The sequence below is a fragment of the Aerococcus urinaeequi genome (genome assembly GCF_001543205.1).
GTDB classification, from domain to species: Bacteria; Bacillota; Bacilli; order Lactobacillales; family Aerococcaceae; genus Aerococcus; species Aerococcus urinaeequi.
Map to the genome: position 1 here is coordinate 1557124 of NZ_CP014162.1, position 57671 is coordinate 1614794.

Sequence of the window (57671 nt, forward strand, 5' to 3'; positions counted from 1 at the left end):
TTAAACGTGGTTTGGCAGCAGAATACAAACCATTAGACCAAGCGTAAAAATATACACGAAAAAACCCTGTATCGTTAGACCGAAATCTGACTTTACAGGGTTTTGTTATTATACAAATTTTACTTGAGTGCCCGCAATCAAGTCCTCAATATGGCGGCCGATTGGACGGAAGATTCGCATAGCCATAATCAAGAAAATCGGGTCAAGAAATAGGGACGTTAGTATTTGGTTGGATAGCGATTCGTAATTAGAAAATATCTCTGAAACAGGCGCCATATGGCCTAGTTGCCAAGGGGTGAACTTCACGATATTTCGAGGCAGTGCATTTGGCGACTGTTTTTTGCTGAAACACTAACTTGATATAGGCTTTCTTTTTGCCGAAACTACCACCTGTATAATCCATATAAGTGAAAATCAACACAACTGGTAAGACACTAGTAAAGAAGGATAACAAGTTGGATTGAAGGAGGCTAACTTCAGCGATGCCACTCATCACAGCGTAGATAATGATACAAATGACTGCCACGATCACCAGTAGAATGATAATGATCAGGTAATCAATCAAATATTCTTTAAGACTTTTCTGGATTCTCATCGACAAGGGGACCAGTTCGTTTATTTGCATACAACCACCATCCCTTCGATGAAACAACTGAGGGAGAGTGCGCATTTTCATTTGAAAAAAGGCCCGACTAATTTGACTTAAATTTACTGTATACAATTGTAGGTATCAAATGTTAGCAAGTTAACGGGGCGCATTTCGGCAAAATGGATTAACCTTTAAATTGACACACAGAAAAAGCTGCGCCTGTTTATTAACAAAGGGGTGCAGCTTTTTGCTGGGTTATTTTAGTCTAGTAGTCATTCGTTGACGTGACCGATACTTTTTTCCATATCGACATGCATGATGCCTGCGTCCATATATTTCGGTGTATCCATGTTTTCATAGCCAAGCGCTTCGTAGAAACCTGTTACATGCTCTTGGGCACCTAAAATGATTTGTGAGAAATGTTCCTCTGAGGCCTTCGCTTCAACAACGGCCATCAACTCACGGCCTAATCCTTGGCCACGATATTTTTGAGCAATTGCTACACGTTGTAATTTGGCTGCATTCGGTGTTAAGGCGAGTAACCGCGCTGTATAAACGGGTTCATTATCGCTATTGTAGCCAACCATATGTAAGCAATCTGCTTCGTATTTATCGATTTCTTCGTCAATATCGATACCTTGTTCGTCTACGAAGACTTCTTTTCTAACTTTTAAAGCGTCCCTATAGGGCTCTGAATTGATATCATTGGTCCAAACGGTCTTCATGCCATTTCTCCTTCAATAAAAAATGAATTTAGTGCTAAAAATGATAGACTCATTATAACATAAGCGGGAATAATTATTATGTGATTTGCAATTTTAAATTACTTGATGTCTGTGGTATTATAGAAAGGCATATTTCAGGAGGTGTGTTTAGCTTAGCACGCTATATAAATCATACGCCCAACAAATTATAAAGACATAATCAATAATAAAAATGAAAAAGGATGAAGAGGATGAACTTAACGCAAGAAGTAGCAAAACGCCGTACCTTTGCCATCATTTCCCACCCGGATGCTGGTAAAACGACGATTACAGAACAATTATTATTATACTCAGGTGCTATCCGTCAAGCGGGTACTGTTAAAGGGAAAAAATCAGGTAAATTCGCCAAGTCTGACTGGATGAAAATTGAGCAACAACGTGGGATTTCCGTTACATCTTCAGTGATGCAGGTAGACTACGATGGTTACCAAATCAACCTAGTGGATACCCCAGGACATGAGGACTTCTCTGAGGATACTTACCGTACATTGATGGCTGTAGATGCGGCCGTGATGGTAATTGACTCAGGTAAAGGGATCGAGCCTCAAACTAAGAAATTATTCCAAGTTTGTCGTATGCGTGGAATTCCAATTTTCACCTTTATGAACAAATTAGACCGTGATGGCCGTGAACCGATGGACTTAGTTGCTGAACTTGAAGAAGTGTTAGACATCGATGCCTATGCAATGAACTGGCCAATGGGTATGGGGAAACAATTCCTTGGTTTATATGATTTCTACAACAACCGTGTTGAATTAACCCATCCAGAAGAAAATGGTGGTAACGATTTCCTACCATTGAACGAAGACGGTGAAGTTGAAGGCGACTTTAAATTTAAAGAATCATCTATTTATACCGAAGCCTTGGAAAACGCAGAATTAATGCGTGAAGCTGGTAATGACTTTGACGCAGAAGCAATTGCTGCTGGTGAATTAACGCCAGTATTCTTCGGATCGGCTTTAACTGGTTTTGGTGTGCAAACTTTCCTAGATGCTTTTGTTGATTTTGCGCCAGCACCTTCAGCAGTGGATACTGTTGATGAAGGTGAAGAAGTTGAGCCAACAGATACTGAATTAACTGGCTTTATCTTTAAAATCCAAGCTAACATGGATCCGCGTCACCGTGACCGTATCGCCTTTGTACGTATTGTATCAGGTACGTTTGAAGAAGGTATGGATGTTAAAGTAACCCGTACAGACAAGAAAATTAAATTAAATAATACTACGCGATTTATGGCTGATTCTAGAGAAAACGTTGAAAAGGCTGTAGCCGGAGATATTATCGGTTTATATGATACTGGTAACTTCCAAATTGGTGATACTATTTATACAGGTAAAAAGGCCGTATCATTCCCACCACTACCACAATTTACACCAGAATTATTCATGAAAGTTTCACCTAAAAATGTGATGAAACAAAAATCATTCCACAAAGGTATGCAACAATTAGTACAAGAGGGTGCAATTCAACTTTATAGAACATGGCATTCTGAAGAATACATTATTGGTGCTGTTGGTCAATTACAATTTGAAGTTTTCCAATACCGTTTATTAAATGAATATAACTCTGAAGTAGATATGTCACCAATGGGTAATAAAATTGCGCGTTGGATTTCTGAGGAAGAATTAGATCCTAAGATGTCATCAAGTCGTAACTTACTATGTAAAGACATCCATGGAAACCCAGTATTCCTATTCGAGAATAATTTTGCCGTAAATTGGTTCCAAGGAAAGTATCCGGATGTACATTTGGAAACTTTACTGTAGGCGATAGTTTCCTATAACAATAAATGAGCCATATAAAACCACTAAACGATTACAATTTATGTTGTGATCATTTAGTGGTTTTTTGTGTAGTTTAGCTAATGACCTATCCTTATGAATAGGGCTATTATTGTTGTAGATATGCAAGACTAAGCACTATCTTAGACGCATAATTGTTTCAAACCAAGATTCGATTTGCTGTTTGTCAGGTGCATCCTTTAAGTAAACGAAATTAAAGGGATGTTGAATATTAAAGTTTACTAATGGAATTTCAACAAGATAACCAGTTGCTAATTCTTCTTTCACAGCTTCACGGTACATAAAGGTGATACCCATATTTTGATGGCATAAAGCTTTAATGACATTCATATTTGTGATTTGAGTTCTACCAATAAAGTCGTCAATATGAAGATTCTGGTTATATAAAGCTTGTTCTAAAATATCACGTGTACCACTCCCTGGCTCCCGTAAAATAAGTTGCTGATCAAGCAAATCTTCTAAAAGAATGGCTTTTTTTGCTAGGATATTTTCAGGCGAACAGATAGCGATAAACTCTTCATTTGAAATCAACTTATGTTCAAATTCCTGCTGGTTGAAATGGCCCTCTAATAGAGCGAAGTCAATCTTACCGTCCCAAAGCATCTCTTGTAGAATATGGGTGTTTTCAACAAACATTGAAATATTTGTAGCAGGTTTTTCTTCAAATATCTGATGTAGAATGGGCGGCATAGTATATTCACCAATGGTTAGGGTTGCACCAAAGTGTAGAGGATAAACCTTATCTTTTACACGGTGGAGCAGTGGCAATATACGTTCAGCATTTGCTTTTAATAACTTGATATATTGTTGAAGAGCTTTACCTTCTTCAGTAAGCGAGAAGTTTTTGCCTTTTTCAGCTATTAAAATGATTTGATAGTAGTGTTCTAAATATTGTATATGCTGAGAAACAGCAGGTTGAGTCATGTTTAAGATTTCAGCCGTTTTAGTAAAACTCCCTTGCTCACAAAGGGTTAAAAAAGTTTGTAAACGATTATCTAGCATATCCACCATCCTTATAATAATTATTGATGTAAATATAAAATATGATAATTATATTTTATGGAAACCTTATGCTATATTCAAGATATGAATAATGATTTGGAGGAGAATTATGATAGAAAAAGGAAAAAATCTAATACCAGGCTTATCACTTAGTGCCTTAGTTGCAGTGATAGCCATAGCGCTGAGTAGCTTATTACCAGGTGATATCATTGGTGCGACTGTGATGGCTCTGCTAGTTGGGATGGCATTAAATCCTTTCTTCATGAAACATCAACAGCTATATTCAGGGGTTACTTTTTCATCAAAGAAAATCTTACGATTAGGAATTATTTTGATGGGCGTGAATCTGAACTTTGCTGAAGTGTGGGATGTTGGAAAATATGCACTGTTTTTAATGACATTTACAATGTTGACAGCCTTTGGTGTTGGTAACTTGATTGGTAAGTTTTTTGGGGTAAATTGGAAGCTAACAAATTTATTAGCAGTGAGTACTGCGATTTGTGGAGGATCAGCTGTGGCAGCGGTTGGACCCGTTATAAAAGCGAAACATGAAGATATTACTTATGCAATTTCTGCGACCTTTATCTTTGATATTATTACTGTAATTATTTTTCCATGGATAGGGATTGCGCTGGGGATGTCTGATACAGGATATGGTCATTGGATTGGTACTGCGGTGAATGACACGTCTTCGGTGGTAGCTGCTGGTTATGCTTTCTCACAACTTGGTGGGAACGTAGCGGTTATTGTAAAACTCACACGTACGTTATTCATCATCCCATATGTGCTTGTTTTCTCTGTTATTAATGAACGACTAGAAAATAAGGCGCAGGGAACAAACCACCACACACCTGTTGATTTACGAAAAATATTTCCCTATTTCATCATTTTATTTTTAGTCGTTGTGGCTTTGAGAAGTACTGGTATTATACCAGATGCTATTGCACCATCTATTTCAAGTGCTTCAAAATTTAGCATGATCATGGCCTTATCTGCAATTGGATTAACGACCAGCTTTAAAGATATTCAAAAAATTGGTCCTAAACCAATGATTCTAGGCTTTATAGTCGATTCACTTGTAGTCGTTGTTGCCATTGTTGTTCTATTCCTAACAAACCATTTCTAACGATAAAAGAATAAATATTATTTATAAAAAAGGAATTGTAGCAATGAAGCCACAATTCCTTTTCTTTGTGTTTATTTAGTTGTACTTTCATCTGATTCTAAGTTTGATGAATTTTCATTTTCACTTACACTTACTACAATTTCGTCGTCAGTATTTGTTGTGAAATTAATTTCGTGAATATCACTGTTTTTTAGGTAGGTATCTGCGACTTGGTCTTCGATTTGACTTTGGATGACACGTCTTAATGGGCGGGCACCAAGTTTTGGATCATAGCCAAGTTCAACTAACCGTTCTTTGACCTTGTCATCAACATTTACATGGATATCTTGGTTGGCTAATAAGTTGTTCATGTTGTCTAATAGTAGGTCAACAATCACAATCAATTCTGTTTTAGTTAGCGGTTGGAATTCGATGATGGCATCGAAACGGTTCAAGAATTCAGGTTTAAAGTAGTCACCAATCTTGTTCATGACACTTTGTTGTTTACCTTGTTTGCTTGCCCCGAAACCAACACTAGCTTCAACGCCATCTGAACCGGCATTTGATGTCATGATGATTAGGGTATCTTTAAAGGATACAGTCCGTCCTTGGGCGTCTGTTAAACGACCGTCTTCCATGATTTGTAGGAAGATATTTAAGACATCTGGATGGGCTTTTTCAATTTCATCTAATAAGATGATTGAATATGGCTGACGACGTACTTGTTCAGTTAATTGGCCAGCTTCGTCATAACCTACATATCCTGGAGGTGAACCGATCAATTTAGATACAGCATGTTTTTCCATATATTCAGACATATCAAAACGAACTAAAGCTTCGTGTCTACCAAATAATTGAATAGCTAGTTGACGAGCTAATTCAGTCTTACCAACACCGGTTGGCCCGACGAACATGAAAGATCCGATCGGACGGTCTTGACGGCTCAAACCAACGCGATTACGGCGGATGGCTTTAGCAATGTGTTCTACAGCATCGTCTTGACCAATGACGTGTTGTTTCAAGTTTTCGTCTAGGTTGATTAATTGGTTTTGCTCAGATTCTTGCAAGTCTGAAACAGGAATACCGGTTTTGGTTTCGATAATCGCTTGGATGTCGCTAGCAGTAACCGTTGGGGTCTTTTCAGTCACATTTTGGTTGCTATCATACATGCCTTGGTATTTATTTAATTGGTCACGGTAGTAGGCTGCTTTCTCGTAATCTTCTGCCTCTGTGGCCATTTCTTTTAGTTTGGTTAATTCATCAATTTGATTTTTCAAGGATTCACGGTCTAAGAATGGAATAGTTAAGTTCATTTTAGAACCAGATTCATCTAATAAATCGATGGCTTTATCTGGTAATTGGCGGTCAGTTATATACCGGTCAGATAAACGGACAGTTGCTTCAATCGCTTCATCACTATATTTCACGTTATGGAAAGCTTCGTATTTTTCTTGAATACCTTTAATAATTTCAAGGGTTTCCTCTACAGAAGGTTCAGCTACCATGACTTGTTGTAGACGACGGGCTAGGGCGCCATCTTTTTCGATTTTTCTAAATTCATTTAAAGTAGTAGCACCCACTAATTGGAGTTCTCCACGGGCTAGGGCTGGTTTTAGAATATTACCAGCATCTAGTGAGCCGCCTTCGGTTGAACCAGCGCCGACAATTTCATGAATTTCATCTATAAATAGAATGATATTTTTATTTTCACGGACTTCATTCATTAATTGTTGCATTTTTTCTTCGAATTGACCGCGGATACCAGTCCCTTGAACAAGCGAAGCAACATCTAATTGGATGACTTCTTTGTTGCGCAATTTTTCCGGTACAGCGTGCTCAACAATTTTTTGAGCGAGTCCTTCGACAACCGCTGTTTTACCAACACCTGGTTCACCAATTAGAACAGGATTGTTTTTTGTCCGACGGTTCAGGATTTCAATCACTCGGATAATTTCATCGTCACGACCGATAATTGGGTCGATTAAACCAGCTTTAGCTTGGTCAGTCAAGTTGGTCCCGTAATTGCCTAAGATAGAATCGTCATTGTTGCCACCTTGGCCAGCTTGAGCTTTATTTTGCGAATTAGTAGAAAAGCCTTGTTGTTGCATTTGACGTAATAAGTCATCAAAGCTATAGCCACCAAAGGGGTTGTTACCGTTACTGTTGTTGTTATTTAAATTGTTGGTTTGTTTACCTTGAGATAGCTGTGAGTAGCATGTTTGGCAGAGGTTCACTGCTTCACGTCGGCCATTCACATTTGCGTATACATGAATGACGGCGTCGCGTTCGCCACAGTTTTGACATAACATATAAACACTTCCTTTATTTAATGCTAAGGGGGTTGCTTGCAATTTTTAATTCGCAGCATTTCAATATAACTGCTAATAGCTCTATTATACTCTGACCAATTTTGACTTTCAACTAAAAGGTCTCAATCAAAATAATTCATGTGCTATCCAAGTGAAAAACCTTGTGGAAACGCTATTTTTTTGGTAAATTATAAGTGAAAGAGTTTTCTAATTATGGTATAGTCTAGTTTGTGACGTTTTACTTTGCAAATAGATAAGCTATAATAACTCTTGCCTATTTATAAAGGTATAAATAAAACATTTTAAAGGAGATTTTTGATTATGAAAAAACAAGAATTTAACATTACAGCTGAAACTGGTATCCACGCACGTCCTGCAACTTTATTGGTGCAATCTGCAAGCAAGTTTAACTCAGATATTAACTTAGAATACAAAGGTAAATCTGTAAACTTGAAATCTATCATGGGCGTAATGTCTTTAGGTGTAGGTCAAGGTTCTGACGTTGTAATCACTGCTGAAGGTGATGACGAAGAAGAAGCAATCCAAACAATTGCTGACACTATGAAAAATGAAGGGTTATCAGAATAATATGACAAAATTAACAGGAATCGTGGCTAGCGATGGCATTGCCATCGCTAAAGCGTTCTTAGTTGAAGAACCTGATTTAAGTTTTGAAATTTCAAAATCTAATGATTCACAACAAGAAAAAGAACGCTTAGCAAAAGCTATAGCCGACTCAAAAGTAGAAATCGAAAAAATTAAAGCGGTTGCAGCTAAATCCTTGTCAGAAGAGGAAGCGCAAGTCTTTGACGCGCATTTAATGGTCCTTGAAGATCCGGAATTGCAGCAAGCTTACACCCAAAAAATTGATGATGAAACATTGAATGCAGAATCTGCTGTTCGTCAAACAGCTGACTTCTACATCGAAATCTTCAAAGGTATGGAAGACAACCCTTATATGCAAGAACGTGCAGCTGACATCAAAGATGTTACTGATCGTTTAGTAGCACATTTATTAGGTGTTAAAATCCCTGACCTTTCAACAATTGATGAAGAAGTGGTTGTTGTGGCTTATGACTTAACGCCAAGTGATACTGCACAATTGAACCGCCAATTTGTTAAAGGTTTTGCGACTGATATCGGTGGACGTACGTCACATTCAGCGATTATGTCTCGTTCATTGGAAATTGCAGCGGTTGTAGGGACTGGTAATGTTTCTAAAGAAATTAATGACGGTGACACTGTCATTGTTGATGGTTTAAACGGTGATGTTATTGTAAATCCTGACGACGCAACAATCGCAGAATACGAAAAAATTGCTGCTGACTTCTTAGCTCGAAAAGCTGAGTGGGAAAAACTTAAAGACGCTGAGACTTTAACTAAAGACGGCAAGAAATTCGAAATCGCTGCCAACATCGGTACGCCAAAAGATTTAGAAGGTGTACATTCAAACGGTGCTGAAGCAATTGGTTTATACCGTACTGAATTCTTATACATGGATTCAGACGAAATGCCAACTGAAGATGAGCAATTCGAATCTTACAAAGTTGTTTTAGAAGGTATGAATGGTCATCCAGTCGTTGTTCGTACAATGGACATCGGTGGGGACAAACACTTACCTTACTTACAATTACCAGAAGAAATGAACCCATTCTTAGGTTATCGTGCAATCCGTATCGGATTAAACCAACCTGAATTATTACGTGTACAATTACGTGCTTTATTACGTGCGTCTGTATACGGTTCATTACGCATCATGTTCCCGATGATTTCTAATTTACCTGAATTCCGCGCTGCGAAAGCAATTTACGAGGAAGAAAAAGCTAAATTAGAATCAGAAGGTGTTGAAGTTGCGGATGACATCCAAGTGGGTATCATGATCGAAATCCCAGCAGCCGCTGTGATTGCTGATCAATTCGCTAAAGAAGTTGACTTCTTCTCTATCGGTACTAACGACTTAATCCAATATACAATGGCGGCTGACCGTATGAACGAACACGTTTCATACCTGTACCAACCATTTAACCCATCTGTATTACGATTAATTAAAAACGTTATCGATGCTAGTCATAAAGAAGGTAAATGGACTGGTATGTGTGGTGAAGTGGCCGGTGAACCAATGGCTGCCCCATTATTAGTAGGTATGGGCTTAGATGAATTCTCTATGTCTGCATCTTCTGTACTGAAAATCAGATCATTAATTTCTAAATTAGATTCAAACGAAATGGCTGAATTAGCCAACAAAGTGGTTACGGAAGCAACTTCTTCAGACGAAGCAGAAGCTTTAATTAAAGCAGCAGTTCCTGAATTAGCTGACTTATAATCATTTCAAATAAACATACTGAAAACCTCACTGAGATCATGGATCTTGGTGGGGTTTTCTCATCGTCTTAGTAACAAACCAAAGCAAACAGATTCCTTATCGTATTCTTTACAATTAAGTTGCCTTCAGGTGATTTTTTAATTACAATTTTTCTGTTATGATAGGATATATGACAGGATTAAAACAAAAAGGGCATCTAAGGAGTGTTTAGATGAATATCGCGATCTTTACCGATACCTACTTTCCACAAGTAAGTGGGGTCGCTACATCAATTCAAACATTAAAAGAAACGTTTGAGGATAACGGACATCAAGTATATATCTTTACGACATCTGATCCAAAGGCAGAAATTGAAGACCATGTCTTTCGCTATGAATCAGTTCCTTTTCTATTCTTCAAGGATAGACGAGTGGCGATTCCTTCCTTTGCATCGATTTACCGTAAATGTAAAGAGTTAGAAATAGATATCGTCCATTCCCAAACGGAGTTTTCTATGGGGTTGATGGGGGTAAGCGTAGCGCGCTATATGAGGATTCCACTAGTGCACACTTACCACACTTGGTATGAGAAATACCTCCATTATATTTTGAACGGCAAATTAATTTCTCGAAAAACGGTCGTTCATTTGTCTAAACTTTTCTGTGATCAAGCTGATTTGGTCATTTCACCTAGTGGTCAGATGAAAGATGTTTTACGAGACTATCAAATTCAAAAACCCATTCATGTCTTGGCAACCGGGGTAAAGTTACCTAAGAAAATTGACCAAGATGTCTTAAAAAACTTTAGACAAAGCTGGGGTATTGCACAAGATGAGTATTTACTATTATCGATTAACCGTATTGCTGAAGAAAAAAACTTAATCGCGATTATCGAGCAGTTCCCTCAGGTGCTAGCGGATATTCCGAATGCAAAGTTATTACTTGCTGGAGACGGGCCACAATTAAAAGAGTTAAAAGAGTTAACAGCCGAACTGAACTTGACGGATAAAGTCGTTTTCCCAGGCTTTGTGGCTCATGACCAAGTCAACGTCTTGTACCAAGCGGCGGATGTTTATGTGAATTTATCAACTTCAGAAACGCAAGGCTTAACCTTTATTGAAGCCATCACCAACCATTTACCGGTGATTGCCATGAAGACGCCTTATCTAGCGGCCCTTGAAGATATTGCAACGTTCGGTCATTTATTAACCGAAGTGACAGACTTTCCGCAATCTGTGAAGGCTATTGCAGCTACGCAATCTACATTAACAGAAGGGCTAGCGCCATTGATTTACCATGTGTCGGCGGACGTTTTCTATGAAGACTTGTACCATATTTATCAGTACATGATTGAATTGCAGTCAGAGAAACCGAGAAATTTAATTGGCCGAAGTGTTTACCTATCTTCTTCTTTTGCAGAATTACATAAGCCCTTGAAGTGGACTAGCAAGTACTTTCCGTCTTTCTATATTCGCAGAAAGGATGAATAGTCAGCTTTAATACGGGCCGTCATTTTTCAATGAAAAGGCTTCGCTGAAATTAATTCATTTCTTATGCACTTAAAGGTTTTTTATTCACCCAAAGAGTGTTAAAATGACAAAGATAAGAAGGCGAAAGGAGATTATTATGCAATCATCTCGATTAGAAGCAATTATTACCCGATTAAAAGCGATGCTTTCTGATGACTCAGAAATCGAAGTACGTCGTTTTGAAAAAGAGGGCGTTGAGAAGTGTATTGTACGCTTTAACAAAGAGTCTGAAAGTTTTGAATTAGAGGACTTAACAATCAACGAAACTTTCCAATTTGATGACATTGATTTAGTCGCAATGGAAATCTACGAGTTAATTCAATAATTAACCAATGCAGTTGAAATTGTAGGGTGACCTACTAGAACTACCAATATGGCAGACATTCTGTGTCGTATAGAGGGTCGTGGCATCACGATCCTTTTTTTATTTATATGGAGTAGAGGGAGTTTAACATGTCAGATTCAATGAAATTATCGCGTGCTATAGCTTTTTTTAAGGACAGTGGCAGCGCAACAACCATTACACAAGAAAATACTGCAGACGAGGTCGTAATTGATCGCATCACCTTCGACTCGCGTGCGGTGACAGCCAACACCTTATTCGTTTGTAAGGGGCTAAACTTTAAGGCATCATACCTAAAAGATGCCGTTGACCGCGGGGCAGTGGCCTACCTATCAGAACAAGATTACGCAGCAGACATCCCAGGCATTATCGTTGAAGATATCCGCCTAGCGATGGCTCAGCTCGCCAACTTCTTCTACCAATCACCTTGGCAAGACGTGGCCATTTCAGGGATTACAGGTACCAAGGGTAAAACAACCACTGCAGGTTTTGTTAACCAAATTTTGACTCTAGACAGTCAGAAAAAAGGGCAAGCACTACCTGGTTTCGTATCATCTACCTTTAACTATGATGGCCTAGAAAAAACACCATCAACTCTTACTACGCCGGAAGCCATGGATTTATATGAAATGCTAGCAACAATGCGAGACAATGGGGTGAAACGGGCAACTATGGAAGTATCCAGTCAAGCCTTAAAATACCACCGCGTTGATGACGTGAAGATGCAAGTGGTGGCCTTTTTAAATATATCACCAGACCATATATCACCAGTTGAACATCCCACTTTTGCTGACTACTTCCAGTCAAAATTACGGATTTTTGACCACGGTAAAGTGGCCGTCATCAATGAAGATACGGACCATTATGAAGAAATTTTAAAAGCAGCACAAGATGCTGAAAATATTGAACGGATTGTGACTGTTTCACGCAAGAACCCGGCGGCTGATTATTTTGCCGATGAATTAGCTTTTAGTGAAACCAAACAGACTTTTGTGGTGAAAAACCAAGGTGAAACGATTCCGATGGCTTTAAATGTCTTAGGGCACTTCAATATCAACAATGCTTTAGTGGCTGCGGCGATTGCGCGCGAAAACGATGTAGAGTGGGCAACAATTCAAAAGGCTTTAGGCGATGCCAAAACTGATGGCCGGATGGAAATTTATCGTAGTGCGGACAATCAATTAACCTTTGTTGTTGATTTCGCGCACAACAAGATTTCTTTTGAAGAATTATTCTCATCTGTTAAAGAAATGGCCCCTGATAATGACATCCGCATCGTTTTTGGATCAGCCGGTGGTAAAGCTGAAAACAGACGTGCTGATATGGGCCATGTGGCTGGTTTAAATACCAATGAAATTTATTTAACCAGTGATGATCCAAACTTTGAAGACTCTTATAAAATCATGGCTGAAATTGAAGAAGCCATTAACGGGGTCAATCCAGATGCTAAAGTAAGAAGCAATTTAGATCGGACCGGATCAATCTATATGGCCTATAAGGATGCGATTGCGTCCGGGAAACCGACGACCATTGTGGTAGCTGGTAAGGGGTCTGAAGATACGATCAAAATTAATGGCCGTAACGAATTCTATGTTCCTGATTTTGAATATGTTCAACAATTGATTGCTTTTTATGAATTTAAGGGTAGAATTTAAGAGTAGAGAAAATTATGAGAATATCATGAAATATAAATGATAAAATATAATGAACTAAAGAGGTGGCAAATTTGAAACAAATTAATATTGGATTACTTGGTCTAGGTACAGTCGGTGGTGGCGTAGCCAAAATTATGCACGATCACGCACAAAAAATGTCAGATACGGAAGGTATTCAATACCAAGTAACGAAGATTTTTGTCCGCGATATTGAAAAATCAAAAGCGAAACATCCCGGATTACCAGAAAGCATTCAATTGACAACTGATTTCAATGATGTCATCAACGATCCTTCAATTGATATTGTCGTTGAAGCGATGGGTGGAACAACATTCGCAGCTGACTGTATTGAATCTGCTTTACGCGCTGGTAAACACATCGTAACTGCTAATAAGGACTTGGTGGCGATTAAACGCGGTTTAGATTTAATCCAATATGCCCAAGACCATCAATTAGACTTCTTATATGAAGCGGCAGTTGCTGGTGGTATTCCAATTTTAAACAGTTTACGTACGCCACTAGCGTCAGACAAGTTATTCTCTGTATCAGGTATTGTCAACGGGACAACGAATTACATTTTGACAAAAATGGTGGAACAAGGTCGTGGCTTCGATGAAGTCTTAGCGGAAGCCCAAGCTTTAGGTTTAGCAGAAGCAGACCCATCAGGCGATGTTGATGGTTTAGATGCAGCCCGTAAGATTGTAATCTTAACGAAAATGGCCTTTGGGGTGACTGTCGACTTGAACGAAATTCCAGTCAAAGGAATCCGTCATGTCACAGCTCGTGATATCCAAGTTGCTAGCTCATTAGGTTATGTGATCAAGCTAATTGGTCGTGCAAACTTTGTAGACGGTACTGTATACGCTGAAGTGGCGCCAACCTTAGTACCAAAAACCCATCCATTATCAACTGTTCGTAACGAAATGAATGCTGTCTTTACTGAGGGAGCAGCGACTGGCGAGATGATGTTCTACGGGCCAGGTGCCGGCGAATTACCTACAGGCGCTATGGTGGTTTCAGATATTATGGCCATTGGTCAACATATTCACACAGAAACGACTGGTCAACCATTTGCGAATTACAGTCAAGATGCCGCTTGGAAAAAGGCTGAAGATATCAAATCTGTCGGTTTCTTCCATTTTGAAACTGAAGACAAACAAGGGCAATTCATCAAGCTTGTCCAAATCTTTGACGATGCGAAAGTCAGCTTAGACAAGGTATTCCAAGAACCGTCATCTGACGATAAGACAGCGAAAATTGTGGTTGTCACTCATGAAATGTCACAAGCCCAATTACAACAAATCAATCAAGCCACACAAGATAGTCCTGAATTAAACCTGATTTCTTACTATTCTGTGTTGCCTGAAGCGAAGTAGGTGACCGATATGGTAGAAAAGGTACGTGTGAAAGTCCCGGCGACTTCAGCCAATATGGGACCCGGCTTTGATTCAATCGGTGTTGCCGTTAGCCTATATTTAACGGTGGATATTCTTAGCCCTAGTGAACAATGGCAAATTGACCATGACCTAGGCGAAGGGATTCCAACTGATGCATCCAACATGGTGATTGAAACAATTTTACGGTTCGCACCGGATGCCAAGCCCCACTATTTAAAAATGACTAGTGACATCCCGACAGCCCGTGGTTTAGGGTCATCATCTTCAGCCATTGTGGCGGGTATTGCCATTGCTGAAATTTTAGCTGGGGCTAATTGGTCAATGGATGAAAAGATTAACATGGCTAACGAAATCGAAGGGCACCCAGATAACATTGCGCCAGCTTTAGCGGGCGGGTTAGTAGTATCTGTAGCCATGGATTTAACCCATGTCTTGTGGACGAAGTCTTTATTAGAGGATGTGCATTTTATTGCGACCGTCCCTAACCGTGAGCTATTAACTAAACAAGCGAGAGCCGTTTTGCCGAAAGAATTGGTCTTTGCAGATGCAGTTCGAGCGAATGGTATTGGCAACGTCTTCGTCAGTAAGTTGTTAGAAGGGGACATTGAAGCAGTGGGTACCTTGATGGAAATGGACCAGCTGCATGAACCATTCCGGGCGCAATTAGTGCCAGAATTAGGTGAAATCCGCCAAGTTTTGTCAAGAGTTGACGGGGTTTACGGGACTTACCTATCAGGTGCCGGCCCAACTATTATGACCCTTGTCCAAGCTACTGCCTCAGATCAAATTGTTGAAGCAATCAGCCAATTAAATCTTGACGTACAGATAAAGACACTTGACTTTGCCTCAGATGGGGTTATAGTAGAGAATATGTGATTTTAGACGATTGATAATGTTACGAGCATGTCAGACTGATATGCTCGTAGCATTTTTTGTTGCTTTGCTTTTTGGAAAATGGCTACTATCCGCCAACTCGGCTTGCAGCATTTTGCCAAAAGTTTATACTTATGAAACATGCGGTGAACAGGCCTTTACATAAGTGAATCAAGGGGCCGCTTATGGTATACTATTCATGAAAATAAGGGAGGCCGGCATGAAAAAAGACTATTTTAAACCAACCTGGATGATAGAACGTATCTATCAATTGACACCTGATCAATTAGCCAAACATAATATCAAAGGCGTGATCACCGACCTAGATAACACCTTGATTGCATGGGATAACCCGGATGGGACACCGGAGCTGCGCGCTTGGTTACAAACCATGGAAGAAGCGGGGATACCTGTTGTCATCTTATCCAATAACCATCACGGCCGTGTGAAACGTGTTGCTGACCAGCTAGGGGTACTCTTTACCTCAGATGCTAAAAAACCTTCTCGTAGAGGATTTAGACGGGCCATTGACATGCTTGGTGTCAGCCAGGATGAAGTAGTCATTGTTGGTGACCAACTTTTAACCGATGTTTTTGGTGGTAACCGCCTAGGCATTCGCAGTATCTTGGTCATGCCATTAGTTGAAACAGACTTGGTATGGACCCTATTAAACCGTAAAATTGAAAAATTCTTATTCAAGAGAATTGAAAAGAAACATCCCGACTTGAAGTGGAGGAATAATATTGTCTAACGAAGAAACACTATATTGCGTTGGTTGTGGTGCTGAAATTCAGACTGACCAACCAGACAAACGCGGGTACACCCCGCAATCTGCCTACCAAAAAGGTATCGAATCAGGATTATTATACTGCCAACGTTGTTTTAAATTGCGTCATTATAATACCCTTGAGAAAGTATCGACATCTGCAGATGAATTTTTAGCCATCTTAAACACCCTTAGTGAAAAAGATGCCCTTATTGTTAACGTGATTGACATCTTTGACGTAGCAGGCTCTTTAATTAACGGCTTGAACCGTTTTGCAGGGTCTAACCCCATCCTAATGGTTGCCAACAAGATGGACGCCATTCCAAAGGCAGTGAAACACAACCGGATTGAAAATTGGTTGCGTAAATACTTGAAAGATAATGGGATTAAAATCGATGATTTAATCCTTACCTCAGCTAAAAAGCGGGCTAATATTGACGATTTATTAGCGAAAATCGATGAAATGCGTGATGGCCGTGATGTTTATGTGATTGGTATGGCTAATGTTGGTAAATCTTCATTGATTAACCGTATTCTTCAAGCCACGGGTGTTGAAGCGGACGTCATTACAACTAGTCAGTTCCCAGGAACGACTTTAGATTTAATCGATATTCCTTTTGACGATGCAAATGGTAATGAAGCTAGCTTAATTGATACACCTGGAATCATTAACCCAGGCCAGATGACCTCTATTTTAGAAGGAAAAGAATTGGTGGATGCTTTACCGAATAAAGAAATCAAACCTGTGACTTTCCAGCTGAATCCAGAACAAACATTGTTCTTTGGTGGCTTAGCCCGTCTTGATTTTATTGCTGGTGAACGGACGTCCTTCACGGTTTATATGTCTGGTCAGATAAAACCTCACCGTCGTAAATTAGAGGGTTCAGACGAATTTTACCAAGAACATCTTGGTGGGATTTTACAACCGCCTTACCCAGAAAATGAGGCCAATTTCCCAGGACTAGTCCGCAAAGAATTCTCAATCAAAACACCAACTGATATCGTATTTCCAGGTTTAGGCTGGGTTTCAGTAAGTGACCCAGTTCAAATTGCGGCTTACGTGCCAAAGGGTGTTGATATTATTACCAGAGAAAAATTAATCTAGATTTTAGTCGCTTTAAAAGTCGCATAGCATATCAGCTAGAGCAAAATCGGATTTGAGCCTGCAGAAATGGAAGGTAGGCTCTCGCACCTTGTTATGAAAGGAGACTATTCATTTTGAATAACAAACAAAAGAAATTTTTACGTAAAGAAGCCCATCATTTGAACCCCGTAGCCAACATTGGTAAAAACGGTTTATCAGAAGAATTTATGGTGCAAATTGATGAAGTCCTAGAAAAACGTGAGTTGATCAAGGTACATTTATTACAAAATACAGATGAAGAAACTAGTGAAGCGGCAACAGAAATCGCTGAGGCAGTAGATGCATTTGTTGTCCAAACAATTGGACGTGTGATTACTTTATACCGTCCTTCTTCTGAATCTAAGTATCAAGAAATCTCAGCGCAAGTAAAAGCTTTAGGCTAATTACAGGAGGCAAATTGTGGCAAAGGTATCATTTTTAGATCAAGAACATGTTCGTTTGATAAATGAACCAGAGACAGAATTAGCGTTTGAAGACAATCCCAATAAACGGATTGGTATTCTTGGGGGTACCTTTAACCCCATCCATAACGGTCATTTATTGATGGCTGAACAAGTCTATGACAAGCTGAAATTAGATGAAGTGTGGTTTATGCCAAACAAGAAGCCACCCCATTCGGAAACCAAAGAAACCTTAGACGACGCCTACCGGGTAGATATGATTGAATTGGCAATCCAAGACAATCCACATTTTAGTCTAGAAGCAATTGAACTCGACCGGGTAGGGAAATCTTATACGGTGGATACTATGGAGATTTTAACGGCCCTGTATCCAACTTATGAGTTCTATTTCATCATTGGGGCGGATATGATCGAAAACTTACCTAAATGGCATCGGATTGATGATTTGATTAAGATGGTGCATTTTGTAGGTGTTGGCCGTGAGGGTTATCAAAATGATACGGACTATCCATTGATTTTTGTAGACGCTGAAGGGATGACCGTGTCATCAACAGGGATCAGAAACTCGGTGGCAGAAAAAGCCTCTATCCGTTACCTGACACCAGGACCTGTTGTTGCCTACATTCAAGAAAAGGGGTTATATCAAGCACATGAAAGCTAGAGAATTAAATCCGGATCTGATTAATATTAAACGGGATGAACTTGAGAAATTACTGCAAGCTCGTTTAACCAACAAGCGGTATAAGCACGTCTTACGGGTGGAAGAAACAGCTATTGAACTAGCTGAACGATACCCTGAAGCGGACGTAGATAAGGCCAGTATAGCAGCCTTACTCCATGATTATGCTAAAGAGGATAGCGAAAACCACTTATCTGAGTTTAAAGACTATCCTGGATACGACCCAGAGTGGTTAAATTACGGATCTGCCATTTGGCACGGTCCATTAGCCGCTATGATCGCAAATACTCGATTTGGGGTCAATGATGAAGATATCTTACAGGCTGTTTGGTCCCATACTATAGGGAGCTATGACATGACTCTAGACCAAAACATCTTGTTTATCGCCGACTATATCGAACCAGGTCGTGACTTTAAGGGCGTTGAACAAGCACGAGATCTAGCCAAGACTGACTTAGATGCGGCAGTAGACTTTAAAATCAAACAATCTATTGTCCATTTGGTTGAATCAGGCCGTCAAGTATATCCAGAAACAATCGCCATCTACAATGATTGGGTTAAAAAATTTAGCAGCAAAAAAAGTAATAAAAACAAGTAATCAGAATAAAACTGCAATAATAAAGGAGTATTTATGACTAAAAAGAGTGAAATATTATTAGAAGCAATCGTTAGAGGTGCGGACGACCGCTTAGCGACAGATATCGTAGCCTTAGACGTTGCCAACACAACACCAATGGCTGACTATTTTGTCATCATGTCTGGTCGTAACGATCGTCAAGTTAAAGCCATTGTGGACGCTGTTGAAGACGCAATTGAAGAAGCAGGATTTTCAGTGAAGGGTATCGAAGGAAAAGACGGTAACCGTTGGATCTTAATCGATGCTTTCGATGTGATTGTACACGTATTTACAAGTGAAGAACGTGGTTTCTACAACTTAGAAAAAATGTGGGCTGAAGCACCATTAGTCAACGTTGAAGAATGGATTAGCTAAGGCGCAACCATGACAGAAAATCAACAACAATATGACGTATTCGCCGATGTCTACGAAATCTTGTTTGATGACAGTCTATACCTATCTTGGTTTACCTTCGCCACAGAAACCATGCAGGCCTTCGACAAATTCATAGAGGGCCAAGACTATTGGTTGGACCTTGGCGCAGGTGGCGGTCAATTCGCTATTTTGATGGCCCAAGCAGGTTATCCTATCAAGGGGCTAGACCTATCTGAAAAAATGGTCGCTGCAGCCAAAGCGAACGCTAAGGAAGCTAAGTTAGACCTTGAATTCTGGCAAGATGACATGACCACATTTGAATTAAGGGACCAAGCAGCAGTCATTTCCTGTTTCTGCGATACCTTTAATTATCTAGCGGACGCGAATGCGGTGAAAACTACTTTTACCCATATCTACCAGCAATTACAAGATGGTGGGATTTTCATGTTCGACGTTCATTCTATCCATCAAATAAATGACATCTATCCAGAAACATCCTTTGTCGTTGAATGGGATGACGCCGTATTTACCTGGACATCAGACCAGTTCCGTGGCGAAAATACCATCGACCATACCATTAACGTATTCGTTCAAAACACAGACGATAACAACTACCAACGGTTTGAAGAAATGCACTACGAACAGACCTTGCCTATTGAAGCTTACCAGGAAATTTTGACCCAAGTAGGCTTCAAGAACATCCGTGTCACAGCAGACTTTGGCCAAGACGCACCGGATGAGAGTTCTAAACGTATCTTCTTTTCAGCGCAGAAATAAGTAATGTAAACACTTTGAAAAAGGGGTGACCCTATGCAAGCTGTCGGAATTATTGCCGAATGGCATCCGTTCCATAACGGACACGCCCATCAGATCAAAAAAGCCAAATACCAGGCCGAGGCCGACCTTGTAATTGGCGTCATGTCTGGTAACTACGTTCAACGTGGGGAACCAAGCCTGGTATCCAAGTGGGCGCGGGCAGCCGTTGCTTTGGAGAACGGCTGTGATTTAGTGGTTGAGTTACCATTTTGGTTTGCTACCCAACCAGCTGACTACTTCGCTGAAGGCGGGGTAAAAGCTTTGGTGGCCCTTGGTGCATCAGCTATTTCTTTTGGGGTTGAAGACGACCACTTTTCTGATTATGAACAATTGGCCAAATGGATGATCGCCCACCCTGATCAAGTAGCGGCCGCTGACCAATATGTAGAGAATTTAGACAACCATTCTTTCGCTGAAAAACGGATTGCAGCTATTCAATATTTGCAGGCGACCCATCTAGAAATTACGGATTTAAAGGTCAACTTTAAAGAAAACGCCAATACCTTACTGGCTTTTGCTTATGCTAAGGTCAATGCTCAGCTACAGACGCCTTTAAAGATGGTGCCGGTCAAACGGATTGGGGACAACCATCGTTTAAATGCCTTAAATGAAGGCCAATTAGACCAAGACACTAGCCTTTATACGTCTGGGTCAGCCATACGTCACTACCTCTTTTCCAAAGATTTAAAGGGTCTTAAAGAGTCAAATGAATTGGAGAAGATGGTGCCTAGTGATATGGCTGAGGCTTTATGTAAGGCAGTTGAGGCGGACCTGCTGGTGTCGTGGACGGATTTATTTCCCTATCTGCGCTATCGTTTGTTGACGGCTTCTAACGGGGAGTTAGGGGGTATCTATCAGATGGTGGGTGGTATGGAAAATCGGATGGTTGAGGCGATCAAGCAAGTGGATAATTTTTATGATTTTGTGGACCGGGTGAAGAATCGGAATTGGTCGGCAAATCGGGTGCAAAGGACGGCTTTGATGGTGGCTTTGAATATTCAAAAAGATGAGATGCAGGCAGTGCTTTCACCTAGTCATCGACAGCCTTTGATGTTGCTTGGGGCGACTGAGAAGGGACGGGCTTATTTGAAGACGGTTAAGGCGGATTTGAGTGGGGCGGATAGTCTGTGGCAATTGGTGAGTCGTGTGGACCAGACGAGTGAAGAAAAATGGCCAATGTGGTTGAAGGTTGACCGGATGTATGAAATACTAAAACCACAAATTGATACACAAAATTTCAATCATCCGCCAATATTTACGAAATAAAAAAAGGAAAGGGAGCAGAGGAAAAATAGTTTACTTTTTGATGGAGACCTAGTAGTATGGGAAAGTACGTTTCATCCTGTAAATATGACAGTCAAAAAGTGATAATGAGTTTAATTTAATGACCTTGTCAAGGAAAAAACATTGACAAATAAGTTTAAACTTAGTATAATTTTTCTTGTTGCTTATTAGGTGGTCAATAATGAAATGGTCTATTCAAGAGTTGCGTCAAATCGCATCCCAACCAATGATGATTCAAGAATCAGTCGATATGAAAGAGCAAATGAAGGCAGTAATACCTGAGTTGATCGACATGTCACCTGTTTCAGTTGATGGTATGGTTCTCTATGAAGAACATACAGTATTGACACAATTACGATTAGCACTAAAAATGACGATGCCATCTACACGGTCTTTAGAGCCGGTAGTGCTGGATCTACAATTACCAGTTTCCGAACGTTTTCTTGAAGACGGTTGGGAGACAGATATTGTCGATGGAGAACACGTTGTTCAGTTATCTATGGATAGCTACACGTTAGATTTGCGAGAATCTATTCGTGACAACATTCTTCTAAATCTACCAATTCAGATTTTGACTGAAGAGGAAGAGGCTGACGATGCGTTTCCTGAAGGGAATGACTGGCGAGTTGTAAGCCAAACAGAGTTTGAAGCTGAACGTGATGAAGAGGAAGTTATTAATCCTGAATTCGCTAAACTTCAAGATTTGTTTAAAGATTCAGAATCGTCGGATGAAGCATAATTGATATTTAATTAGGAGGTGTAATGATGGCAGTACCAAAACGTAAAACGTCTAAACAAAGAAAAAACAAACGCCGTACACATTACAAGTTAGAAGTACCTGGAATGAACGCATGCCCTAACTGTGGTGAATTACGTAAATCTCACCATGTATGTGCAAACTGCGGTTTCTACGATGGTAAAGATGTAATGACTGACGCAGCAGCTGAATAATTTTATTTAGCGCAAGATTCATTGAGGATTACTGCATAGTTGATATGTGGGAAACTAAAATGTTTACTTTGATTATATATAATTAAAAGGGCATTAACCGCTTTTGGTTAGTGCCTTTTTTGTTTTCCTTTTTTAAAGGGAAAATCAATCTAGACATTTTTAGCCATCTTAGCTAGTATTAATGGATAACATACTTATGGTTGATATAGAAAATAAAGGAAAGGTTGACGATTATGGCTTTCAAATGGAGCGAAATACTGTTTTATCTACTACCCATCGTGAGCTTATTACTTGTAGGCACAGTAGGAAAACCTTACCTCTACTTTAACAAGCAGATTAAATTTGCACCGATTGATGTTGTTTTTCCTATTCTTTTGGTTTGCCTCCACTTTATCTCCAAGGATTTATTGTTCTTTTCAATTATTCCCCACTTAGTGGTTGTGATTTCCTTGTTGGCGATTGGTATTCTGGTTTGGCGATTTGTGAAAAACGAAGAAGTTATTGTTAAAAAATTCTACCGAATGCTTGTAAATATTGCTTTCTCCATTACTTTCATTACTTATGTGTTGGTAACCGTCTGCCGAATTATTCAAGTAGTGACAATGTAAACATTAGCTAGTCAACAATCTCTATTATGTAGAAATTTAAAATTCTTAAAAATATACAAAAAAGAAGTTTTGAACTTGTTAAAAACAGGTTCGAAGCTTCTTTTTTTTTTGAAAAAAACCCGCAACTACGCCTTTTCCACAAAAATTACAAAATTTTGGGGAAATGTGGTGAAAAGTGGGGAGATATGGTAGACTTAAACCAATAAAGGCTAAGGTTAGGCACATAGGGTGATAAATGATGTTGATGGGAGAATTCCAACATAATATTGACGCCAAAGGGCGAATCATCATTCCAGCTAAATTACGTGAGGACTTAGGCGCTAAGTTTGTGATTACGCGTGGTTTGGATGGGTGTGTTTTTGGCTATCCTTTAGAAAATTGGGAGAAAATTCAAGAGAAATTGAAACAATTACCGCTAGCTAAGAAAGAAGCACGTGCTTTTACACGATTTTTCTATTCTGCAGCGGCTGAAGCTGAAATTGATAAACAGGGTCGTATTAATATCCCATCAACCCTAGTAGACTATGCCAATCTTGAAAAAGAATGTTTGGTCTTAGGTGTTTCTGACCGTATTGAAATTTGGTCGAAAACAAAATGGGAAAGTGTTTCTTCTGAAATTGAAGAAAGCTTTGAAGAAATTGCGGAAGACATGTTAGATTTTGGCCTTTAATTAGAAAATTAAATGTAACAAATTTTGAAGAGATAAAGAATTATAGAAGAAGAGGATGGCAGAAGAATGGCAGATGAATTCCATCATATCTCAGTGTTGTTAAACGAATCAGTAGACGGATTGGCAATCAAACCCAACGGTATTTATGTTGATTGTACTTTGGGTGGTGCTGGACATAGTTCTAAAATCGCAGCAGCCCTATCTGACGAAGGTCGTTTAATCGCCTTTGATCAGGATTTAGTGGCCATTGGCAATGCCGAGAAAGTATTGGCAGCGGAAATTGAAAGTGGCAAAGTAACCCTTGTCCACAATAATTTCAGACATATCCAGTCAGAACTTGAAAAAATGGGTATTAGTGGTGTTGATGGTATCTTGTATGACCTTGGCGTGAGCTCACCGCAATTAGATGAGATTGAACGCGGATTTTCATACCACCAAGATGCACCATTAGACATGCGTATGGACCAAACCCAAGCATTAACAGCAGAAACCATCATTAATGAGTGGGATTTCAATGATCTTGTACGTATTTTTTACCGCTACGGAGAAGAAAAATTCTCTAAACAAATTGCCCGTAAAATCGAGCAAAGAAGAGCGGATCATCGTATTACGCGTACAGAGGAATTAGTGGACATTATTAAGGAAGCGATTCCGGCACCAGCACGTCGTAAGGGTGGCCATCCGGCTAAACGGATTTTCCAAGCAGTGCGTATTGCAGTCAACGATGAGTTAGGTGCGATTGAAGATTCATTAGAGCAAGCTTTGAATTTATTAAATATTGGTGGGCGAGTATCTACAATTTCCTTCCAATCATTAGAAGACCGCATTGTGAAACAAATGTTCAAGGATGCATCAACAGGCGAGGAATTACCGGCGAATTTACCGGTGATTAATGCGGATATTGAAGCCCCATTTAAATTGGTTAATAGAAAACCAATTTACGCCAGTGAAGAAGAATTGGCGCATAACTCACGCGCACAAAGTGCCAAGTTGCGCATAATCGAACGCATTAAATAGAACAATTGATAAAAGGCAGCCAACCAATAGAAGGGAGCAGTATTTATGGCAATATTTCTACTACAAGACCAAGTAAATATTAAAATGAATGCTATGCCAGCTGAAAAAGCTATTCCAAATATTCCGGCTTACCCTGAAGAACGTCAACAAGCACAACCAAAGCGGAATATGACTACTCTTCCGGCGAGTATACCGGCCAGTAAAAGTAGACCAAAAGTAAAATTCTCACTGATGCAAAAAATGTTGATGACAGTAGCCTTTCTATTTATGATTTCAGGACTATTAGGGGTTACCATTATGCGTGCTAACGTGAATGCAGCATCACAGCAGTTACAAGAAGTACAACAAAATGCAGAAGATTTAGGTGTTCAAAAAGAGAACTTAACTCAAGAAGTCCACGAATTATCTAACTACTCACGAGTGGTAGAAATCGCTGAAGAACAAGGGTTGAATATGAATGAAGAAAATATAAGGAATGTGGAATAATGAAAGACAGTAAAAAACTCAAAAAGAATCGCAAAAAAACAATTAGAGCGATGATGGGCTTGGCAGGTTTTTTACTACTCATATTTGGCATTCGTTTAACACAAATAATGGTTTTTGGGACTGTGAACGGTCAAGATTTATCGGAGCAGGCCCAAAACCTCTATGATAGAAGTAGCATATTGTCAGCACAACGTGGAACCATCTATGATGTAGGTGGAAATCCATTGGCAATGGATGCTACTTCTTATTCATTGTACGCTGTTTTAACGGATGAATGGTCTGAACCAGAGGACCCGCAATATGTAGTGGATAAGAAAAATACTGCTCAAGTCTTGTCGCAATATATCGACCTGACGGCTGATGAAATCTTAGAACGACTAAACACTCAAGATGCTTCTCAAGTAGAGTTTGGTACGGCAGGGCAAGACCTGACATACGCTGAGATGAAGGCTATTGACGACCAAAATCTACCAGGTATTATGTTTAATGAAACGCCAACTAGAATGTATCCAAACGGCGTCTTTGCCTCTCACTTAATTGGGTATGCTGAGTATATGGAAGCTGGCACTGCTATCGATAGTCGTTTAACCGGCCAAATGGGCTTGGAACTGTCTATGGATGGCATCCTAAAAGGTACCAATGGTCGTAAATCTTACCAATCAAGTTCGACCAATGTTGAGTTAAGTGGAACAGGTCAAGTGGAGGAAGAAACTACCGATGGGTCTGACGTATATTTAACCTTAGATTCACGACTACAAACTTATTTAGAAACTTTGATGACAGAGGTTTACGAAAAATATGAACCAACGTCAATGACAGTTATGCTAGTTGAACCAGAAACTGGAGAAATTGTTGCAGCATCACAAAGACCAACCTTCAACCTAGAAACAAAAGAAGGTATCGACGATATGTGGCAAAACTTACTAGTTGAAAAAGCTTATGAACCAGGATCTACGATTAAAGTATTGACGGTAGCAGCAGCCATTGAAGAAGGAGTATTTGACCCAGATTCATTCTACGATTCAAGTCCCGTAACTATGGGCGATTCAACGATTGCCGATTATAACGGAATTGGGTGGGGTGTGATTACCGAACTAGAGGGGTTATCACAATCATCAAATACCCTGATGATCCATTTAGTAAAAGAGATGGGTTATGACGTTTGGGAATCTTATATCCGTGAGTTCGGTCTACTGCAAGAAACGGGTTCAGGATTTGCCAACGAAGCAAGTGGGTCAATGAACTATGATTATGAAGCAGATAAAGTAACGACTGGTTTTGGACAAGGAATTTACGTAACACCTTATCAAATGATGCAAGCCTTCACCGCAATTGCTAACGACGGGAATATGATGAAATTACAACTGGTTAACCGTTATGAAGAAGATGGGACCATGCAAGTTGTTGAACCAGAAGTAGTTTCTTCACCAATTTCAAAAGAAACTGCCAATAAGACCCTTGAATACTTACAATCTGTTGTTTATGCAGATACAGGTACCGGGGCCGCTTATGACTTAGACGACTATACAGTATCTGCTAAGACAGGTACTGCTGAGGTCTTCAACCTTGAAACCAACACTTATGAAGCAGGTTTAACCAAATACTTATACTCTGTAGTTGGATTTGTCCCAAGTGAAGATCCGCAATATGTCCTTTATATCACAGCGGAACAACCGAAGAACTTGGAAACAACCGCAAGCGATATGATGACAGAAATTTATACACCACTATTAACTAGGGCCCTAGAATATAATGCCTTAGGTGATAGTGAGTCAGTTGTGACGGCAACCGTCCCTGATGTGTCAGGATTAACTGTCGGAGAGGCCCAACAAAACTTATCAGATGCTAGCTTCGTCAATGTAGAAGTGATTGGTGATGGGGAAAAAATCGTCAGCCAAACCCCTGCAGTAAACGAAGAAGTGTCTGTTACACAACCAATCTTCTTGATGTCTGATGATACAAATCCAACCATACCAGACTTTACCGGATTGAACGCGTCAGCTAGTCAAGCGTTAACTTCATTACTTGGTATTGAGGTAGAACTTGAGGGTGAAGGCGTCGTTGTTGGGCAGTCGATCGCAGTAGGTGAACAAGTCAATAACGATAAGACGATTGTGTTACAATTAGCTGAGTCATAAACACTTAAAAACAAGGAACATAAATCTACATTAACCTATAAATATAAGGGAAGAGAAAGGGAAAATTATGGTATTACTATTTATCACGACACTAGTGTTAACGCTAGTCGGTATGCCGTTTTTCATTCAATTTATGCGTGAAAAACAATTCGGACAAGTTACAAGAGATGAGGGACCCGCTTGGCATAAAGCCAAATCTGGTACCCCAGCAATGGGTGGGGTCGTTTTCCTATCCGCAGCCCTAGTCGGCTTATTGATCTGGTCTATTCTTACTGGGCAATGGCACAGTGAAGTTTGGTTGTTAGTTGGGACAATGATTTTCTTTGGTGGTATCGGATTTGCCGATGACTTCTTAAAGATTTTCAAGAAACAAAATGAAGGTTTAACTTCACTGCAAAAATTGATTTTACAAATTGTGGGTTCAGCGCTAATCGTATTATTAATGCGTGTGATTACCTTCCATGTGTCGATTCCATTTCCATTTACAACAGGCATTACAAACGTCTTATTCGTCTTCGTCTTCTTATTACTATGGATCACAGGATTTTCAAATGCCTTCAATTTAACGGACGGACTTGACGGCCTATCATCAGGTCTTGGTGTCATCTCATTCTCAACTTATGCACTGATTGCATTTAGAATGGGTGAACGCGGAATTGGGGCCTTCTGTATCGCTATCGTTGCCGGATTATTAGGCTTCCTATTTTTTAACCGCAAACCAGCTCGTATCTTCATGGGAGATGCCGGGTCACTAGCTCTAGGTGCTTTATTAGCTGTTATTTCAGTAATGTTAAGCAACCCTTGGTCATTACTATTGATTGGATTCGTATACGTAGTTGAAACAGCTTCAGTTATCATACAAGTCACTTCATTCAAATTGACCGGCAAACGTGTCTTCAAAATGTCACCAATCCACCATCACTTTGAAATGATTGGTTGGAGCGAGTGGAAGGTAGATATTATCTTTTGGGCAGTCGGTTTAGTCACAGCCATCATCGGCTTATTATTCTTTTAATTTAAATTTTTACTAAAGGGGAAATCATTATGGAAGCATCACAATGGCGCGAATCAGTTCGCAATAAAAAAATATTAGTACTCGGACTTGCAAAGACTGGTGTTTCAGTCGTGCAACATCTACAAGCACTGGGGGCAATTGTTACTGTCAACGACTTTAAACCCCTTGAAGAAAATAAAGATGCCCAATCCCTTATCGAGGAAAATAATGCCCGTGTTGTTGCTGGCGGTCATCCCGTATCACTATTAGACGAAGACTTCGCCTTTATGGTTAAGAACCCAGGTATTCCTTATAGCAACCCAATGGTCGTTCGCGCGCAAGAAATTGCCCTACCCGTCTATACCGACATCGAACTTGCAGATAAGATGACCGATGCCACAATCATTGGTATCACTGGTTCTAACGGTAAAACAACAACTACTAGCCTAGTTGGCGAAATGTTAGGGAAAGCAGATTCACTTGCAGGTGAAAGCTATATTGGGGGGAACATTGGGATTCCTTCATTAGACATCGCTTCAAAAGCTGAAGCAGATGACCGGTTGATTTTAGAATTATCTTCCTTCCAATTAATGGGGACAGATGCATTTAAACCACATATTGCAGCCATTACCAATATTTACGCTGCCCATTTAGACTATCATGGTTCAATGGACGGTTATATTTCTGCAAAATGGCAAATCACTGCCAACCAAACTGTAGATGACTTCTTGATTTTAAATGCCGACCAAATGGACGTATTTGGCGACCGAGCGACAAAAGCAACAGTTGTGCCTTTTTCAGCGACCACTATTCAACCTGACGGTGCTTGGTTTGACCAAGATAGCCAAAACTTTATGTGGCATGATGAAATTGTCTTCAATAGAAAAGATTTCTTCCTACCAGGACACCACAACTTAGAAAATATGCTAGTGGCCGTTGCTATTGGTAAATTACTAAGAATTTCAAACGAAGAAATCAAAAACGGCGTATCTGCCTTCCACGGCGTGAAACACCGCCTACAGTTTGTTGCCGAAATCGACGGTCGTCGTTTCTACAATGATTCAAAAGCGACAAATAACGATGCCTCCATTACAGCCCTTGATTCATTCAGTCAAAAACATGACAATGTCATTTGGTTAGCGGGCGGTTTAGACCGAGGGAATGAAGTGACTGAATTAGCAGATCATATGGACCGTGTGAAAGGTATGGTTGTATTCGGACAAGCAGCAGATAAATTTGCTGACCTAGGACAAAGTCAAGGTTTAACAGAAATTGAAAAAGTAGAATGGATCGAAGAAGCTGTTAAAGCAGCCTTTGACATGTCAGCACCTGGTGACACCATTCTATTGTCACCAGCTTCAGCTTCTTGGGACCAATATCCAAACTTTGAAGTCCGTGGTGACCGTTATATCAAAGCGATTGAAGACTTAGGTAAATAAATTAATTAGCGAGAAAAAGGAGTTTATTATGCGAATTTTACTTTCCGGTGGTGGGACTGGGGGGCATATCTACCCAGCCTTAGCCCTAAGAAAACAAATTTTAGCGCAATATCCGGATGCAGAATTTCTGTATGTGGGGACTGAAGGTGGATTGGAATCAAAAATTGTGCCTAATGAAGGGGTCAATTTCAAAACTATCCAAATTCAAGGGATCAAACGGTCATTGTCTTTAGATAATGCTAGGACAGTTTATTACATGTTTGATAGTATCCGTAAGGCAAAGCAAATCGTCCGCGATTTTAACCCGGATGTAGCGATTGGTACAGGTGGTTATGTCTGTGCGCCGGTTTTATTTGCAGCTGCACGTACAGGTGTGCCAAGTATTATCCATGAACAAAATTCCGTTGCCGGCATGACCAATAAGTTTTTAGCGCCTTTTATGGCAAAAATAGCTATTTGCTTTGAGGATGTAGCGAAAGATTTTAAACGATACGCGAACAAAGTAGTTTTCACAGGTAATCCGCGTGCCCAAGAGGTAGCGTCTATTACAGACAAGGCAGATTTAACTGCTTATGGTCTAGAAAACGGCAAGCCAACAGTATTGATTTTCGGTGGTAGTCGTGGCGCTTTACGAATCAACGAAACTGTTAAAGAAGCTATTCCATCATTTATCGAAAAAGATTATCAAATATTGATCGCTTCAGGGGATACTTACTACGAAGAATTTAAAGAAGCATTCGCTGACTTTAATGAGTGGGATAATGTACAAATTGTGTCCTATATCGATAATATGCCCGCCTTGTTCAATACCATTGACCTAGTCGTGTGTCGTTCAGGCGCAACAACTATGACTGAATTAACAGCCTTAGGGACGCCATCTATTTTGATTCCAAGTCCTAATGTAACGGCCAACCATCAGGAAATGAATGCCCGCTCGCTAGTGAAGCATGACGGAGCCCGCATGATTTTAGAAAATGACCTTAATGTAAATGGTTTATTAGATGAAATTGATGGCTTGATGGCTGATAAAAATGAACGTGCCCGGATTGCGGCGAACGCCTTGAACCAAGGGGTGCCAGATGCGGGTGACCGTTTAATCAAGATCATCGAAAGCCTTGTGAAATAGGAAGTCCTTTTTCCAAATAAATAGATAGAAAGGGGGCGTGATGATGGATTGGGAAGAAGAACGTATTCGCCAAGAGCGACGCGAGAGAAGACGTCGTTTGCATGAAAAATTAGCTGAAAATGCTCGGACAGATGTCGCCAGAAGGCAAGACAAAAGTGCTAACAAGTCAAACCAAGATGCAGTGCAAAATGGTGTGGATAGCAGTCGTCAAGACGAAGACCAGGACCAAGCTAAGCTTGAAAAGAAACAAGCAGCGTCAAATATAAATAAACAAAAAAGTAGCAAGCAAAAACCTGTGAAGAAAAAAGCAAAACAAAAAGCCAAGTGGCGATTGCCTAAATTCAGTATAAAAGGCAAAGGCAAAGCTAATTCGAAGAAACAAAAGCAAGGTCAAGCCGGCAAGCGAAAGCAGCAGGTGACAAGTAATCAGGGGATGCCTCCAGTTAAGGAGGTACAAAAAAGTGAACCAACTAACTGGAAGAAAATGGTCCTATTATTATTACCATTTGTAATTGCATTATTTTTGGCTGGTTACTATGCTTCCCCGCTTAATCATGTGGCTTCAATCACTGTTGAAGGTGTGGAGGATACAGAAAGTATGAATTTATCTCTCCTAAACGAAGGGATGTCGGTGACGGATTTGAAAAATTCCAAGGGTGAGGTGGAACAAGCTATTGTAAACCAAAATCCTTCGGTCAAGTCAGCAACTGTGAATGTATCGGATTGGAATAAAGTAGCTGTGAACGTGTCAGCCTACCGCCAATTGGGCTACATCCAGATTGCGGACTTTTTCTACCCCTTACTAGAAAATAATGAAATCATCGATACACCACTGCCATCACTTGAAAAAGAGTTACCCTTATTTGAAGGTTATGATATTGCCAATGAAGATCAAAAAGCCAAGCTAACAGAAACGGTTAAGGCCCTATCAAGTCTGTCAGATGATATCATTCAAAAAATTTCCTTAGTGACTTATACAGGTGATGAGAGTAATACTGACCGGATTGCCTTACAAATGGTTGACGGGAATGTGGTGAGAGGGTTCATTAGTTCAATTGGTGACCGGATGAGTTATTATAATGGTATTGCCAGTCAATTGGACGGGCAAACGGGACTAATCGATATGGAAGTAGCTATTTATTTCACTGAATTAAATGATGGGAATAACCCTTACGCTTTAGAAGAAGATAAAAAGGCTTATGATGAATCGGTGGCTGCAGAATCAAGTGCAGCGAGTGAAAGTGAAGCTAGTGAATTAGATGTTTTATCATCAGATTCAGCCAGCGAATCAACAGATAGTTCTAGCACTGAATCAACTAGTGCATCTGATGCTTCATCAGGATCAACTAGTGAGACTAGTCAGGTTGAAAGTACTGATGCACAAGCAACATCTTCTAGTGTCGAAACGGATGCAGCAAGTGGCAATTCAGTTGTTGAATCAGGGAGTGAATAAAGTGGCGAAATCATGTGAAGGCAATTAAAAGCATTTGCGTGTAGGAAAACGTCATCACTATTGATAGACCGTGACTATGCCAACAATTTCTATGAGAAAGTAGCGGTGATTTCGTTGGTAATTAGTACCGTCTATGTTAAAATAATAACGATACGATTAAATATTAAATTTTCTAGGAGGTTTCAATAAACATGGTTCAGCCAGAAATTTTTGCAAGTTTAGATATTGGAACCACTTCAATAAAAGTAGTAGTTGCAGAATATGTAAACCAACAAATTAATGTTATTGGAGTAGGTCATGAGCGCTCACAAGGACTCAGTAGAGGTGTGATTGTAGATATTGATAAGACCGTTGAGTCTATCAAGCGTGCAATCAAAAAAGCCGAACAAAAAGCAAATTATACGATTAACGATGTCATTGTAGCTGTTCCAAGTAACCAAGTGAACATCGAGCCTTGTTACGGTATGATTGCTGTGTCAAATGATAACAGAGAAATTACAGATAAAGACGTAAAAAATGTCTTAGCAGCAGCGAAAGTTCGCTCAGTACCAGCTGAAAGAGAAATCATTTCAGTAATGCCAGAAGAATTCATAGTTGATGGCTTTGACAACATTAAGGATCCACGTGGCATGATTGGTGTTAGACTAGAATTATATGCTAGTTTAGTTACTGGTCCTAAAACCCTGGTTCACAATATACGTCGTTGCGTAGCAATGGCGGGCTTGAATATACGCGACTTAGTTGTGCAATCTTATGCAAATGCATATGCCACAATGAGCAAGAGTGAACGTGAATTCGGGACAATATTAGTTGATATGGGTGGGGGACAAACAAGTGTGTCTGTATTCCACGATAATCAATTGAAATTTGCAACAGTCGACCACGAAGGTGGGGAACTTGTTACAAAAGATATCTCAACTATATTGAATACTTCAATTGAAAATGCTGAACAAATCAAACTAGAATATGGCTATGCCCTACCTAAAGATACGAGCGATTCAGAATTCTTCCCGGTTGAAACAATTGGTAAAGTGAATCCAGAACGTGTGAGTGAGCATTACTTAGCTGAAATTATTGAAGCTCGGGAACGTCAAATATTCGAAACATTGAAAAAACCTCTAGATAAAATCGAAGCCTTTGCCTTACCAGGTGGCATTATTGTGACCGGTGGGGCAGCATCACTACCTGGTGTTTTAGATTTAGCTGAAGAAGTTTTTGGCCATGAAGTGCGATACTACATTCCAGAATACGTTGGCTTGCGTAACCCAGTCTTTACAACAGCGGTTGGTTTAATCCAATATGTGGCGCAATTAGATGATATTCATCACTTAGCACAAGATAATGAGCAACTAGTACAAGTCGCACCAACTACTCGGACTAGTCAGCCAACTGCTGCGCCAAAAGAGCCAGTTGCTAGCACAAAGCAAACAGAATCAGTTGACAATTACAAACAAGTAAATGATGATAATGCTAACGATAAACCTAGCGTATCGCCTTCTAATAATGAACAAACTTATTATGAAGAAATCCCAGCTAGCCAATATGATGAATTAAATGACGAAACTGAAACGGGCGAAGAAGAAAGCCCAGTTGATAAAATTAAAAATTTCTTCAAAGACTTTTTTGTTTAATTTAATTACCAGGAGGATATAAAATGGATATGGAATTCGAATACGAAAACATGGATATGAATAACGCATCAATCAAAGTAGTTGGTGTTGGTGGTGGTGGTAACAACGCTGTTAACCGTATGATCGAGGAGAACGTACGTGGCGTTGAATTTATTGTTGCAAATACTGATACACAAGCTTTGAAAAACTCAAAAGCTGATATTAAAATCCAACTTGGACCTAAATCTACTCGTGGTTTAGGTGCCGGTGCTCAACCAGAAGTTGGGGCTAAAGCTGCTGAAGAATCAGAAGATCAAATCCGCGAAGCATTACAAGGTGCTGACTTAATCTTCATCACTGCCGGAATGGGTGGTGGTACTGGTACAGGTGCCGCACCAATCGTAGCCCGCATCGCTAAAGAAGAAATCGGCGCGCTAACTGTAGGTGTTGTGACTCGTCCATTCACTTTTGAAGGACCAAAACGTGGTCGCTCAGCTGCTCAAGGTATAGCAGAAATGAAACAACATGTGGATACTTTAGTAACTATCTCAAACAACCGTTTATTAGAAATCGTTGACAAGAAAACACCTATGCGTGAAGCATTTGGTGAAGCTGACAACGTATTACGCCAAGGGGTTCAAGGTATCTCTGACTTGATTACTGCACCTGGTTACGTAAACTTAGACTTTGCTGACGTTCGTACTGTTATGGCTGACCAAGGTACTGCTTTAATGGGTATCGGTGCTTCTACTGGTGAAAACCGTACAGCTGAAGCAACTAAGAAAGCTATCTCATCTCCATTATTAGAAGTTTCTATTGATGGTGCTGAGCAAATCCTATTAAACATCAAGGGTGGCGACGATTTAACGCTATTCGAGGCACAAGATGCAGCGGATATCGTAGCAGCAGCTTCTTCTTCAGAAGTAAACATCATCTTTGGTACTACAATTGCTGAAGACTTAGAAGACGAAGTTATCGTAACAGTTATCGCAACTGGTATTGATACTGAAAAACGTCGCGATGAAAAACGCGCTAAACGTTCTGGCGGCCACTCTGCTTTCCAACAAAGTTCAGGTCGCGATTTCGCTAACCAACCAGACAACTTTAAAGAAAAACAAGTGACTGAACGTCGCCAAGAAGAAAACCGCGACATCTTCAACGACTTCGATAGCAGCCGTTATGAAGATTCAAACCGTTCACGCAGAACTTTTGATGACGCACCATCTGCACCTGTAGAAAATGATTACTCATCACACAACTCAGATGACGATGAATTAGATACACCACCATTCTTCAGAAAGCGTCGTCGTTAATATGACAATTCGCAATAACGTGCAGTCTATTGAAGGCATTATTGCAAATGCACAACAATCATCAGCGTTATCATCAAATGATGTGACGCTGATTTGCGTTTCTAAGTACCATTCAATAGATGAAGCAAACATAGTATATGATGCAGGCGTGAGACATTTTGCAGAAAATCGTGCAGAAGGCTTCCAGGAAAAATCTGCTGCTATGGCAGACGATATTGTATGGCATTTAATTGGCACCTTGCAAACCCGTAAGGTCAAAGATGTCATTAATGAGATCGATTATTTCCATGCTCTTGACCGGTTAAAACTGGCCAAGGAGATTGACAAGCGGGCGGACAAGGTTATTAAATGTTTCCTACAGGTCAATGTTTCTGGCGAGGAATCTAAGCATGGTATTGCACCAACTGAGCTTGATGCCTTTATCGAAGCAGTGGCGGAATTTCCTAAAGTAGAGATTGTGGGTTTGATGACAATGGCACCAATTGACGCGACGGATGAAGAGATTCACCAATATTTTGCCAACTTGCGTCAATTAAGAGATCAAGTGCAAGCTTTGGGTAAAGACTATGCACCGTGTCAACACTTGAGCATGGGGATGTCAGGTGATTATCCAATTGCAGTCGCTGAGGGCGCTGATTTTGTCAGAGTAGGTTCAGCTATATTTAACACAGAAACCGAGTAAATGGAGGAATCCAATATGGGTTTTAAAGACTATTTTGCAAATTTCTTTGACAATGATGATGATTTTGAAGACGACTACTATGAGCAAGAGACGGTAGATACTAGTGATTCAAAGCCGTTTGAAGAGCCAGTTGCTGAAAATCCAGCTAAAGCTGCTCAAACTAGTCAAACACAATTTACATTTGAACAACCAACTAAGGAGCAAAACAAAACGATGGCAAACGATGCAACGCGAAATAATGTAGTGAATTTAAGTGAGTCTCGTAAAAACGTGGCTACTTTAGAAATTTTTAAACCACGCATTTTTGCTGAGGCTGAGCGAATCAGTCAATCATTATTGGGCGATAAATCAGTGGTCTTAAACCTGTCACAAATGTCAGATGAAGATGCACGTCGATTTATCGATTATATGACAGGCGTTGTATATGCCATTAATGGGGACTTACAACGTGTAGCAACTGACGTATTTATTGCCGTTCCAGAAACTGTACAAATTGAAGGTTTGTATGAAGAATATACAAATACACACGGCAAAGCATCTCGCGACCGTGGCAATATTTGGGATCGAGAGGGTGAAAGTCGTGAATAGTTTAGTGAACATTCTTCAAGATTTAATCTATGTCTATACACTAGTGCTAGTAGTATATGCTTTATTATCTTGGTTCCCAGGAGCTAGAGATTCTAAATTTGGTCAAATCATTGACCGACTAGCATACCCATACTTATCATTCTTTGATAGTATCCTACCTAGTTTAGGAGGCATTTCATTTTCAGTGATTGTGGGCGTTCTTGTCCTACAATTAGCTTCTAACGGCTTAAATATTTTACGCTAACCATAACAATAACTTTTAAATCAAACGGGTGGGTCTAGGTATCTACCCGATTCTTTTGTATAATAGAACCAAGCAACTGATAGAAAGGGATGGACAACTCTTGGCAAACTATGAAGTTTTACAGCACTTTCAACCAGACGAACATGCCTTTGTTGAAAAAGTGACGGACTGGATGAATCAGGTCTTAGACCAATATGCACCGGTAGTGACCCCGTTTTTGAATCCAAGAGAAGTGGCCATTGTATCAATGATCATTGGCCAAGACGATGAAATTCATTATGAATTTTTCGGTGGCTATCCTAATGCGGAGAATCAACGGTGTGTACTAGCACCGACTTATTACGAAATTCAACCGGCTGATTTTGAAATTACCCCCTTTAATATTCACTATGCCAGCAAGTTTAATACTATTGAACACCGGCAAATACTAGGAACTATTCTAGGTCAAGGGGTTGAACGTAACCGTATCGGAGATATTATCCAGGCTGGAGAGAAATGGCAATTCTTCGTCGACGAGAAAATCGCCGATTTTCTTAGCTTTGAAATGGATAAGATAGGTGGTTCGAAAGTCAAGCTGGTGAAAATCAATCATTTTGACCAAATTATTCAACCAAAATCTGACTGGCAACCCATGGAAATCACACTTTCTTCATTAAGATTTGATACTATGATTTCAGATGGATTTAGAATTCCAAGAGCGAAGGCCAAATTACTGATTGAGGGTGGCGCTGCTAAACTCAATTGGGCTCAAGTGCAAGACGCGAAAAGGCTATTAAATCCAGGGGACATTGCTTCAATACGAGGCTATGGCAGATTGAAATATGTGGCTACCCAAATGGAAACCAAAAAGGGTAAAATTAGAGTAGCGATTGAGATCATCAAAAACAAATAGGAGGCTCATTTTATGCGCGCATCAGAAATTAAAAATATGAAATTTAAACAGAAAATCTCAGGTTACGGTAAAACTGAGGTAGATGACTATTTGAATAAAGTCCGCGTCTCAATGCAGAAGTTAGAGGACCAAAATAAATCTTTACAAGACCAATTAAACGAAGCGAATAAAGAAGTGGATGCTGCCCACCGTAAGGAAGCGACAGTTAACCGTTCGATTTTTGTGGCCCAAGAAGCAGCTGACCGTTTGCGTGAAGAAGCGTTAAATGAAGCCTCTTTAATTGTAGAACGTGCTGAAGAAGAAGCCCGTCGTTTGCTTGCTGAAGCGGCTGAGAAAGCGGCTGTTATTAATACGGAAACAGATAATCTACAAGAAGCTGCTCGTACTTACTTGCACCAATCTTTTGGTATGATTTTACAAGCCAAAGATATGTACGAAGACCCACGTTGGGAAAACTTATTCTTTGAAAAACCAGTTGGAGATGTGCCGACGCCACAATTAGATGAAGTGGTGAAAGATTATGATCTACCAGTACGGTCAAATAAAGGGGAAGCAATCTTTGAGGCAGCTGCTGAAAAAGCTGAAAAAGAACAACGTAAAGAAGAGTTCTTTAACAATGATATTCCAGCTATTGCGCCAGTTTTTAGCGGTTTTAAAGACAGTGAACCGGTAGTAGCGGAAGCAGAAACAAGTGCTGTAGCAGAAAATGCTAGCGAATCTGTAGAAACTGCTTCATCAGAAAATACACCTGATGCGGCTGAAGAAACACAAGCGGTAGCAGCTGATAATACTGATCAAACTGATACAAACCAACCAACAACTGACGTGCAAGATGTGACAGACGAACTGGTACAATCCGAGTCAACAGAAGCTGATTTGACCAATGCAGCAGATAAATCTGAAGAATAATCAGGAGTATTTGCGCGACAAAAGTTGTTTTTACAATATTTTTATAGTAATATTATGACGTATGGAAATAGAACACGTAGAGTGGAACACAATAAATAACGTAATTTATCGAAAGAGAATCTATGTTAGCTGCGAATTAGAGCGAGAAAAGTTATTTATTATCATCCAGGAGTAGTTTGTTGAACAGGTAATGCATTATTGCCCAAGTAGGTTAACCGTTGACTGCGATAAAGTTATTGAGTGTATACCGCATTATTTGTGGTATACAAAATCTGGGTGGTACCACGGTAGCTTCGTCCCTTTTGCGGACGGGGCTTTTTTTATTTCTAGGAAATCGATGAGGGGGCATTACGCGATGAAAATGAAAGAAACATTAAATTTAGGGAAAACAAAATTCCCAATGCGCGGTAACCTACCTGTTAAAGAGGTAGAGCGTCAAGCTGAGTGGAACGAAGAAGACGTGTACGCACAACGTCAAGAAAAAAATAAGGATAAAACACCTTGGGTCCTACATGATGGCCCACCATATGCAAATGGGAACATTCATATTGGACATGCCATGAATAAAATCTCTAAAGATATTATCATCCGTTCAAAATCTATGTCTGGCTTCCGGTCACCTTACGTACCAGGCTGGGATACGCACGGTTTACCAATCGAGCAAGCCTTAACCAATTCAGGTGTTGACCGTAAGTCAATGACAGTTGCTGAATTCCGTAAATTGTGTGAAGAGTACGCTTGGAAACAAATTAACGGCCAACGTGATGACTTTAAACGTTTAGGTGTTGCTGGTGACTGGGAGAACCCATACCTAACACTAGCACCAGAATTTGAAGCGCAACAAATCCGTTTATTCGGTGATATGTATGAAAATGGCTTGATCTATAAAGGGGCTAAGCCAGTTTATTGGTCACCATCTTCAGAATCTACTTTAGCTGAAGCTGAAATTGAATACCAAGACGTTGAATCACCTTCAATCTACGTAGCCTTTAAAGCACGCGATACAAAAGGCAAATTACCAGAGAATGCAGAATTCATTATCTGGACAACAACACCTTGGACTATTCCATCTAACATGGCTATCGCTGTAAATCCAAATTTTGAATACTCAGTAGTCGCTGTTGCTGACCGTAAATTTGTGGTTGCAACTGACTTAGTGAATAGCCTAGCAACAGAATTAGGATGGGCAGACTACACAGTTGAAGGTGAACCAGTGAAAGGTACTGACTTAGAGTATATGGTTGCTGAACATCCATACTACGACCGTGACTCATTACTAATCTTAGGTGACCACGTAACAACTGAATCAGGTACTGGTTTAGTCCATACGGCGCCTGGGCACGGGGAAGATGACTACTTTGCGTCATTGAACTATAATTTAGATGTTCTATCACCATTAGATGACCAAGGTCACTTTACAGATGAAGCACCAGGTTTTGAAGGTGTCTTCTACGAAAAAGGTAACGAGATTTCAATCGAAAAAATGAAAGAAAATAATCGTTTACTAAAACTAGATTACTTCTCTCACTCTTACCCACATGACTGGCGTACGAAAAAACCGGTTATCTACCGTGCAACACCACAATGGTTCTGTTCAGTAGAAAAAATTCGGGAACGTACTTTAGACGTCATCGACAATGAAGTGAAATGGTGGCATCCATCTGGTCAAACACGTATCTACAACATGATCCGTGACCGTAAAGACTGGGTAATTTCACGTCAACGTGTTTGGGGTGTTCCATTGCCAATCTTCTACGCAGAAAATGGCGAACCTGTATGTACACCAGAAACAATCGAACATGTAGCCAACCTGTTTGACGAATTCGGTTCAAATATCTGGTTTGAGCGCGAAGCGAAAGACTTAATACCAGAAGGCTTTACGCACCCAGCATCGCCAAACGGTGAATTCACCAAAGAAATGGATATCATGGATGTATGGTTTGACTCTGGTTCATCTCACCATGGCGTATTACGCACACGTGAAGACCTAACATTCCCAGCTGACATGTACCTAGAAGGTTCTGACCAATACCGTGGTTGGTTCCATTCATCACTATTAACATCAGTCGCAGTAAACGATGAAGCACCATACCGTTCAGTCCTTTCTCAAGGATTCGTTAACGATGGTGAAGGTCGCAAGATGTCCAAATCAATTGGGAACACAGTGTCACCAAACGACGTCATCAAACAACGTGGGGCAGACATTTTACGTCTTTGGGTATCTTCAGTAGACACTTACTACGATGTCCGTATCTCTGACGATATCTTAGGTCAAGTTGCTGAAAACTACCGTCGTATCCGTAATACTGTACGTTTCTTACTAGGAAACTTGTATGACTTTGATGTGAAAAAAGATGCAGTTGCCTATGAAGATCTAGCATCAATTGACCAATACATGATGAACCGTCTAAACGAAATGGTGCGCAATGTACGTCATGCTTACGATACTTTCGACTTTATGACAGTCAACCATGAAATCACCAACTTCCTAACTTTAGATATGTCTAACTTCTACTTAGACTACGCTAAAGACGTTGTTTACATTGAATTACCAGAATCAGCAAAACGTCGTAACATGCAAACGGTTATGTATGCAGTAGCTAAAGCCGTGACGACTTTACTGACACCAGTTATTCCACATACAACTGAAGAAATCTGGACATACCTACAAGAAGAGGAAGCATACGCCCAATTAGCTGACTTCCCTGAAGTAGTGACTTATGAAAATGCAGACGCTTTAGAAGAAAAATGGTCTACCTTTATGGCCTTGCGGTCTGATGTCAACAAATCATTAGAAACGGCTCGTGAAGAAAAAGTGATTGGTAAATCATTACAAGCGAAATTACATATTTTTGCTAATGAAGAAACCAAAGCATTACTTGATAGTGTCGGCGAAGAATTAGCGACATACTTGATGGTATCGCAGTTAAAAATCCATGACCTTGCAGAAGCCGGCGCAGATGCTACAGCCTACGAAGGTTACAGCCTAGTGATTGAACATGCACATGGTGAAACTTGTGAACGTTGTCGTGGGGTTTACGAAGAAGTTGGTACAATTGAAGCAGCACCGCACTTATGTGCACGTTGTGCTGACATCGTCATTAACCACTATCCTGAAGCTTTAGTTGAAGAGGAGAATTAAGATGACCTATTACGGCTTTGTAAAGACTTTTAATGAAAAAGAAGGCTTTGGATTTATCGAGTTACCAGATTTTCCAGAGGAAGATGATATCTTCGTGCATTTTTCAGCTTTACGTCACTTAGACCAAACTTCATTAGAAGTGGGTCAAAAGGTACAGTTTGAAATTGCCCAAGGAAAACGTGGTCCTCAAGCAGTGAATATTGAATTAGGCTAATGATAGCTAATTGAATAATATAGATAAAGCGGTAGCGATTAGACACTAAGTCTTAGTCGCTACCGCTTTTGACTTCCTCGTCAAATGGGTCAGAGGATTTTGTTGAAAATAGGGTAAAAAAAAAGGGCGCTGAACCGTTTGATTCAGCGCCCTTAATTAATTGTATAGTTAAACTAGTTTAAACGTTTTAAGACAAAGTTTAATACTAAGATTAATACGATAGCTCCGATTAGTGAAGGGATCACTGCGTATCCACCAATTACAGGACCAAAGTCTTGTAAGAAAGTAGATGCTACCCAAGAACCTAACATACCACAGATAATGTTACCGATAACGCCACCTGGGACATCTTTACCTAGGATTGCACCTGCACCCCAACCAATAAGTCCACCGACGATTAAAGACCATAACCAGCCCATGATAATTCCTCCATTTCATTTTGTATTGGACGTTTTGTCCATATATACATTATAACATATGTGCTAAATCAGATGAAATGAAAACACTTTAAAATGTTTTCATTTTATTTTTTTTGACTACCATTAAGTAAATGTTGTTTTAATTCATTCTCCATTTGTACCATTTCACGTTCAGCTTGTAGACGTTTAGCCCGTCCTTCTTCTTGAATTTGCATGGTCTCAGTAATGGTATCAATCAGGTTTTGTTGTGAGTGTTTCAAGGTTTCAATATCTACCACACCACGTTCAGACTGTCTTGCTGTTTCAAGTGATGATTGTTTCAACAATTCAGAGTTTTCTGTTAATAATTGGTTCGTGGTATCTGTCACAGCAATTTGGGCATCCAAAGCATCTTTTTGACGGTATAGGGATAATTGGATAGCGATTTGGTTTTTCCATAAAGGAATGGCTGTATAAATAGATGATTGGATTTTCTCAGCCAAGTTTTGGTTGGCATTTTGAATTAAACGAATTTGCGGTGCTTGTTGGATAGTAATTTCGCGTGTTAGCTCCAAGTCGTAAATCCGTTTCTCAAGTCGGTTAATAAATTGCTCTAAGTCGGCAATTTTTTGGATAGTCATTTGGTCATGTTCACTGGTTACCTGACTCTTTAAGGCAGGTAATTCTTCTTGACGTAGTCGTTCTGCTTTGATTTGGGCAGCAGCGATATAGACATTTAAAGCTTCGAAAAATTCCAAATTTTGTTGGTATAAGCTATCTAATTGTAGGTTGTCATTTAACAAGCCGTTCTTTTGACGGGTTAGGTGACCTGCAATTTCATCAATTTGGTAGCCAACTTTTTGATATTTGGCGTTCATTTCATATAAAGAGGCCTTTTGTTTCTTAAACCAACGTTGAATTCGATTTTGCTTTTGGTTGGTTAATTGACTTGGGTCCGTGTCATTTAAACGGGCTAATAATTCCCGTAACTGTTCTCCGACAACGTCTAAGTCCTGGTTTTGAACTTGGGCGATAATTTGGTGTGAGAAGTCACCTATTTGTTTTTGGGCCATGGCACCATATGAAACGATGGATTGGCTATCGCTAGCATCAATTTTTTCTGATAAGGCTTTAGCTTGGTCTTGACGGTCTTTAGATAATTGTTGGTAGATGGTCTGTTCCATTCCCGTTTCTTCATCGGTATTGGCCAAGTTTTCTAAGGGCGAATTGGCTAAAGTCGCATCTTGGAAGGGATTGGCGATTAAATCATCCACTGATTTAGAAATATTATCCGATTGCTTGTTTAAAGGTTGGTTTTTGTCTTCTGTCATCATTGTTCTCCTTTACTCAGGGTCATTAGTGAAGCTTTCGAGTGAACTTTGCGCTTGGTGGGCTAAGTCTGCGATTTCCTCACGTAAACTAGTCAACTTTTGAATTTTCCGTGGTGATTTATCCATTGCTTGATTAATGGCCGTATACTGTTCAAGCGCGGCCTTTAAATTTGGGAGCACATGATATAGGAAATCGGTCGCCTGGTTTAGACGATCTGGCGCTTGTGTAATGGCTTGGAAATAACTTTTCAAGACTTTGCTTGTATCATAACGTTTAAATACCATATTTAAATGGGTATTGTAGTTTTCATAACCTAAGATTGTTTCGATAGTATCCAAGGCTTCAGCCATTTCGGACCGGAAAAAATGAATCTCTTGGTCAGTTAAGTCAGCTTCCTCATAGATGGCCTTTCTTGATTTGGGTACCCGTCTTGGTTTATATCTTTCACGGTTACTTTGATGGTCAGCGATATTGGCCGTGTAAATATTACTGATTACAAAGACTAAGAAAGATAGTGCCAACACCCAGAAAGTAATTTGGTAGTAGGGGGTACCAAATACAAACAATAGAAAAATGATTGTGACGTTCATCGGCCAGTAAAAAGGATATTGACCAATTTTTGCGATGTATTGAAGTGGGCGGTTCATGTTTAGTCACTCCTTTGATTGATTTAACTTTATTATAGGGGACCAGGGGTCAATCAACATCGGCCTCTAGTCGTATTTAAAAACAATAGCTTATTCCTATACAATAGAAGCCAGTTGAAATGGTAAATAAATCCCTAAAATTTCGCCTTCTAGCCCATATTTTAGATAAAAATGTTAAAATGAAGAAGAATAGCCACCAAAATTATGAGCAGAATTACACTACATATACATATAAAGTACAAATATAATGTTTAAGAAAGGTTGACCACGATGACATTTGGTGAAAAAACAATTAAGAAAGAAACCTTATACGAAGGAAAGATTCTAAACTTAGAGAAGCATCAAGTCCGTTTGCAAAATGGTGAACTTGCAGATCGTGAACTCATTTTCCACGGACCAGCAGTCGGTATTTTCGCCTTACGGGACGATAAAATCGTATTAGTTCGTCAGTATAGAAAAGGAATCGAGGCAGTTAGTTTAGAAGTGCCAGCTGGATTAGTAGATCCTAATGAAGATTTATTGGTGGCCGCTAAACGAGAATTTGCGGAAGAAACAGGGATGGCTGGTGAAAATTGGCAGCAACTAGACGGCTTCTATGTGACGCCAGGTTATAATGATGAATTCATTCAAATGTATGCCTGCCAAAATGTTACTGATTTACCAGAGCCGCCCGCACAAGACGACGATGAAAATATCGAACTCGTATACCTAGACTTTGGTCAAGCGAAAGCAGCGATTGCCTCAGGAGAGATTTCCGATATGAAGACTATTTACGCCATTCAATATTGGCAAATTTTAACATTACAAGGATAGTAGGTGACATATATGACGCCAGATGAAGAACCACAATTAACACGTGCCCAGTACCGGGCCTTGAAAAATAAAATCGACCACACCGACAAAACGGTTAGTGAAGTTGCTGACGAAATTCAAGAAAGCAAGCGACCAAGTCAATCGACGACATATGATGCGCCCCGTGATGCCCGTCACAAAAAATCAGCAACCATTAACCGGGATGCAACTGCTGGTAATACTCAGGTCTTTAAACGTGATGAAGACTTCGATGCACCAAGAAAATTTTCTGCGGATATGCTCAACCAAGCTCTTTATGAAAAGAAAAGTCAGCAAGCAAAAGCTCGTCAATCTGACCGGGAATCTAGACCAGAACGACCAATGACAAATAGAACAAATTCAAATTTTTCTCCGACAAGCCAAAGACCAACCAACCAGAATTCTACTGGCCAGGGTGCTTGGACCAACCAGGACGACCATGTGGTGACCGCTGCTAGAACGTCGACGCCGCTTGCGGAAGAACCTTCAGTAGAAGAGACTACTAAGGGAAATAAAAAACGGCTGTCATTTAGAGAACGACTTTTTGGCCCTTCTGAGGAAGAAGTAGAGGATGAAAGAGATGAAGAAACATTAGTAGACGATAATGAAGGAAGTGACCAATCACAACAAGCTTTTTTCGGTGCAGGAAATGCTGAAGCGAATCCGGATAAGGCAAATCAGTTTGGTCAAAATTCAGGTCAAGTGGATGCGGATGGTAAACAAGCGGACATAGAATCAAGTAAAGGTAAGTCCTTTTTCGGGCTAACTAAAATTGATCGTTTCCTAAATATCGCGATTGTCCTGTTAACTCTAGGGATTATCATTTTGACCATTATCGCTTTTTATGTTTAATTAAATTAAATCAATTTAAACGGAGGAGAGTATAGAATAGATGAAAGTAGCAATTATTTGCCCAATGGAAGAAGAAATTGGTTACTATAAAGAACACCTAGGCCTAAGTGTTAGTGAAATTGTTGGGTCAACAGAAGTATGGACAACATCATACGAAGGGCACGAAATCATTGTAGCCCGTTGCGGGATTGGGAAAGTAAACGCCGCAATCGCGACAACACTTGTTGCCCAAACAAACCCAGATTTAATCATCAATACTGGGTCAGCTGGGGCCCTTGCACCAGACCGTCAAATTGGGGATATTGTCATTGGGGAAGCGACGATGTACCATGACGCGGATGCCCGTGCATTCGGTTATGAATTAGGCCAAGTGCCTACAATGCCAGCCCGTTATAAGGCGCCAGAAAACTTAATTCAAGGCTTCTTAGATGCTTATCATGAAACAGATTTAAATGCGACAACCGGATTGATCTTAACAGGAGATCAATTTATTGCCGATACTGATAAAGTGAATGATTTATATCAGACATTTAGAGGGGCGCAATGTGCTGAGATGGAAGGAGCTGCTGTTGCGCAAGTAGCTCACCAGTTTGGTGTTGATTGTATTGTCATTCGAGCGATTTCTGATACCGCTCAACAAGACGCTAATGTGGTCTTTGATGAATTTGTGGTGACGGCAGGGCAAAATGCCGCTAAAGTGACTCTGAACTATTTAAAACATTTAAATTAAGTTATCATTGACGAAGGCCAAGAATAATGGTATGATGGACTGCGTGTAAAATAATGCAGCAAAATTGAAGCAAGCTCGTCAACATTTCAACCACTGACAACCGTCAGTAAGCCAAGTAGTCTGCGGCTGCAGAAGACGAAAGCGCTAAGGTGAAATGCACGAATGCGGTCAATTTAAAAGGTTATTTTACTCCAAAATTTTATTTTTATGGAGGAATATATAATGTCTCGTTTTACAGGATCTAACTGGAAAGTTTCTCGTCGTTTAGGTATCTCAATTTCAGGTACTGGTAAAGAAATCGCTCGTCGTCCATACGCACCAGGTGAACATGGTAATGGTCGTCGTGCTAAATTATCTGAATACGGCTTACAATTACAAGAAAAACAAAAATTACGTTTCATCTACGGCATGAACGAAAAGCAATTTGCTAACTTATTCGTTCAAGCTGGTAAAATCAAAGAAGGTAAACACGGTGTTAACTTCATGATCTTACTAGAACAACGTTTAGATAACGTAGTTTACCGTTTAGGTTTAGCGACTACTCGTCGTCAAGCTCGTCAATTAGTAAACCACGGTCACATTACTGTAGACGGTAAACGTGTTGATATCCCATCATTCCGCGTTCAACCAGGGCAAGTAATCTCTGTACGTGAAAAATCTAAAGATGTTAAAGTAATTAAAGAAGCAGTTGAAGGCTTATACGGTCACGTACCTTACGTACAATTCGACGCTGAAAAATTAGAAGGTTCTTTAATTCGTTTACCACAACGTGACGAAATGAACCAAGAAATCGACGAATCTCTAGTCGTTGAATACTACAACAAATTAATCTAATTTTAGATGACTTGTTAGCGAAAAGGTCGGGACATTGTTCCGGCTTTTTTATTTGCTGTAGAGATGGATACAAACCAGAAAGATAGTCAGATTGAAACGATGGACGTCATTTTGTTAGAGAAATTGTATTTTCGGAAAAGGGTTTCAGCTGGAAACAGTTTAATCGATTGATTTGAAATGCAATTTTAATATAACGCATATTTTTTTTGTTTGAATTATGATAATATAGGGGTTAAATAACCTTTAAAAATTTTTATAAAATATCAACGGATAGAAGGAGGCGTGCGTGTGCCGTTTTTAATAGCATTGTTAATCTTAATTATATTGGTATTACTTGGTTACGGACTGATTTATTATTTAGGACGTAAACAAACTCAAGCCAATATTGAATTAGATGAACAAAAACAAGAGATCATGTCTACTCCGGTAGCGGACAAACTATATACACTACGCAACAAGAATGTTTCGGGAGCAACGCGTAGAGTATACGAGAGTGAACAAGCCAAGTGGCAAACCATCACTCGTTTTCGTTTACCAGAGATCGAGGCAGCATTAGTTTCTGCCCAAGATTACACGGATAAATACAACATCGTTAAAGCAAGAAGTGTTGCTGACGAAGTAGAAACCATCCTAGAAGAAACGAAGGATGAAGTGAATGGCATCAACGACCGTTTAACTGAAATATTAGCCAGTGAAAAAGCATCTGAAGACAAGCATGAAGAAACTTACGAGCGCTACGCAGCCTTACGTAAACAATTGCTGGCACACGGCTATAAATTTGGCGATGCCCTAGAAACCTTAGAGCACCATTTAGCTTATATCGAACTTGATTTCACTAAGTATCACCAACAAATGAATGATGGTGATTTCATAGGCGCTCAAGAGGTATTGGTACAAATCGATGCTGACTTGAACGAATTAGAGCAAATGATGGAAAAAATTCCGAATTTGTATAGCAAGTTAAACGAAGAATATGTGGAACAAGTGGCCGATATGCAACAAGGTTTTGCACATATGGAAGATGAAAACTTCCACTTCCCTATTGATGTTGATATTCCAAAAGAAATTTCTGCCTCTGAAAAGAAAGTAGCTGAAGCTAAAAAGGCTGTGTCAGATGCAGACTTGACCCAAGCTTCTGAACTAATGGAAGCTGCTGGGGTACAGATCGACCATACTTATACTTTGATGGAGAAAGAAATTGCTTCAAGAGAGTATATTGGGAAAAACCAAGGCGCTGTTCAACGCCGCTTGGAACAAGTAACACAAAGCAACCGCTATGGGGCATTAGAAATTGACCGTGTAGCGCAAAATTACATATTATATGACAATGAAATGGGTAAAATGCAAGAATACGCTGATCAAATTGAACGGCAAAAAGACGTGTTGAAAACAACAGATGACCAATTAGCAGAACACCAAATTGCTTATTCAGATATGGAAACACGTTATCGTGAAATCTATGACCAGTTAGCTGAAATTGACAAAGGTCAATCAGCGATTGTTGTGGCTTTGGCTAACCTACGTCAAAGAGAGCGTGATGCGCGCGATGACTTATACATGTTCGAACTTGATTTACGTAACATCAAGCGTTCAGTAGAAATTCATCATTTACCAGGCTTGACTAATGAGTACTTAGATTACTTCTTCGATACAAGCGACCGCATTGATCAATTGTCAGAATCATTAAACCGTGTCAAATTAGACATGGTAGAAATTGAAAATCTAACCGATCAAATTGCTAAGGCGATTGAATACTTGGATGATGAAACTGAAAAACAAGTCCGCGCTGCCCAATTAACAGAGTCAGCGATCCAATACGCGAACCGTTACCGTCCGCAACATCCAGAGTTGAACGCGGTAATAGAACGGTCATATTATTTATTCGATAAAGAATTTTTATACGAAGATGCCTTTGAAAATATTGCCCGAGCGGTTGACCAAATTCAACCAGGTGCAAGACAAGAAATCATTCAGCAGTATGACCAAGAAAATCAAGTAGGCTAATTTTAGAAAGGACCGAGACATGTGCTCGGTCTTTTGCTGTTTTTAGTCAGTAGTAGCTATTTATCTACTATAAGCTTTAGGTTGGAAAAGGATGAATCCAGGCTATTTAGCGGGTATTTATTTTCCAGATAGAGGCTGTCAAATTAAGGTTGGTTACTTTGGGGCCAGCTACTTGCAATTTGTGATATATGGCTATAATATGTTAAGAGTTGAAAAGGGAAAAAGGAAGGAACGACCATGTCAGAAATGATCTATTTTGATAACAGCGCAACGACGAAAATTGCGCCGGAAGCACTACAAACGATGACACAAGTCATGCAGAATTATTATGGTAATCCATCTAGTTTGCATAAGTTGGGTAATGAATCAGCTAAACTATTAAATTCAGCACGTAAACAAGTTGCCGACTTACTTGGGGCACATTCGGCAGAAATATTCTTTACGTCTGGTGGAACCGAATCGAATAACTGGGCCATCAAAGGAACAGCTATGGAAAAAGCCAAATACCATGGTAAGCATATTATTGTTTCTAGTGTTGAACATCCGTCTGTTCGAAATACGATGGAAACATTGAGTCAAGATGGCTTTGATATTACTTATCTACCAGCTGATAAATCCGGAAAAGTCCATGTTGAAGATGTGGCGGCAGCTATTCAAGAGAATACGATACTCGTATCTGTAATGGCTGTAAATAACGAAATTGGTACGATCCAACCTATCGCTGAAATTGGTGATTTATTAGAAAAATATCCAACTATCCATTTCCATGTTGACGGTGTTCAAAGTGTGGGTACTTTTGAAAAACCACTTATTCATAAACGAGTGGATTTGATGAGTTTTTCTGCCCATAAATTTAATGGACCTCGTGGTATTGGCATCTTATATAAGAAACAAAATCGTGTAATCAGTCATTTACTGGATGGCGGTGGTCAAGAAATGGGCCAACGATCAACAACAGAAAACTTAGCGGGGATTGTAGCAACAGCAAAAGCGCTTCGAATGGCTTTAACCGAAGCGAAAGAAGTAAAAGCTAAAGAAAATGCGATGCAAGAAAAATTACGTGCCTTTTTAGCTCAACACACAGATGTTGTACAAGTTTTTAGTCCAGAAGATGCAGCACCGCATGTATTATGCTTTGCTTTAAAAGGTGTCCGAGGAGAAGTAATGGTTCATGCTTTAGAAGAGGAAGATATTATCGTTTCAACGACTAGTGCATGTTCAAGCAGAGCTGTGAATAATACTTCATCAACGTTAGGTGCGATGAAGGTTGATTCAGTTTGGGCTAAACAAGCTATTCGTGTAAGTTTTGGTAAGGAAAATACCATGGCAGAAGTAGATCGCTTTATTGAAGTTTATAGTCAACTAATGAGGAAATTTGAACGTATCCAATAATCTAGGAGGTAATATGAAAGAATTAATTATGATTCGCTATGGTGAATTATCAACTAAAGGGAAGAACAAGCGGAACTTTGTGTCGACTCTAGCGAAGAACATCCGTGAAGCTTTAAGTGAGTATCCAGATATTAAGATCAATCAACAACATGACTTTATGTTCATGGAATTAAATGGTGCGCCTCAGGAAGAAGTTTTATCTGGTCTGGAGAAAGTCTTTGGTATTCAAAGTTTTTCACCGGCTATTGAATTAGAGCGTGATTTTGATTTATTAAAAGAAGCTGCAATTAAATTAGTGAAAGCAGAAATCGCTAAAAATGATGTACAATCATTCAAAGTGGCGACTTCTCGCTCAGACCACAATTATTCAATGGATACAAACGATGTTAACCAAGCATTAGGTGGGTTTTTAGCAGAAGAATTTCCTGAATTAAAAGTTCAAATGAAGAAACCTGATTTAACTATTCGAGTGAAGGTGCGCGAAAAAGATTTCTTGGTTTCGTCTGAGTGGATTAATGGGGCAGGTGGTTTACCGGTTGGTACATCAGCCAATGCTGTTTTGATGTTGTCTGGTGGTATTGATTCACCAGTTGCTGGGTACTTAGCTATGAAACGTGGTATTAGAATTACAGCTGTCCACTTTGCTTCCCCTCCATATACAAGTCCACAAGCTTTAAATAAAGCTAAAGATTTGACAGAAAAATTAACTAAATTTGGTGGCTGGATCAATTTTGTAGAGGTGCCATTTACTGAAACGCAAGAAGCTATCAAAGAGCATGTTAATCCAGCTTATTTGATGACCATTACTCGTCGCATGATGATGCGAATTTCAGATGAATTGCGTAAACGGTATAGAGGATTAGCTATTGTGAATGGTGAGTCTATCGGACAAGTAGCATCACAAACATTAGAATCAATGTTTGCTATCAATGAGGTGACTAGCACACCAGTGATTCGTCCGGTTGTAGCTATGGATAAACTAGAAATTATTGATATTTCACAAAAAATTGATACTTTTGATTTGTCTATTCAACCGTTTGAAGATTGCTGTACGGTATTTGCACCACCATCACCAAAAACGAAGCCAAAATTGGATGATATTGCTTATTATGAAGCAAAATTAGATATTGAAGGTTTGGTACAGCGAGCGGTTGACGGTGCGGTTGGAGAAAAAATTATGCCTGGGTCGCGCAGTATGGAAGATGCAGACAACTTTAGTGACTTGCTATAATGTAAGGGTTAACCCTTTTGAATTGAGTTCTCCTTAAAGTTATTGTTATACTAGTGATAGACTTAAGCTAATCAATCAAAGGAGGAATTAACATTATGCCAACTGTTACATTTAAAGGCGAAGTTGTAGAATTAGAAGGTACTCCGTTAGAAGTAAACCAAGCGGCACCTGATTTTGAGGTGAATGAAGTAAGTGGTGGCAAAGTGAGTAAAGCGGACTTTGCTGGTAAAGTACTTTTATTATCCGTTGTACCAGATATTGATACATCTGTATGTTCTATCCAATCAAACCGCATCAGTGACTATGCTAAACAAGCTGGTGAGGGCGTAGAAGTTGCGACAATATCAATGAATACTGATGAATCTTTATCTAACTGGAAAGCTGAAAATGATTCAGATATGCGTATGTTAAACGATGCAGCAGCATTCGGTAAAGACTACGGTATCTTCTTACCAGAATTAGGCAAATTAGCACGTGCAATGTTCGTTATCGATACTGAAGGTAATGTTGTTTACAAAGAAATCGTTAATGAAGTAACAAACGAACCAGATTACGAAAGTGCTATTCAAGTAGTTGACTCACTAGCGTAAAAAGAATCATATCTTAGTCAGTTACAATTATCACTAGTGAAATGATCATAATAAATAAAAGGGTCTACGATGCTATGTCGTAGACCCTTTATTTATATTTAAATTAATTTATAGACCAAAGTAGCTGTATAGTGCAAAACCTAAAGATAAAACGACTGAAGATAACATAAGGATTAACATTATCCAAGTAAAGATTTTACCCGTTTTCTTATCTTTTTTATCGTACATTTTATCGAAGCCACGTTTTTCTGGTTGATGTTTCTTTTGACCTTTACGCATATTAAAACTCCTCATTTTTATTCTCGACTATTATAACACAAAAGTATATTCCTTTCTTCTGATATCTTCTAAATGAATTTTTTCAAGATAGTGGTATAATAAGAAGTGAATTATGAATAAGCGCTAAAAATAAGCGTTAAATTTACTATGATTATGATGAGATACTTTTAAATTATGAGATTATTTGATACTATATGAGAAGGTTTTATCATCAAGTTGTTACCTTAAGGAGGAAAATAAATGACTGAAGCACATATTGGTGTTGTCGGAATGGCCGTAATGGGCAAGAACTTAGCGTTGAATATCGAAAGCCGTGGATATACGGTGGCTGTATTTAACCGTACTACCAGCAAAGCAAAAGCTGTTGTAGATGAAAATTCAGATAAAAACTTAGTTTTTACTGAGACTGTGGAAGAGTTTGTGAATTCATTAGAAAAACCTCGCCGTATCTTATTAATGGTACAAGCAGGTAAAGCAACAGATGCAACAATCAGTCAATTAATGCCATTATTAGATAAAGACGATGTCATTATTGATGGCGGAAACACATTCTTCCAAGATACAATTCGTCGTTCTAACGAAATTGACGGTTCTGGTATCCACTTCATTGGTATGGGTGTTTCTGGTGGTGAAGAAGGCGCGCTTAAAGGCCCTAGCTTGATGCCAGGTGGTCCTAAAGAAGCGTATGATATAGTTGAACCAATCTTAAAACAAATTGCAGCTAAAGCGCCTAGCGATGGCGAACCATGTGTAACTTACATCGGCCCCAACGGAGCTGGACACTACGTTAAGATGGTTCACAACGGTATCGAATACGGTGACATGCAATTAATCGCTGAAACTTACGATTTATTACGTTGTCATTTAGACTTACCTGTTACTGAAATCGCTGATCATTTTGCAGATTGGAACACTGGTGAATTAGACAGTTTCCTAATCGAAATTACAGCTGATATTTTAACAAAACATGATCCAGAAACAGGTAAACCAATGGTTGACGTGATTTTGGACCGTGCAGGTAACAAAGGTACTGGTAAATGGACTTCTCAATCAGCATTAGATGTTGGTGTACCATTACAAACAATTACTGAATCAGTTTACGCACGTTACATTTCAGCATTGAAAGACCAACGTGTTCGTGCTTCTAAAGTGTTAGCTGGACCAGAAAATACAGCATTCGAAGGCGACAAAAATGACTTCGTTGAAAAAATTCGTAAAGCTTTATACTTCTCTAAAATCATGTCTTACGCGCAAGGTTTCTACCAATACCGTACAGCGTCAGAAGAATATGATTGGAACTTGAACTATAAAGAAATCGCAGCTATTTTCCGTGCTGGATGTATCATCCGTGCAGGCTTCCTAGAAAAAATCATGGACGCTTACGAAAACAACGCTGACTTAGAAAACATCTTATTAGATGAATACTTTATGGATATTGCTAAAGATTACCAACAAGCAACTCGTGAAGTAGCAGCAGAAGCAATTAAGTCTGGTATTCCAGTACCTGGTTTCACATCTGCCTTGTCTTACTACGATAGCTACCGTTCAGAAACTTTACCAGCGAACATCATTCAAGCACAACGTGACTACTTTGGTGCGCATACTTATGAACGTGTTGATGCTGAAGGTTCTTATCACTTATTATGGGATAAAGAAGAACAAATCGATGCTTAATTTTGGGCTTGCCCATGAATTTGTGCAGGAAATAGGGTGAAATTATGAGTGAAGAAAAAGCAAAACGCATCTTAATCGTTGAAGATGAAAAAAACTTAGCGCGCTTTGTTGAATTAGAACTTAAACATGAGGGCTATGAAACAGAACTTGCTAAGGATGGTCGTATTGGGCTTGAGAAAGCTCAAGAAGGCAACTGGGACTTAATCTTGTTAGATTTAATGCTGCCAGAGATTAACGGGATTGAAGTGTGTCGTCGTTTACGACCAACTTCAGATGTGCCGATAATCATCATGACGGCTAGAGATTCAGTTATTGACCGTGTATCAGGTTTTGACCACGGTGCCGATGACTATATCGTTAAGCCGTTTGCGATTGAAGAATTATTGGCACGTATTCGTGCATTACTTCGTCGTATTGATATCGAAGAAGAACAACAACACAGAAAACAAACGAAAGTAACTTTCCGTGACCTTTCTGTTGAAAAAGAAAATCGTATCGTTCGCCGTGGCGAAGAGATTATCGATTTAACAAAACGTGAGTACGAGTTATTGGTGATGTTAATGGAGAACGTTAACGTGGTATTACCTCGTACAGAATTATTAAATAAAGTATGGGGCTATACAACTGAAGTTGAAACCAACGTGGTAGATGTTTATATTCGTTACTTACGAAATAAAATCGATGTAGATGGTCAACCAGGTTACATTCAAACTGTCCGTGGTACGGGCTATGTAATGAGGACCCCAGAATAATGTTTAATAGCGTTTTAAATGATTTTAAAACAAAACTGCAGCACCCATTTTCATTAATTTGGAAGTGGGGCTTAGTTTTATCTAGCTTGTTTTGGTTGGCCTTGAGTGTGAGCCCCATCATTTCAAATATTCAAGAACAACGAGCGCTAGAAGAAGACTATGTGACTGAGGTTACACAAATTGACACGTATTTACAAACCTATCTAAATTCTTTAGCGTCGCGCCCAGCTTCAGAAGTGCGTGAAGGATTCCAATCACGGATTGCCATTGAAAATATTTCATTAGAAGATTACTTGAATGAACATAACGTGAAAATCCAAGTCTATAATGAAAATGGCAACCTGGTTTATAATTCAGGGACTACTGTAGATAGTTACTCAACTAATAGAACGACAGGCCGAACGAAATCGGATGAAACTGGCGACTTCCTGACTTATCAATTACTATATGAAGGGTCTGACCAAATTGGGTATTATTTTGCGACCTTTGATTACCAAACAGTTGCCAATCAATTATCTGATAAACGGACTGAATTGATTATTATGGCGGGGGTTAATTTAGTCATCGCCGTTGTCGCTGGTATTGGTGTAGCTTATTACTTTATTCAACCGATTCAAAAGATGAAGCGTTTCTTAAAGAACATCACTGCAGATAATATTGCTGACCGCCGTTTAAACGTATCAGAATACCGCGGTGAAATCACTGAAATTTCTGAAAGTATCAACCAAATGCTGGATCAAACAAGTGAGTATATTGACCAACAAATTCACTTTGTCGAAGATGTATCGCATGAATTACGTACACCTGTAGCGATCATTGAGGGACATTTAAATATGCTGAATCGTTGGGGTAAAGATGATCCAGAAATACTAGAAGAGTCATTATCTGCATCTGTAAATGAACTGGAACGTATGAAAGTACTTGTTCAAGAGATGTTAGACCTATCACGGGCTGGTCAAGTAGATACGCAATACTATGATAAGACAACGTTAATTAACGAAGTGATTAATCAAGTATTCCAAAATTTCAAGGTCTTATACCCAGACTTCCAATTCTTCTTGGAAAATGACCTGCGTCGTAATTATGAGATTCAGATTTACCGTAATCATCTTGAGCAAATACTGATTATTTTATTGGATAATGCAGTGAAATATTCTACAGATCGCCAAGAAATCCATATTTCTGTTGCGACCAACGCCGTTGATTATATTGAAATTGCCATCCAAGATTTCGGTGAGGGGATGTCTCAAGAAGACCAAAACCGTATTTTTAACCGCTTCTACCGGGTGGATAAGGCGCGGTCGCGTGAACGTGGAGGGAATGGTCTAGGTTTATCTATCGCGAAAGAATTAATCAAAGGGTACAAGGGTTCTATCTTTGTAGAGAGTGAACTGGGCAATGGGTCTATTTTCCATGTCCGCTTCCCAATCTTGAATACCTTAGACGAAATTTCAGCAGCTGATCGTGAACGAATTGATCAATTGTTGGAAGAAGCAGCAAATGATGAGGATAATAATTTAATTAAATAAACCATGACAGGACCTTATGCTAGTAAGCGTAAGGTTCTTATTTTAATATATAGAAGAAAGATGACTTGAATAAGAGAGGGCGTTTGTGATGACAGAAAACATTCAAAATATGACTGAAATGGAAAAACTGCAGGCAGGATTACCATATTCGATGCGAGATAAAGAAGTAAATAGTCAAAAACTTCAAGCAATCTCCGGTTGTAAAAAATTAAATGGTGTAGATACTTCAGATAATGTAGCATTGGAAGCGGCAATAAGAAATTTATTTGGAAAAGTTGGCAAAAATCCCTTTGTAGCTCCTGTCTTTAATTGTGATAGTGGAGAAAATATTGAGGTTGGTGATAATTTTCTAGCAAATTATAATGTAACA

Annotated in this window: 58 protein-coding genes (2 of these 58 only partly in view); 50 read left to right on the plus strand and 8 right to left on the minus strand. The window is 39.6% G+C overall.

Translation table 11 applies throughout. The features are described from left to right. On the plus strand, positions 1-47 hold the final stretch of the coding sequence (gene yghU, locus AWM74_RS07175; protein ID WP_026465416.1) for a glutathione-dependent disulfide-bond oxidoreductase. 754 nt of this gene lie to the left of the window's left edge; the window shows 47 of its 801 coding nt (coding positions 755-801); its start codon lies off the left edge, out of view; its stop codon occupies positions 45-47. 200 nt (positions 48-247) lie between these two features. Here the strand turns inward: yghU and AWM74_RS07180 are convergent, their stop codons facing one another. Further along, positions 248-625 (minus strand): hypothetical protein, encoded by a 378-nt coding sequence (locus tag AWM74_RS07180; RefSeq protein ID WP_051218143.1) that lies wholly within the window; start codon positions 623-625, stop codon positions 248-250. Between the two features lie 236 nt (positions 626-861). Then, the gene (locus AWM74_RS07185) at positions 862-1314 is read right to left on the minus strand and encodes a GNAT family N-acetyltransferase (RefSeq protein WP_026465415.1); all 453 of its coding nucleotides are present in this window, start codon (positions 1312-1314) and stop codon (positions 862-864) included. 230 nt (positions 1315-1544) lie between these two features. Here AWM74_RS07185 and AWM74_RS07190 point away from each other — a divergent pair, with 230 nt between their 5' ends. Further along, positions 1545-3119 carry a peptide chain release factor 3 gene (locus tag AWM74_RS07190; RefSeq protein WP_034257959.1) on the plus strand — a complete coding sequence of 525 codons (1575 nt, stop codon included), beginning with the start codon at positions 1545-1547 and terminating at the stop codon, positions 3117-3119. 153 nt (positions 3120-3272) lie between these two features. Here the strand turns inward: AWM74_RS07190 and AWM74_RS07195 are convergent, their stop codons facing one another. Further along, entirely contained in the window at positions 3273-4157 is an 885-nt protein-coding gene (locus tag AWM74_RS07195) for a LysR family transcriptional regulator (protein ID WP_026465413.1), read from the minus strand. A 109-nt stretch (positions 4158-4266) separates the two neighbouring features. Between AWM74_RS07195 and AWM74_RS07200 the strand changes: the two genes are divergently transcribed. Next, on the plus strand, positions 4267-5283 hold the full coding sequence (locus tag AWM74_RS07200; protein WP_034257958.1) for a YeiH family protein: 1017 nt from the start codon (positions 4267-4269) through the stop codon (positions 5281-5283). Between the two features lie 71 nt (positions 5284-5354). On the opposite strand, the gene AWM74_RS07205 is transcribed toward AWM74_RS07200, so the two are convergent. Further along, positions 5355-7571 (minus strand): ATP-dependent Clp protease ATP-binding subunit, encoded by a 2217-nt coding sequence (locus tag AWM74_RS07205; protein ID WP_026465411.1) that lies wholly within the window; start codon positions 7569-7571, stop codon positions 5355-5357. 321 nt (positions 7572-7892) lie between these two features. Here AWM74_RS07205 and AWM74_RS07210 point away from each other — a divergent pair, with 321 nt between their 5' ends. The 35 genes from AWM74_RS07210 (at position 7893) to AWM74_RS07380 (ending at position 42226) form a co-directional block, all read left to right on the plus strand. Next, positions 7893-8159, plus strand: coding sequence for a phosphocarrier protein HPr (locus tag AWM74_RS07210; protein WP_016897686.1), 267 nt, complete (start codon positions 7893-7895; stop codon positions 8157-8159). Position 8160: 1 nt separating this feature from the next. Then, positions 8161-9894 (plus strand): phosphoenolpyruvate--protein phosphotransferase, encoded by a 1734-nt coding sequence (gene ptsP / locus AWM74_RS07215; RefSeq protein ID WP_026465410.1) that lies wholly within the window; start codon positions 8161-8163, stop codon positions 9892-9894. Between the two features lie 211 nt (positions 9895-10105). Continuing rightward, positions 10106-11362, plus strand: coding sequence for a glycosyltransferase (locus AWM74_RS07220; RefSeq protein WP_026465409.1), 1257 nt, complete (start codon positions 10106-10108; stop codon positions 11360-11362). Between the two features lie 136 nt (positions 11363-11498). Further along, positions 11499-11726, plus strand: a complete 228-nt coding sequence (locus AWM74_RS07225) for a YkuJ family protein (RefSeq protein WP_016897683.1) — start codon at positions 11499-11501, stop codon at positions 11724-11726. Between the two features lie 128 nt (positions 11727-11854). Continuing rightward, complete coding sequence (locus AWM74_RS07230) at positions 11855-13399, plus strand: Mur ligase family protein (RefSeq protein ID WP_026465408.1); 1545 nt, start codon at positions 11855-11857, stop codon at positions 13397-13399. 62 nt (positions 13400-13461) lie between these two features. Further along, positions 13462-14775, plus strand: coding sequence for a homoserine dehydrogenase (locus AWM74_RS07235; RefSeq protein ID WP_051218141.1), 1314 nt, complete (start codon positions 13462-13464; stop codon positions 14773-14775). Positions 14776-14784: 9 nt separating this feature from the next. Further along, positions 14785-15672, plus strand: coding sequence for a homoserine kinase (thrB, locus tag AWM74_RS07240; protein WP_026465406.1), 888 nt, complete (start codon positions 14785-14787; stop codon positions 15670-15672). A 217-nt stretch (positions 15673-15889) separates the two neighbouring features. Continuing rightward, positions 15890-16420: a YqeG family HAD IIIA-type phosphatase gene (locus tag AWM74_RS07245; protein ID WP_026465405.1), complete on the plus strand. Its 531-nt coding sequence runs from the start codon at positions 15890-15892 to the stop codon at positions 16418-16420. Beyond that, on the plus strand, positions 16413-17540 hold the full coding sequence (gene yqeH / locus AWM74_RS07250; RefSeq protein ID WP_016897678.1) for a ribosome biogenesis GTPase YqeH: 1128 nt from the start codon (positions 16413-16415) through the stop codon (positions 17538-17540). The genes AWM74_RS07245 and yqeH overlap by 8 nt, the downstream gene beginning before the upstream one ends. Positions 17541-17653: 113 nt before the next feature. After that, entirely contained in the window at positions 17654-17962 is a 309-nt protein-coding gene (yhbY, locus tag AWM74_RS07255; RefSeq protein ID WP_016897677.1) for a ribosome assembly RNA-binding protein YhbY, read from the plus strand. A 16-nt stretch (positions 17963-17978) separates the two neighbouring features. Then, complete coding sequence (locus tag AWM74_RS07260) at positions 17979-18641, plus strand: nicotinate-nucleotide adenylyltransferase (RefSeq protein ID WP_016897676.1); 663 nt, start codon at positions 17979-17981, stop codon at positions 18639-18641. Then, on the plus strand, positions 18631-19257 hold the full coding sequence (gene yqeK, locus AWM74_RS07265; protein ID WP_026465403.1) for a bis(5'-nucleosyl)-tetraphosphatase (symmetrical) YqeK: 627 nt from the start codon (positions 18631-18633) through the stop codon (positions 19255-19257). Before AWM74_RS07260 ends, yqeK begins: the two co-directional genes overlap by 11 nt. A gap of 33 nt (positions 19258-19290) precedes the next feature. Further along, positions 19291-19650, plus strand: a complete 360-nt coding sequence (gene rsfS / locus AWM74_RS07270) for a ribosome silencing factor (protein ID WP_016897674.1) — start codon at positions 19291-19293, stop codon at positions 19648-19650. Between the two features lie 9 nt (positions 19651-19659). Next, positions 19660-20427: a class I SAM-dependent DNA methyltransferase gene (locus tag AWM74_RS07275; RefSeq protein WP_026465402.1), complete on the plus strand. Its 768-nt coding sequence runs from the start codon at positions 19660-19662 to the stop codon at positions 20425-20427. A gap of 33 nt (positions 20428-20460) precedes the next feature. Further along, positions 20461-21732 (plus strand): nucleotidyltransferase family protein, encoded by a 1272-nt coding sequence (locus AWM74_RS07280; RefSeq protein WP_026465401.1) that lies wholly within the window; start codon positions 20461-20463, stop codon positions 21730-21732. A 199-nt stretch (positions 21733-21931) separates the two neighbouring features. Beyond that, entirely contained in the window at positions 21932-22489 is a 558-nt protein-coding gene (locus AWM74_RS07285) for a YceD family protein (protein ID WP_026465400.1), read from the plus strand. 26 nt (positions 22490-22515) lie between these two features. Next, complete coding sequence (gene rpmF / locus AWM74_RS07290; protein ID WP_016897670.1) at positions 22516-22701, plus strand: 50S ribosomal protein L32; 186 nt, start codon at positions 22516-22518, stop codon at positions 22699-22701. 233 nt (positions 22702-22934) lie between these two features. Continuing rightward, on the plus strand, positions 22935-23309 hold the full coding sequence (locus AWM74_RS07295) for a DUF3397 family protein (RefSeq protein ID WP_026465399.1): 375 nt from the start codon (positions 22935-22937) through the stop codon (positions 23307-23309). 238 nt (positions 23310-23547) lie between these two features. Further along, positions 23548-23979, plus strand: a complete 432-nt coding sequence (gene mraZ / locus AWM74_RS07300) for a division/cell wall cluster transcriptional repressor MraZ (protein WP_016897668.1) — start codon at positions 23548-23550, stop codon at positions 23977-23979. 66 nt (positions 23980-24045) lie between these two features. Further along, positions 24046-24996 (plus strand): 16S rRNA (cytosine(1402)-N(4))-methyltransferase RsmH, encoded by a 951-nt coding sequence (rsmH, locus tag AWM74_RS07305; protein ID WP_026465398.1) that lies wholly within the window; start codon positions 24046-24048, stop codon positions 24994-24996. 45 nt (positions 24997-25041) lie between these two features. Beyond that, positions 25042-25482: a cell division protein FtsL gene (gene ftsL / locus AWM74_RS07310; RefSeq protein ID WP_026465397.1), complete on the plus strand. Its 441-nt coding sequence runs from the start codon at positions 25042-25044 to the stop codon at positions 25480-25482. Further along, positions 25482-27620: a penicillin-binding protein gene (locus tag AWM74_RS07315; RefSeq protein WP_026465396.1), complete on the plus strand. Its 2139-nt coding sequence runs from the start codon at positions 25482-25484 to the stop codon at positions 27618-27620. The genes ftsL and AWM74_RS07315 overlap by 1 nt, the downstream gene beginning before the upstream one ends. Before the next feature lie 67 nt (positions 27621-27687). Then, positions 27688-28635: a phospho-N-acetylmuramoyl-pentapeptide-transferase gene (mraY, locus tag AWM74_RS07320; RefSeq protein WP_016897664.1), complete on the plus strand. Its 948-nt coding sequence runs from the start codon at positions 27688-27690 to the stop codon at positions 28633-28635. A 29-nt stretch (positions 28636-28664) separates the two neighbouring features. Beyond that, complete coding sequence (gene murD / locus AWM74_RS07325) at positions 28665-30053, plus strand: UDP-N-acetylmuramoyl-L-alanine--D-glutamate ligase (protein WP_026465395.1); 1389 nt, start codon at positions 28665-28667, stop codon at positions 30051-30053. A 28-nt stretch (positions 30054-30081) separates the two neighbouring features. Continuing rightward, positions 30082-31179, plus strand: coding sequence for an undecaprenyldiphospho-muramoylpentapeptide beta-N-acetylglucosaminyltransferase (gene murG / locus AWM74_RS07330; protein WP_026465394.1), 1098 nt, complete (start codon positions 30082-30084; stop codon positions 31177-31179). Positions 31180-31219: 40 nt separating this feature from the next. Beyond that, entirely contained in the window at positions 31220-32632 is a 1413-nt protein-coding gene (locus tag AWM74_RS07335; RefSeq protein WP_236702830.1) for a cell division protein FtsQ/DivIB, read from the plus strand. A gap of 191 nt (positions 32633-32823) precedes the next feature. After that, positions 32824-34263, plus strand: coding sequence for a cell division protein FtsA (gene ftsA, locus AWM74_RS07340; protein ID WP_026465392.1), 1440 nt, complete (start codon positions 32824-32826; stop codon positions 34261-34263). Positions 34264-34286: 23 nt separating this feature from the next. Then, positions 34287-35555 carry a cell division protein FtsZ gene (gene ftsZ / locus AWM74_RS07345; RefSeq protein ID WP_016897659.1) on the plus strand — a complete coding sequence of 423 codons (1269 nt, stop codon included), beginning with the start codon at positions 34287-34289 and terminating at the stop codon, positions 35553-35555. Position 35556: 1 nt separating this feature from the next. Next, positions 35557-36237 carry a YggS family pyridoxal phosphate-dependent enzyme gene (locus AWM74_RS07350; RefSeq protein WP_026465390.1) on the plus strand — a complete coding sequence of 227 codons (681 nt, stop codon included), beginning with the start codon at positions 35557-35559 and terminating at the stop codon, positions 36235-36237. A gap of 15 nt (positions 36238-36252) precedes the next feature. Beyond that, complete coding sequence (locus AWM74_RS07355) at positions 36253-36825, plus strand: cell division protein SepF (protein WP_026465389.1); 573 nt, start codon at positions 36253-36255, stop codon at positions 36823-36825. Then, entirely contained in the window at positions 36818-37069 is a 252-nt protein-coding gene (locus tag AWM74_RS07360; RefSeq protein WP_016897656.1) for a YggT family protein, read from the plus strand. Before AWM74_RS07355 ends, AWM74_RS07360 begins: the two co-directional genes overlap by 8 nt. Positions 37070-37169: 100 nt before the next feature. Next, positions 37170-37961 (plus strand): YlmH family RNA-binding protein, encoded by a 792-nt coding sequence (locus tag AWM74_RS07365; protein WP_026465388.1) that lies wholly within the window; start codon positions 37170-37172, stop codon positions 37959-37961. Positions 37962-37973: 12 nt separating this feature from the next. Next, the gene (locus AWM74_RS07370) at positions 37974-38870 is read left to right on the plus strand and encodes a DivIVA domain-containing protein (RefSeq protein ID WP_026465387.1); all 897 of its coding nucleotides are present in this window, start codon (positions 37974-37976) and stop codon (positions 38868-38870) included. 355 nt (positions 38871-39225) lie between these two features. Beyond that, the gene (gene ileS, locus AWM74_RS07375; protein ID WP_060774349.1) at positions 39226-42012 is read left to right on the plus strand and encodes an isoleucine--tRNA ligase; all 2787 of its coding nucleotides are present in this window, start codon (positions 39226-39228) and stop codon (positions 42010-42012) included. A 1-nt stretch (position 42013) separates the two neighbouring features. After that, positions 42014-42226 (plus strand): cold-shock protein, encoded by a 213-nt coding sequence (locus AWM74_RS07380; RefSeq protein ID WP_026465385.1) that lies wholly within the window; start codon positions 42014-42016, stop codon positions 42224-42226. Between the two features lie 173 nt (positions 42227-42399). Here AWM74_RS07380 and AWM74_RS07385 read toward each other — a convergent pair whose 3' ends face one another. The 3 genes from AWM74_RS07385 to AWM74_RS07395 all read right to left on the minus strand — a co-directional run bounded on the left by AWM74_RS07385 (position 42400) and on the right by AWM74_RS07395 (position 44603). Beyond that, positions 42400-42648 (minus strand): GlsB/YeaQ/YmgE family stress response membrane protein, encoded by a 249-nt coding sequence (locus tag AWM74_RS07385; protein WP_197559109.1) that lies wholly within the window; start codon positions 42646-42648, stop codon positions 42400-42402. 101 nt (positions 42649-42749) lie between these two features. Continuing rightward, entirely contained in the window at positions 42750-43955 is a 1206-nt protein-coding gene (locus AWM74_RS07390) for a toxic anion resistance protein (RefSeq protein WP_051218139.1), read from the minus strand. Between the two features lie 12 nt (positions 43956-43967). Then, on the minus strand, positions 43968-44603 hold the full coding sequence (locus AWM74_RS07395; protein WP_026465383.1) for a 5-bromo-4-chloroindolyl phosphate hydrolysis family protein: 636 nt from the start codon (positions 44601-44603) through the stop codon (positions 43968-43970). 270 nt (positions 44604-44873) lie between these two features. On the opposite strand from AWM74_RS07395, the gene AWM74_RS07400 reads away from it, so the two are divergent. From AWM74_RS07400 to AWM74_RS07440, 8 genes are all read left to right on the plus strand, one after another. After that, entirely contained in the window at positions 44874-45416 is a 543-nt protein-coding gene (locus AWM74_RS07400; protein WP_026465382.1) for an NUDIX hydrolase, read from the plus strand. A 12-nt stretch (positions 45417-45428) separates the two neighbouring features. Continuing rightward, on the plus strand, positions 45429-46286 hold the full coding sequence (locus AWM74_RS07405) for a hypothetical protein (RefSeq protein ID WP_026465381.1): 858 nt from the start codon (positions 45429-45431) through the stop codon (positions 46284-46286). Between the two features lie 40 nt (positions 46287-46326). Next, on the plus strand, positions 46327-47016 hold the full coding sequence (locus AWM74_RS07410; RefSeq protein ID WP_016897643.1) for a 5'-methylthioadenosine/adenosylhomocysteine nucleosidase: 690 nt from the start codon (positions 46327-46329) through the stop codon (positions 47014-47016). A 222-nt stretch (positions 47017-47238) separates the two neighbouring features. Then, complete coding sequence (gene rpsD, locus AWM74_RS07415) at positions 47239-47850, plus strand: 30S ribosomal protein S4 (protein ID WP_003143535.1); 612 nt, start codon at positions 47239-47241, stop codon at positions 47848-47850. A gap of 288 nt (positions 47851-48138) precedes the next feature. Next, a complete protein-coding gene (locus AWM74_RS07420) occupies positions 48139-49854 on the plus strand; it encodes a septation ring formation regulator EzrA (protein ID WP_026465380.1) in 1716 nt (571 codons plus the stop codon). Positions 49855-50100: 246 nt separating this feature from the next. After that, positions 50101-51246 (plus strand): cysteine desulfurase family protein, encoded by a 1146-nt coding sequence (locus tag AWM74_RS07430; RefSeq protein WP_026465379.1) that lies wholly within the window; start codon positions 50101-50103, stop codon positions 51244-51246. A gap of 13 nt (positions 51247-51259) precedes the next feature. Next, positions 51260-52477, plus strand: a complete 1218-nt coding sequence (gene thiI / locus AWM74_RS07435; RefSeq protein ID WP_026465378.1) for a tRNA uracil 4-sulfurtransferase ThiI — start codon at positions 51260-51262, stop codon at positions 52475-52477. A 95-nt stretch (positions 52478-52572) separates the two neighbouring features. Then, positions 52573-53067, plus strand: coding sequence for a thiol peroxidase (locus tag AWM74_RS07440; RefSeq protein WP_026465377.1), 495 nt, complete (start codon positions 52573-52575; stop codon positions 53065-53067). Between the two features lie 108 nt (positions 53068-53175). Here AWM74_RS07440 and AWM74_RS07445 read toward each other — a convergent pair whose 3' ends face one another. Continuing rightward, the gene (locus AWM74_RS07445) at positions 53176-53346 is read right to left on the minus strand and encodes a DUF4044 domain-containing protein (RefSeq protein ID WP_026465376.1); all 171 of its coding nucleotides are present in this window, start codon (positions 53344-53346) and stop codon (positions 53176-53178) included. Between the two features lie 240 nt (positions 53347-53586). On the opposite strand from AWM74_RS07445, the gene gndA reads away from it, so the two are divergent. The 4 genes from gndA to AWM74_RS07465 all read left to right on the plus strand — a co-directional run. Continuing rightward, the gene (gndA, locus tag AWM74_RS07450) at positions 53587-55020 is read left to right on the plus strand and encodes an NADP-dependent phosphogluconate dehydrogenase (protein WP_060774350.1); all 1434 of its coding nucleotides are present in this window, start codon (positions 53587-53589) and stop codon (positions 55018-55020) included. Between the two features lie 44 nt (positions 55021-55064). After that, a complete protein-coding gene (locus AWM74_RS07455; RefSeq protein ID WP_003143523.1) occupies positions 55065-55772 on the plus strand; it encodes a response regulator transcription factor in 708 nt (235 codons plus the stop codon). Continuing rightward, positions 55772-57301: a sensor histidine kinase gene (locus tag AWM74_RS07460; protein ID WP_026465375.1), complete on the plus strand. Its 1530-nt coding sequence runs from the start codon at positions 55772-55774 to the stop codon at positions 57299-57301. Before AWM74_RS07455 ends, AWM74_RS07460 begins: the two co-directional genes overlap by 1 nt. A gap of 109 nt (positions 57302-57410) precedes the next feature. Further along, positions 57411-57671, plus strand: the beginning of a protein-coding gene (locus AWM74_RS07465) for a DapH/DapD/GlmU-related protein (RefSeq protein WP_026465374.1). Its footprint extends 306 nt past the window's final position; 261 of the gene's 567 nt are visible here — the first part of the coding sequence; its start codon is at positions 57411-57413; its stop codon lies beyond the right edge, outside the window.

Excerpts from the sequence above, each read along its gene's own strand:
- AWM74_RS07180 (WP_051218143.1), bottom strand. The coding sequence starts at position 625 with ATGCAAATAAACGAACTGGTCCCCTTGTCGATGAGAATCCAGAAAAGT.
- AWM74_RS07185 (WP_026465415.1), bottom strand. The coding sequence starts at position 1,314 with ATGAAGACCGTTTGGACCAATGATATCAATTCAGAGCCCTATAGGGAC.
- AWM74_RS07190 (WP_034257959.1), top strand. The coding sequence starts at position 1,545 with ATGAACTTAACGCAAGAAGTAGCAAAACGCCGTACCTTTGCCATCATT.
- AWM74_RS07195 (WP_026465413.1), bottom strand. The coding sequence starts at position 4,157 with ATGCTAGATAATCGTTTACAAACTTTTTTAACCCTTTGTGAGCAAGGG.
- AWM74_RS07200 (WP_034257958.1), top strand. The coding sequence starts at position 4,267 with ATGATAGAAAAAGGAAAAAATCTAATACCAGGCTTATCACTTAGTGCC.
- AWM74_RS07205 (WP_026465411.1), bottom strand. The coding sequence starts at position 7,571 with ATGTTATGTCAAAACTGTGGCGAACGCGACGCCGTCATTCATGTATAC.
- AWM74_RS07210 (WP_016897686.1), top strand. The coding sequence starts at position 7,893 with ATGAAAAAACAAGAATTTAACATTACAGCTGAAACTGGTATCCACGCA.
- ptsP (WP_026465410.1), top strand. The coding sequence starts at position 8,161 with ATGACAAAATTAACAGGAATCGTGGCTAGCGATGGCATTGCCATCGCT.
- AWM74_RS07220 (WP_026465409.1), top strand. The coding sequence starts at position 10,106 with ATGAATATCGCGATCTTTACCGATACCTACTTTCCACAAGTAAGTGGG.
- AWM74_RS07225 (WP_016897683.1), top strand. The coding sequence starts at position 11,499 with ATGCAATCATCTCGATTAGAAGCAATTATTACCCGATTAAAAGCGATG.
- AWM74_RS07230 (WP_026465408.1), top strand. The coding sequence starts at position 11,855 with ATGTCAGATTCAATGAAATTATCGCGTGCTATAGCTTTTTTTAAGGAC.
- thrB (WP_026465406.1), top strand. The coding sequence starts at position 14,785 with ATGGTAGAAAAGGTACGTGTGAAAGTCCCGGCGACTTCAGCCAATATG.
- AWM74_RS07245 (WP_026465405.1), top strand. The coding sequence starts at position 15,890 with ATGAAAAAAGACTATTTTAAACCAACCTGGATGATAGAACGTATCTAT.
- yqeK (WP_026465403.1), top strand. The coding sequence starts at position 18,631 with ATGAAAGCTAGAGAATTAAATCCGGATCTGATTAATATTAAACGGGAT.
- rsfS (WP_016897674.1), top strand. The coding sequence starts at position 19,291 with ATGACTAAAAAGAGTGAAATATTATTAGAAGCAATCGTTAGAGGTGCG.
- AWM74_RS07275 (WP_026465402.1), top strand. The coding sequence starts at position 19,660 with ATGACAGAAAATCAACAACAATATGACGTATTCGCCGATGTCTACGAA.
- AWM74_RS07280 (WP_026465401.1), top strand. The coding sequence starts at position 20,461 with ATGCAAGCTGTCGGAATTATTGCCGAATGGCATCCGTTCCATAACGGA.
- AWM74_RS07285 (WP_026465400.1), top strand. The coding sequence starts at position 21,932 with ATGAAATGGTCTATTCAAGAGTTGCGTCAAATCGCATCCCAACCAATG.
- rpmF (WP_016897670.1), top strand. The coding sequence starts at position 22,516 with ATGGCAGTACCAAAACGTAAAACGTCTAAACAAAGAAAAAACAAACGC.
- AWM74_RS07295 (WP_026465399.1), top strand. The coding sequence starts at position 22,935 with ATGGCTTTCAAATGGAGCGAAATACTGTTTTATCTACTACCCATCGTG.
- mraZ (WP_016897668.1), top strand. The coding sequence starts at position 23,548 with ATGTTGATGGGAGAATTCCAACATAATATTGACGCCAAAGGGCGAATC.
- rsmH (WP_026465398.1), top strand. The coding sequence starts at position 24,046 with ATGGCAGATGAATTCCATCATATCTCAGTGTTGTTAAACGAATCAGTA.
- ftsL (WP_026465397.1), top strand. The coding sequence starts at position 25,042 with ATGGCAATATTTCTACTACAAGACCAAGTAAATATTAAAATGAATGCT.
- AWM74_RS07315 (WP_026465396.1), top strand. The coding sequence starts at position 25,482 with ATGAAAGACAGTAAAAAACTCAAAAAGAATCGCAAAAAAACAATTAGA.
- mraY (WP_016897664.1), top strand. The coding sequence starts at position 27,688 with ATGGTATTACTATTTATCACGACACTAGTGTTAACGCTAGTCGGTATG.
- murD (WP_026465395.1), top strand. The coding sequence starts at position 28,665 with ATGGAAGCATCACAATGGCGCGAATCAGTTCGCAATAAAAAAATATTA.
- murG (WP_026465394.1), top strand. The coding sequence starts at position 30,082 with ATGCGAATTTTACTTTCCGGTGGTGGGACTGGGGGGCATATCTACCCA.
- AWM74_RS07335 (WP_236702830.1), top strand. The coding sequence starts at position 31,220 with ATGATGGATTGGGAAGAAGAACGTATTCGCCAAGAGCGACGCGAGAGA.
- ftsA (WP_026465392.1), top strand. The coding sequence starts at position 32,824 with ATGGTTCAGCCAGAAATTTTTGCAAGTTTAGATATTGGAACCACTTCA.
- ftsZ (WP_016897659.1), top strand. The coding sequence starts at position 34,287 with ATGGATATGGAATTCGAATACGAAAACATGGATATGAATAACGCATCA.
- AWM74_RS07350 (WP_026465390.1), top strand. The coding sequence starts at position 35,557 with ATGACAATTCGCAATAACGTGCAGTCTATTGAAGGCATTATTGCAAAT.
- AWM74_RS07355 (WP_026465389.1), top strand. The coding sequence starts at position 36,253 with ATGGGTTTTAAAGACTATTTTGCAAATTTCTTTGACAATGATGATGAT.
- AWM74_RS07370 (WP_026465387.1), top strand. The coding sequence starts at position 37,974 with ATGCGCGCATCAGAAATTAAAAATATGAAATTTAAACAGAAAATCTCA.
- ileS (WP_060774349.1), top strand. The coding sequence starts at position 39,226 with ATGAAAATGAAAGAAACATTAAATTTAGGGAAAACAAAATTCCCAATG.
- AWM74_RS07380 (WP_026465385.1), top strand. The coding sequence starts at position 42,014 with ATGACCTATTACGGCTTTGTAAAGACTTTTAATGAAAAAGAAGGCTTT.
- AWM74_RS07390 (WP_051218139.1), bottom strand. The coding sequence starts at position 43,955 with ATGACAGAAGACAAAAACCAACCTTTAAACAAGCAATCGGATAATATT.
- AWM74_RS07395 (WP_026465383.1), bottom strand. The coding sequence starts at position 44,603 with ATGAACCGCCCACTTCAATACATCGCAAAAATTGGTCAATATCCTTTT.
- AWM74_RS07400 (WP_026465382.1), top strand. The coding sequence starts at position 44,874 with ATGACATTTGGTGAAAAAACAATTAAGAAAGAAACCTTATACGAAGGA.
- AWM74_RS07405 (WP_026465381.1), top strand. The coding sequence starts at position 45,429 with ATGACGCCAGATGAAGAACCACAATTAACACGTGCCCAGTACCGGGCC.
- AWM74_RS07410 (WP_016897643.1), top strand. The coding sequence starts at position 46,327 with ATGAAAGTAGCAATTATTTGCCCAATGGAAGAAGAAATTGGTTACTAT.
- rpsD (WP_003143535.1), top strand. The coding sequence starts at position 47,239 with ATGTCTCGTTTTACAGGATCTAACTGGAAAGTTTCTCGTCGTTTAGGT.
- AWM74_RS07430 (WP_026465379.1), top strand. The coding sequence starts at position 50,101 with ATGATCTATTTTGATAACAGCGCAACGACGAAAATTGCGCCGGAAGCA.
- thiI (WP_026465378.1), top strand. The coding sequence starts at position 51,260 with ATGAAAGAATTAATTATGATTCGCTATGGTGAATTATCAACTAAAGGG.
- AWM74_RS07440 (WP_026465377.1), top strand. The coding sequence starts at position 52,573 with ATGCCAACTGTTACATTTAAAGGCGAAGTTGTAGAATTAGAAGGTACT.
- AWM74_RS07445 (WP_026465376.1), bottom strand. The coding sequence starts at position 53,346 with ATGCGTAAAGGTCAAAAGAAACATCAACCAGAAAAACGTGGCTTCGAT.
- gndA (WP_060774350.1), top strand. The coding sequence starts at position 53,587 with ATGACTGAAGCACATATTGGTGTTGTCGGAATGGCCGTAATGGGCAAG.
- AWM74_RS07455 (WP_003143523.1), top strand. The coding sequence starts at position 55,065 with ATGAGTGAAGAAAAAGCAAAACGCATCTTAATCGTTGAAGATGAAAAA.
- AWM74_RS07460 (WP_026465375.1), top strand. The coding sequence starts at position 55,772 with ATGTTTAATAGCGTTTTAAATGATTTTAAAACAAAACTGCAGCACCCA.